Here is a 55,173-nt window from a genome sequence, read left to right on the forward strand (position 1 = left end):
CAGAGCAGGACTCAGAAGCCATTCCCCACCCCGCTAAAGCGGGGCGTCCCCTGGCTAGGTCCTGATGGGAGACCGCTGGCACGTCGAGGTCGACCGGGGTGTGTGCATCGGGTCGGGGATGTGCGTGACGAGTGCGCCCGAGGGCTTCCGGCTCGACACGGCGCGGCAGTCGCATCCGCAGGCCTCGGAGGTGGACGCGAACGAGGAGACGCTCACCGCGGCGGAGGGCTGCCCGGTGGAGGCGATCACGCTGACGCTGCTCGGGAGCGGGGAGGCGGTGTATCCGCCGGAGGATTAGGGGCGGGCGGGCGGCCTCCCGGTGTCCGCCCGCATCCGAACCTCGTTCGGATCTCCACAAGCGTCCGGGGCTACTCCGGAACCGTCAGCTCGATCAGCTTGCACACCGTCTCGATGTCGATCTTCACCTGGGCGATCGAGGCGCGCCCCGAGAGCCAGGTGATCAGGGCCGAGTGCCAGGTGTGCTCGATGACCCGGACCGCGGAGAGCTGCTGCGGGCTCGGGTCGTCGAGGCCCATCGCGTCCAGGATGATCGCCGTCGTCAGCCGCGAGACCGTGTCCACCTCGGGGCTCACCGAGCGGTCCGCGAAGGTGAGGGCGCGCACCATGGCGTCGGCGAGATGCGGCTCGCGCTGCATCGCGCGGAACGCCCGCATCAGCGTCTCCGCGACCCGCTCGGCGGGTGTCTCGCCGGCCGGCGGGTGTTTGCGGATCGTGCCGTGCATGTGCTGCAGCTGGTCCTGCATCGTGGCGACCAGCAGGTGCACCTTGGAGGGGAAGTAGCGGTAGAGCGTGCCCAGGGCGACCTGGGAGGACTCGGCGACCTCGCGCATCTGTACGGCGTCGAAGCCGCCGCGGCTGGCGAGCTGGGCGCTCGCGTGCAGGATGCGGCGGCGGCGGGCCTCCTGACGTTCGGTCAGGGCCGGGGTCGCACCGACGGCGCCGGATTCCATTGCTTCCGCTGTCATCTGTCCCGTTCCGCGTTCCGTGTCCGGCTGGGTGGGGGAGTGGGGAGCCCCGGGTGGGCCACAGCATGGCAGGAGCGCGGTCGTGGCGCGAATCACCTGATCCAGGCCTTCCGGTCTGCTTACCTGCCGGTAAATTCGATGCTCTTCAAGCGATCAAGTCTGAAACTTGTTCTAGGTTAGCGTCCCGGCGTAATCTCGCGGGCAATGCAGTCAGAAGGGGGCCGTGAGTGACCGCTGAGGCCATGGAGGCGGGTCCCGCGGGCCCCGTGCGTACGGCCGGTGACCGTCCGGTCTCCGGTGACCGTCGAACCCCCGATGGGCGCCCGACCGGCGGCGAGCGGCCGCTGCGGATCGCGCTGCTCACCTACAAGGGGAACCCGTTCTGCGGCGGACAGGGTGTCTACGTACGTCATCTCTCGAGGGAGCTCGCCCGGCTCGGCCATGACGTCGAGGTCATCGGGGCGCAGCCGTATCCCGTGCTCGACGAGGTCGACGACCGCGTATCGCTGACCGAGCTCGCCTCGCTCGACCTGTACCGCTCGCCCGACCCCTTCCGTACGCCGAAACGCGAGGAATACCGCGACTGGATCGACCTCGTCGAGGCCGGAACCATGTTCACCGGCGGATTCCCCGAACCGCTGACCTTCTCGCTGCGGGCCCGGCGCCATCTCGCCGCCCGCCGCGGTGACTTCGACGTCATCCACGACAACCAGACGCTCGGCTACGGCCTGTTGGGCGGACCGCGCGTGCTCGGCGCCCCGCTTGTGACGACCATCCACCACCCGATCACCGTCGACCGGCAGCTGGAGATCGATGCGGCCGTCGGCTGGCGGGAGCGGGCCGGCAAGCGGCGCTGGTACGGGTTCACGCGGATGCAGAAGCGGGTGGCGCGGCGGTTGCCGTCGGTGCTGACCGTCTCCGGGACCTCGCGGGACGAGATCGTCGAGCACCTCGGGGTGCGCGACGAGCGGATCCACGTCGTGCACATCGGGGCCGATACGGACCTGTTCTCGCCCGATGACTCGGTCGCCGAGGTGCCCGGGCGGATCGTCACGACCTCCAGCGCCGACGTCCCGCTCAAGGGGCTCGTGTACCTCGTGGAGGCGCTGGCCAAGGTGCGGACCGAGGTGCCGGACGCGCATCTCGTGGTGGTCGGCAAGCGGCCCGAGCAGGGGCCGGTCGCCAAGGCGATCACGCGGTACGGGCTTGAGGACGCGGTGCGGTTCGTCAAGGGCATCTCCGATGCGGAACTGGTCGACCTGGTGCGGTCGGCTCAGGTGGCGTGCGTGCCCTCGCTGTACGAAGGGTTCTCGCTTCCGGCGGCGGAGGCGATGGCCACGGGCACGCCGCTGCTGGCCACCACCGGTGGGGCGATTCCCGAGGTGGCCGGGGCGGACGGGGAGACATGTCTGGCCGTCCCCACCGGGGACGCGGGGGCGCTGGCCGCCGGGCTCACCCGGCTCCTTGCGGACCCGGATCTGCGGGTGCGGCTCGGTCGCGCCGGGCGTGAGCGGGTGCTGGCCAGGTTCACCTGGGCACGGGCCGCGGAGGGGACGGTGGCGCACTATCGGGCGGCGATGGCCGCGGCCGGTTCGCGTGGCGCCGTCGGGGTGCGGTGATGAGTTCGGTTCCCCCAGTCATGCGAAGCACCCACCGGTGGGTGGGCCACCCTGGCGCTTCGCCCCTTGCCCCCGATCGCGCTGAACGCGCCCGTCCTCACATGCCGGACGGGCTCAAAGAAGAAGGCAGGCCTGCGTGCTGACCGTTGACTTCTCCCGCTTCCCGCTCGCCGCAGGCGATCGTGTGCTCGATCTCGGCTGTGGGGCCGGGCGGCATGCCTTCGAGTGTTATCGGCGCGGGGCGCAGGTCGTGGCGCTCGACCAGAACGCGGAGGAGATCCGCGAGGTCGCCAAGTGGTTCGCCGCCATGAAGGAGGCCGGGGAGGCGCCCGAGGGGGCCACCGCCACCGCCATGGAGGGCGATGCGCTGAACCTGCCCTTCCCGGACGAGTCCTTCGACGTCGTGATCATCTCCGAGGTCATGGAGCACATCCACGACGACAAGGGCGTGCTCGCCGAGATGGTGCGCGTACTCAAGCCGGGCGGCCGGATCGCCGTGACCGTGCCGCGCTACGGGCCCGAGAAGGTCTGCTGGGCGCTCAGCGACGAGTACCACGAGGTCGAGGGCGGCCATATCCGTATCTACAAGGCCGAGGAACTGCTCGGCCGGATGCGCGAGGCCGGACTCAAGCCCTACGGGACGCATCACGCGCACGCGCTGCACTCGCCGTACTGGTGGCTCAAGTGTGCATTCGGCGTCGACAACGACAAGGCGCTGCCGGTGCGCGCATACCACCAGATCCTGGTCTGGGACATCATGAAGACGCGCGGCATCTCCACACTCACGCGTGCCGCCGAGCGGGCGCTCAACCCCGTGATCGGCAAGAGCTTCGTGGCGTATGCGACCAAGCCGCATCTGCCGAAGTCGACGGTGGCGGGAGCCAAGTGACCACGCCCCGGACGCAGCATCTCGTACTGCCCGGGGTCCTCACCGCCGAGCAGGCCGCGCAGACCGTCGAGGGCATCCTGGCGTGCCAGCGCGAGGACGGCGCGATCCCGTGGTTCCGCGGGCACCATCTCGACCCGTGGGACCACACCGAGGCCGCGATGGCGCTCGATGCGGCCGGCGAGCACGAGGCCGCCGAGCGGGCCTACGACTGGCTCGTACGGCATCAGCGCGAGGACGGCTCCTGGTACGCGGCCTATGCCGACGGGGACGCCGGGCAGGTGACCGACCGCAGCGCCGAGTCCAACTTCTGCGCGTACATCGCCGTCGGCGTCTGGCACCACTACCTCGCCACCGGGGACGAGGCCTTCCTGGAGCGGATGTGGCCCGCGGTGTGCGCGGCCGTCGAGTGGGTCCTCGCGCTGCAGCAGCCCGGCGGGCAGATCGGGTGGAAGCGCGAGGAGGACGGCAGGGCCGTCACGGACGCGCTCCTGACCGGCTCCTGCTCCATCCACCAGGCCCTGCGCTGCGCGCTCGCCATCGCCGAGCAGCGCGAGGAGCCGCAGCCCGACTGGGAGCTCGCGGCCGGTGCGCTCGGTCATGCGATACGCAGCCACCCGGAGCGGTTCCTCGACAAGGACCGCTACTCGATGGACTGGTACTACCCGGTCCTCGGCGGCGCGGTCACGGGCGCGGAGGCCACGGCCCGGATCAAGCAGAGCTGGGACCGGTTCGTCGTGCCCGGCCTCGGGGTGCGCTGTGTCTCGCCCAACCCCTGGGTGACCGGCGGTGAATCGGCCGAACTCGCCCTCGCGCTGTGGGTGATGGGGGAGTCCGACCGGGCCCTGGAGATCCTCAAGGCGATCCGGCATCTGCGGGATGACGGGTCCGGGCTGTACTGGACGGGTTACGTCTTCGAGGACGAGGCGATCTGGCCGCAGGAACTCACCGCGTGGACCGCGGGGGCGCTGCTGCTCGCGGTCGCGGCGCTCGGCGGGCACGAGGCCACGTGTGCGGTCTTCGGCGAAGGGCGGCTGCCGGCCGGGCTTGAGCCGGACTGCTGCGCCGGGCAGGGGGCCTGAGCTGAGAGGCTGTTGCCTTCGACTGCAGCCTCTGAGAGAGGCGGGGCCGTCACCCGGATGGGCTCGCCCTGGTGGCAGTACCCGAAGAGGCGCGTGAGTCTGCCGGGAGGGCTGCGGGTCATTCTCGTGCGCGGCCCCCGCTCCTCGTGGGAGGTCCACCGTGCCCAGCTCCGCATCCGCGGCTCCCGGCGGCATACGCCGGCCGCTGATCGTCCGTATGGCCGTCGCCCTCGCCCTGTGCGGGGCATTGCTCGCCGGGACCACGGCCTGTGGTTCGAGTGACGACGACGCGGGGGCCGAGCCGAGCGGCAGCGTCACCGGCACGGCCGAGCGGCAGAAGTTCGCCAAGACGCGGTTCGTGGCCAATGCCGGGCTCGCCGCCGGGGCCGCGTATCAGTGGATCATCAAGCCGGCGCGGGACGGCAAGTTCAAGAAGGGCGCCGACGGGCGGAAGTTCACGCTCGTCAAGGCGGGGCTGGCCGGGACGTTCGCGTACAACCGGCTGAAGGCCGCGGCGAAGAACGCGGAGGGCGACCCCCTGCTGGCGAAGGCGGTGGCGCCGCTGATGGCCGGGATCGACTCCCTCAAGGAACTGCCGTCCAAGCTGCGCAAGGGGGAAGGAGCGGACGCGGCGGCGGGTGTCTTCGACGACGTGATCAACTCGGTGAAGGACGCGGGGAACGACGCGGGGGCGCCCGTCAAGGACAAGGTGCCGTCGTTGTCCCAGCTGGGCGGCTGAGGACGACGGGGACGCCTGGGGGAGGGGCGCCTGGGGAGTGGCGCCTGGGGAGTGGCGCCGGGGTGCGACCGGAGGTCAGGCCAGCTCCGCGAGGACCCGCAGCGTCTCCAGGTCCGGGGACATCAGGAGGAGGTCCGTGACCGGGCCCTTGCGCCAGGAGGCCAGGCGGTCCGCGATGCGTTCGCGGGGGCCGATCAGGGAGATCTCGTCGGCGAAGGCGTCGGGGACCGCGAGGACCGCTTCCTCCTTGCGGCCCTCGGCGAACAGTTCCTGGATGCGGCGGGCCTCCGCCTCGTAGCCCATGCGGGCCATCAGGTCCGCGTGGAAGTTCTTCGAGGCGTGTCCCATGCCGCCGATGTAGAAACCGAGCATCGCCTTGACCGGCAGCAGCCCCGCCGTGACGTCCTCGCAGACCTGGGCCCGGGCCATCGGCGCGATCCGGAAGCCCGCGGGGAGATCCGTGAGCGAGGCCTCGTAGACGTCCGTGCGGGTCGGGGACCAGTAGAGCGGGAGCCAGCCGTCGGCGATCCGGGTGGTCTGCGCGATGTTCTTGGGGCCTTCCGCCCCCAGGAAGACGGGCAGTTCCGCCCGCAGCGGGTGCGTGATCGGCTTCAGCGGTCTGCCGAGTCCGGTGCCGTCCTCGCCCGTGTACGGGTGCGAGTGGAAGCGGCCGTCGAGGCGCACCGGGCCTTCCCTGCGCAGGACCTGGCGGATCACCTCCACGTACTCGCGGGTCGCGGTCAGCGGGCTCCTCGGGAACGGGCGGCCGTACCAGCCCTCCACCACCTGCGGCCCGGAGAGTCCCAGGCCGAGCATCATCCGGCCGCCGGAGAGGTGGTCGAGGGTGAGGGCGTGCATCGCCGTCGCGGTCGGGGTGCGCGCGGCCATCTGCGCGACCGCCGTGCCCAGCTTGATGGTGGAGGTCTGCGCGGCGATCCAGGTGAGCGGGGTGAAGGCGTCGGAGCCCCAGGCCTCCGCGGTCCACACCGAGTCGTAGCCGAGGCGTTCCGCCTCCTGTGCGAGCGCCACGTGCTCCGGTTTGGGGCCGCGCCCCCAGTAGCCGAGCGTGATCCCGAGCCGCATCCGAGCCCCCTGGCCGCCGGAGATCAACTGACGGAGCGTCAGTTGCGTGAATTCAGGGCACTGTAGAGGGTGCGGGGCGACAAGGCAACGGCGCCGGGGGCGGTTACGGCCCGGAGGGCAACTGTGGCCCGGGCCGACCGTGGCCCGGGCCGACTGCGGACCCGGGCCGACTGCGGACCCGGGCCGACTGCGGATCCGGGAACGGCGACGGCCCTCCGCCCGCGAGGGGCGAAGGGCCGTGCTGTTGTGTTGCGTGTTGCGTGTTGCGTGCAGCGTGCTGTCGCTGCGACAGTCCTCAGCCGCGCTGGATGCCCGTCGTGTCCTGAAGCACACCACGACGGCCGTCCTGGGTCTGGGCGACGAGGCCCGGGCCGCGCTGCTCGACCGCCAGGTACCAGGTACCGGGGGCGAGTTCGGCGATCGGGTTCGGGCTGCCGTCCTCGCCGTACAGCGGGCGCTGCGCCGGAACCGCGAACCAGAACGGCGAGAAGTCGCCCTGCGGCGCCGGGGTGCCCTGCTGCGGGCCGGGCTGCTGCGGGCCGGGCTGCGTGGGAGCCGGAGCGCCCTGCTGCGGGAAGCCGCCCTGCTGCGGCTGGCCCGGCTGGCCGCCCGGGTAGCCGTAGCCACCCTGCTGCGGCTGGCCCGGCTGCGGCTGGCCCGGCTGGGCACCCGGGTAGCCGTAGCCACCCTGCTGCGGCTGGCCGCCGTACTGCGGAGCGGCCGGGGCGGGGGCGCCGGCGAGCGGGGCCTGGAGGGCGGGGACGAGGTTGCTCGCGACCGCGGCGCCCGCGAGGGCCAGCGTGGCGATCAGGGCGAGGATCAGGCCGATCCCGGCCTCCAGGTCCTCACCGCCGCCGCCGAGGCTGCCCAGGCCTTCGAAGACCGCGTCGAAGGACTGCTCGAGGTCGAACATCGCGAACAGCGCGCTCAGCGCCGACGCCACGGTCAGCGTCACGCCCACGGTGCCGAGTTCGAGACCGGCCACCTTCTTGCCCGGCTGCTGGGCCCGGCCGAGGACGATGAGTGCGGCACCGAAGATTCCGGTGAGGTACACGCTCATCAGCAGGTTGCCGTTGTCCCACGCCGTGGGAATGTCGTCACCCTTGCCGTCGAACGTGTCCAGGAAGGAGGCGATGAACAGCAACACCGCTGCTGCGATCACCACGCCGTCGCCTCGTGTCAGAGAGCGGAAATTCACTTCAGGTCCTTCTTCGTCGTCGAGTCGTCGGTGGGCGTCGCTGTCGCCGGAGCGCCGGGTCGGCGGCGCGGGCAAGGTCCCATCGGCGGCCCCCCATCGTACGGAGGAGACTATCGCCCGGTCGGCCTGGGTGTCTGCTGGGTATAAAGACGCCGGATGACTGCCCGGCCCGAGATAAGGAGACACACAACCGCGGTATTGGTTCCCGAATGGATGCGGCAACATGAGCGATCCCGTACGCGTGTCCGTTCTGGAGGCCCCCGATGTCCGCGATGCCCAAGCCCGAGATCCTTGCCGCATTCGAGGCGGCCAAGGGATTCATGCCGCTTGATGAGGGTTTGGCGCTGTACGCGGCGGCCGTCGAGGCCGGTGATCTCGGGCTGCCGCTGCTCGAAGTGGGGACGTACTGCGGGCGCTCCACGATCCTGCTCGCCGACGCGGCGCGCGAGACGGGCGTGACGGCGCTCACCGTCGACCACCACCGGGGCAGCGAGGAGCAGCAGCCCGGCTGGGAGTACCACGATCCCGAGGTCGTCGACCCCGAGATCGGGCGGATGGACACGCTTCCGACCTTCCGCCGCACTCTGCACAAAGCGGGCCTCGAAGAGCATGTTGTGGCGCTCGTGGGCAAGTCGCCGCAGGTGGCGCGGGTCTGGGGAGGCTCACTCGGCTTCGTGTTCATCGACGGCGGCCATACCGACGAGCACGCCGCAGCGGACTACGAGGGCTGGGCGCCGCATCTCGCCGAGGGCGGGCTGCTCCTGATCCATGACGTGTTCCCCGACCCGGTGGACGAGTTCACCGGGCAGGCCCCGTACCGCATCTATCTCAGGGCGCTTGAGTCCGGTGCGTTCACGGAGGTCTCGGCGCACGGCTCGCTGCGGGTGCTGCGGAGGACCGGTTCCGGTCGGTGACCGGCGGCTGTCGGCCGGGCCCACGGTCACCGCGTCTCAGTCGCGCGGGATCGCCAGTTCCCGCAGCGGATCGCCGCCGTCGATGAAGAGCCGGGCGTCCGCCGTCGTCGCCAGGGCGAGGCGGCGCAGCACCTGCTCACCGGCATCCGGGTGCCGCCCGTCGAGGGCGCCGACGCGGACGGCGAACACCAGGTCGTAGGGTTCCTCATCCGGCCCGAGCACGAACTCCTCGGCCGCTGTGCGGCGCAGGCTCATCCGGCCCGCCGCGATCTCCTCCCGCGCGGCGGCCTCGGCCTGCGCGATGACGCTCGCGGACCGGTCGACGGCCAGGATGTGGCCGGTGGTGAGCCGCTCGGCCACGGCCCGGGCGGCCGCGCCGGGGCCGCAGCCGATCTCCAGGACGCGGGAGTCCGGCTGCAGCGGCAGCGCGTCCACGATCGCGGCGAGCCGCGGCGAGAGACGTACGGGCATGAGGCGGAGCATAGGTCTCGGCCGGGGCGCGCCGGGACCGTACGCGCCCGCCGCTCCCCGGCCCGCTGCCCGCGCCGGGACCGTACGCGCCCGCTGCTCCCCGGCCCGCTCCCCGCGCCGCTCACTTCGCCACGGGCGCTGCTCGTGACCCGCTGCCGCGAACGGTCAGTCGAACTGCGGCGGACGCCGGTAGCCCCAGGGTTGTGCGGACTCGATCTGCGCGCACAGTGAGATGAGCCGGTGCTCGCCTGCGGGGCGACCGGCGAGCATCACCCCGATCGGCACGCCCTCGGCGCTGCGCCCGAGCGGCAGGCTCGCGGCGGGCTGGCCGCTCGCGTTGAACGCGGCGGTGAAGCAGCTGAGGCCGGTCTGCCGCTTGGCGTCCTGGAGCGCGTCGCCCTCCTGGAACCACTCGGGTGTCGGCGGCCGGATCGCCAGGGTGGGCGTGAGCACGGCGTCGTACGGGTCCTGCGCCTCGACCGCGCGGCGCGCGGCGAGCTGACTGCCGTTCAGCGCGTCGAGGAACTTCTCGGCGGGAAGCCCGCGCCCGATCTCCCGCCACCACCGGCTGAGCGGCCGCAGGCTCTCCTCGTCCGGCGTCTTCATCAGGAGCGACTGGGTGGCCCAGATCCCGAGGAACGCATCGCGCAGGGTCTCCCCGAACGGGTTCGGGATCTCCACCACCTCGTGTCCGAGCGAGGCGAGCAGTTCGGCGGCGGCGGTGTGCGCGGCGGTGATTTCCCGGTCCACGGCGAGCTCGGGCAGCCCCGGGTCCGTATAGACACCGATCCGCAGTCGGCCGGGGTCCCGTCCGGCGTACTGCAGATACGTCTCACCCTCGGGCAGCGGCGGCGCCCAGAACGGATCGCCGGGCTGCGGCACGGCCAGGGCGTCGAGCATCGCGGCCGAGTCCCGGACCGTCCACGACAGCGGCCCCTGGATGCTGAACCCCGTCACATCGCTGCCCAGCGGGCCGTTGCTGACTCGGCCGCGCGAGGGCTTCAGGCCGAAGATCCCGCAGCAGGAGGCGGGGATGCGGATGCTTCCGCCGCCGTCGCTGCCGTGCGCGAACGGCACGAGCCCCGCGGCGACCGCGGCCGCCGCGCCGCCGCTCGACCCGCCGGCGGTGCGGCTGGTGTCCCAGGGGCTGCGGGCGGGGCCGACGAGGTCGTTGTCCGTATAGCCGGAGAGGCCGAACTCGGGGGTGTTCGTCTTGCCCAGGCTGATCGTGCCCGCCTCGCGCAGCAGCCGGACCGCGTGCGCCTCGGACCGGGGCACGAAGTGCTCGAAGGCCTTCGAACCGAAGGTGGTGCGGGCGTCCGTGGTCGCGTTCAGGTCCTTGATCGCGGTCGGTACGCCGAACAGCGGCGGCAGCGTGTCCCGCTCGCCCTTCACGAGCCGCTGCTCGGCGGAGGAGGCCTGCTCACGGGCGCTTTCCGCGGTTACGGTGAGGAACGCGCCAAGCTGTTCGCCGTACCGGGCGATCCGGTCGAGGTGGTGCTCGACGAGCTCCACCGGGCCGACCTCTCCGCTCCGTACGGCCGCGGCCTGTGCCACCGCGTCGAGCTCGTGCAATCCGGACTGCCCCATCGCGGATCCTCCTGGCTGGCGGCTGTGCTTCGACGATGACCCAGAGACTGGTGTCACGCATCACACAGCCGAGCACCGCGCCGTGTCAATACCGACCAGTTGGTAGGGCGGTTGGCGCTTGTGTCGTGTGGGGGCTTCCCGGGGCCGGACGCTAGGCTCGCGGTCGTGTCGTATGACGATCCGGATGATCCAGCTCCGCGCCCGCGCCGTCCGCTGAGGCGGGGCGGGGGTCTCGTCGCGGCCGCCGCCCTGGTCCCGGCCGCGCTCGCGGGCTGGCTGGTGTGGCAGGCGATGGGCGGCGGGGCCGGCGAGGGGCAGTCGTCGACGGCGCAGTCCGGCTCCTCGGCAGGGGCGAGCCCGACGGGTGAGGCGCCCTCGGAGGCGGCCGGCGACTCCAAGCCCTCGAAGCCCGCCGGGTCCTCGACCGCCTCGGGGTCCGCGGCTCCCTCGGAGTCCTCGAAGGCCACCAGGAAGCCCGCGCCGGGGAAGGGTCCGCTCGCCGGCAAGGTCGTCGTCATCGACCCGGGGCACAACCCGTCGAACGTCAAGCACACGAGCGAGATCGCCCGCCAGGTCGACATCGGCACCAACAAGAAGCAGTGCGATACGACGGGCACCGCCACCAACTCCGGCTACGCGGAGGCCGAGTTCACCCTCGACGTCTCCCGCCGCGTCCGCGCCCTCCTGGAGGAGCAGGGTGCCACGGTCAAGCTCACCCAGAACGCCGACCGCCCCTTCGGCCCCTGTATCGACGAGCGCGCCGAGATCGGCAACGAGGCCGGGGCCGACGCGGTCGTCTCCGTCCATGCCGACGGCTCGGGTGCGGGCAACCGCGGCTTCCACGTGATCCTGCCGGCCTCCGTCCACTCCGGCGCCGCCGACACTCGCGCGATCGTCGAACCCTCCCGCGACCTGGGCACCCGTATCGCGGGCCGGTTCCTCGCGGCGACCGGCATGCGCCCCTCGAACTACATCGGCGACGGCACCGGCCTCGACGTCCGCCGCGATCTCGGCGGCCTCAACCTGTCCAAGGTCCCCAAGGTCTTCATCGAATGCGGCAACATGCGCGATGCCGAGGACGCGGCGCTGCTGACCAGCGCGTCCTGGCGCCAGAAGGCCGCCCGCGGCATCACGGACGGGATCGCGGGCTTCCTGAAGTCCTGACCGCGCCTCGACGAGTCCTCACCGCGCACCCTCCGCAAGGATCCTGACGGTCCGTCAAAAGCGACCCTCATCTGACCTTCCGTCAGATTGAAACGTGTTCTACTCTGCCCGCCATGGGTCTCGGGATCACGCAGGAGCAACGCGAACTGGCCGATGCCGTCCGCGGGTGGATCGCCCGCACCGTTCCGCCGGAGGACGTGCGCAAGGTGCTCGAAGCGCCCGGCGGCGGAGGCAGACCGGCCTTCTGGGACGGCCTCACCGAACAGGGGCTGCTCGGGGTGCATCTGCCGGAGGAGTACGGCGGCGGGGGCGGCACACTCGTCGATCTCGTCGTGGTCGTCGAGGAGGCCGCGCGGAACGCACTGCCCGGACCGCTGCTTGCCAACTCCCTCGCGTCGGCCGTGCTTGAACGGGCCGGTGAGCGGGAGCTGGCGGCCGCGCTCGCCGAAGGCGCCAGGATCGGAGCGGTCGCCCTGACCGCCGGGACGCTCACGTTCGTCAGCGACGGCGAAGGCCATCTGCTCGACGGCGTGGCACCACCCGTGCTCGGCGGCGCGGAGGCCGATCTGCTGCTGCTTCCCGCGCAGGGCGCGGAAGGCGTGCGGTGGTTCGTCGTGGACGCCGCCGATCTCGCCGTACGGATGCAGGAGAGCGCCGATCCGACCCGGCCCACCGCCGAGGTCACGGCCGAAGGGGCGCGCGGACGCCTGATCGACGTCGGTTCCGGGCTCGTACGGGACCTCGCGGCCGTCGTCTTCGCCGCCGACGCCTGTGGAACCGCCGCCTGGGCGGTGGAGACGGCGGCCGAATACGCCAAGGTGCGCGAGCAGTTCGGGCGGCCGATCGGACAGTTCCAGGGGATCAAGCACCTGTGCGCCGACATGCTGATCCGCCTCGAACAGGCCCGCGCCCTGGCCTGGGACGCGGCCCGCGCGGCCGGCGAGGCGGACGCGGAGGGCACGCAGAACGCCGACGTACGGGAGCTGGCCGGCGCGCTCGCCGCCTCCGTCGCGCTCGACGCCGCGTACAGCTGCGCCAAGGACTGCATCCAGGTGCTCGGCGGTATCGGCTTCACCTGGGAGCACGACGCGCACCTGTATCTGCGCCGGGCGCTCGTCGCCCGGCAGCTGATGGGTGCGGGGGATGCCCACCGGCTGCGCGCCGTACGCCTCGCGGAAGGCGGGACGCGCCGCGAACTGCGGCTCGAACTTCCCGCGGCGGCCGAGGAGTTCAGGGCGCGGGCGCGCGACGTCATCGAGCCGGTGCGCGGGCTCGACCCCAAGGCCGTACGGCGCGAACTCGCACCCACCGGGTACACGGCGCCGTACCTGCCCGAGCCCTACGGACTCGGGGCCGGGCCCGTGCAGCAGCTCGCCGTGCAGCAGGAGCTGCGGGCCGCGGGCGTGAAGGTCTCCGATCTGGGGATCGCGACCTGGGTGGTGCCCTCGCTCATCGCGTACGGCACGCGGGAGCAGCAGGACCGCTACCTCGCCCCGACACTGCGCGGCGACCTCATGTGGTGCCAGCTGTTCAGCGAACCCGGCGCCGGATCCGACCTCGCCTCGCTGCGGACCAGGGCCGAGCGGGTCGAGGGCGGCGGCTGGAAGGTCAACGGGCAGAAGGTGTGGACGAGCGCCGCGCAGTGGGCCGACCACGGGATTCTGCTCGCCCGGACGGACCCGGAGGCGCCCAAGCACAAGGGGCTCACGTATTTCGTCGTCGACATGAAGAACACCCCTGGCATCGACATCCGGCCGCTGCGGGAGATCAGCGGCGAGGCGATGTTCAACGAGGTCTATTTCGACGATGTGCTGCTGCCGGACGAGGCCGTGGTCGGCGAGGTCGACGGCGGCTGGCAGGTCGCCCGCAACACCCTCGGCAACGAGCGGGTGCACATGGCCGACCAGATGACCTTCGACACCGGCCTGGAAATGCTCATCGCACGGGCCGACGGTCTCGACAACGCCACCCGGGCCCGGATCGGCGCGCTCGCCGCCGAGGCGCACGCCCTCGCCTGTATCGGACTGCGCACGACACTGCAGCAGGTCTCCGGGCTCGAACCGGGCGCCGGAGCATCCGTCCGCAAGCTCGTACAGACCCCTCACCAGCAGAAAGTCGCCGAGCTCGGACTCGAACTGCTCGGTCCCGCGGGCGCGTTGCGGGAGGGGCCCGGGGCGGGGGCCGTGCACTCGTTCCTGATGTCCCGCTGTCTGACGATCGCGGGCGGCACCACCCAGGTCCAGCTCAATGTCGTCGCCGAGCGCATTCTCGGCCTGCCCAGGGATTGAGAGATATGAAGACGTACATCGTCGGCGTCGGGATGACGAAGTTCGAGAAGCCCGAGAGCCGGGACTGGCAGTACTGGGACATGGCGAAGGAAGCGGGCACAAAAGCCCTCACGGACGCGGGGATCTCCTACGATCTCGTCGAACAGGTACCGGCCGGATACTGCTTCCAGGCCTCCACGGCCGGGCAGCGGGCGGCGTACGAGATCGGGCTCACCGGCGTTCCGGTCTACAACGTCAACAACAACTGCGCCACGGCCTCCACCGCCCTGATGATGGCCCGCCAGTTCGTGGCCGGCGGACTCAACGACTGTGTGCTCGCGCTCGGCTTCGAGAAGATGAAGAAGGGCGCGCTGGGCGGCGGCGCGGATGGGGGCGACTTCAAGACCTCGCCCGTCGCACGGCACTACGGGATCATGGCCGCCAGGCACGGCTTCGAGATGTCCCCGCCCACCGCGCAGATCTTCGGCGACGCCGCCCGCGAGCACATGGAGCTGTACGGGACGAGCGAGGCGCAGCTCGCGGCGGTCGGCGCGAAGAACCACCGGCACTCGGCGCACAATCCCCACGCCCAGTTCCAGGACGTCTACACCGTCGAGGAGATCCTCGCCGCCAAGACCATCCACCGGCCGCTCACCAGACTCCAGTGCTCGCCCACCTCGGACGGGGCGGCCGCGGCGGTCGTGGTCTCGGAGCGGTTCGTGGAGCGGCACGGCCTGGAGGACAAGGCCGTCGAGATCATCGCGCAGACGATGACCACGGACACGGAGGAGTCCTTCGCGTCCGGGTCCTGCATCGACGTCGTCGGCAAGCCGATGTCGGCGGCCGCCGGACGCCAGGTCTTCGAACAGGCCGGGCTCGGCATCGACGACGTCGACGTCATCGAGCTGCACGACTGCTTCTCCATCAACGAACTCCTCACCTACGAGGCGCTCGGCATGTGCGCGGAGGGCGAGTCCGGCAAGCTCGTCGAATCGGGCGCGACGACGTACGGCGGCAAGTGGGTCGTGAACCCGTCGGGCGGCCTGATCTCCAAGGGCCACCCGCTGGGTGCGACCGGCCTCGCCCAGGTCGCGGAACTGTCCTGGCAGCTGCGCGGAGAGGCCGGCCCGCGGCAGGTCCCCGGGGCACGTGTGGGCCTGGCCCACAACATCGGGCTCGGCGGGGCGGCGGTGGTGACGGTGCTGCGGCTGGGCTGAGCACTCAGGCCCGCCGGCGTTCGAGGCGATCCGAGCGAAGCTCGGATGTGGGTGGAGTCCTAGTCCCCAAGGCGGATGGCCGATGCATCGAAACCCCGATGCATCGGCCATCCACCGCCTGAGAGCATGACCGGCATGGCCCTGATACCCACCGAAACCGCGCCCGCCGCCCAAGCCTCCCGCACCCGCTCCATCCCCACCTGGGCCGTCGTGCTCACCGCCTGTGCGGGGCAGTTCCTCGTCGTGCTCGACGTCTCCGTGGTGAACACCGCGCTGCCGTCGATGCGCGCCGACCTCGGGCTGAGCGCGCTCGGACTGCAGTGGGTGGTCAACGCGTACTCGATCGCCTTCGCCGGCTTCATGCTGCTCGGCGGCCGGGCCGGGGACCTCTTCGGGCGCAAGCGGATGTTCCTCGTCGGGCTCGGCCTGTTCACCGCCGCCTCCCTCGCCGGCGGCCTCGCCCAGGAGAGCTGGCAGCTGCTCGTCGCCCGCGCCGTCCAGGGTCTCGGCGCCGCCGTACTCGCCCCCTCGACGCTGACCCTGCTCACCTCCGCCGTCCCCGAGGGCCCGGCCCGCGTCCGGGCCATCGGCACCTGGACCGCGGTCGGCGCGGGCGGCGGCGCGGCCGGCGGTCTCGTCGGCGGGCTGCTCACCGATCTGCTGTCCTGGCGCTGGGTGCTCCTCATCAACGTGCCGATCGGCGTCCTCGTCCTCACCGCCGCCGTCTTCTGGCTGAGCGAGAGCCGCGGCGGCGAACGCCGCAGGCTCGACCTGCCGGGCGCGGTCCTCGTGACGGCCGGGCTCGCCACCCTCGCCTACGGGATCGTGCAGACCGAGGCCGAGGGCTGGACGGCGCCCCAGACACTGCTCCCGCTGGCCGCAGGCCTGCTGCTCATCGCGGTCTTCGTCGCCGTGGAGGCGCGCGCCAAGGCCCCGCTGATGCCGCTCGGGCTGTTCCGGCTGCGCTCGGTGGCCGCGGCCAACGCCGTGATGATGTTCTGCGGCGCGGCCAGCTTCGCCATGTGGTTCTTCATGACGGTGTACGCGCAGAACGTCCTCGGCTACTCGGCCCTGGAGGCCGGACTCGCCCTCGTACCCTCCTCGCTGACCGTGATCATCGGATCCAAGCTGGCACCCCGCCTGATGCCGCTCATCGGCCCGAAGAACGTCACGGTCATCGGCATCCTGACCACGGCCGCCGGATACGGCGTGCAGCAGGCGGTCGTGCGGCCCGACGGCGGGTACGTCACGTCGATCCTGCTCCCCGGCATCCTGATGATGCTGGGCGCGGGCCTCGCCATGACCCCGCTCGCCTCCCTCGCCACCTCGGGCGCCGCGCCTTCCGAGGCGGGCCTCGTCTCGGGTCTGGTCAACACCTCGCGGACGATGGGCGGTGCGCTGGGGCTGTCGATCCTGTCGACGATCGCCGCGGCGCACGCGGGCGGGGGCTCCGACCCGGTGGCGCTGACGGAGGGCTATGCGGCCGCGTTCCGTACGAGCGGGCTGATCCTGCTCGGCGGAGTGGTGCTGGTGCTGGTGTGGCTGCCCGGCGCGGAGCGCGGGCCGAAGACCGCGTAGGGGGGGCGGCGCGGTGGTCGGCCCCGGTTCCGCTCGGCGCGGTACGGAACGGGTTCCGGCTCCGCAACCGCTCACGCGACACGTACCTCACGCGGCAGGCACCTCACGCCATACGCACCTCACGCCATACGTACCTCACGCCATACGTACTTCACGCCATGCGCACCTCACGCCATGCGCACCTCACGCAGTACGTACCGGAAGATGTGCCGCCAGCCGCGCCTCCACGCGGAAGCCGCCGTGTTCCGCCGGCCCCGCCTGCAGGCTCCCGCCCGCCTGCGCGAGCCGCTCCGACAGCCCGTGCAGACCCACCCCGGGCTCTCCGGGCAGGGAGGATCCCACCCCCGGAGTCCGCGCGCCTTCGCCCCGCCCGTTGTCGGTGACCGACAGGCGGACCTCCTCGGCCGATCCCACGAGCTCGATACGGCAGTTCGTCGCCCCCGAGTGCCGTACGACATTGGTGACCGCCTCCCGCAGCACCCAGGCGAGCACCGCGCCGGTCACGGGCGAGGGCGGCGGGCCCGAACGCCGGACCACCGCCTCGAAGCCCGCGGAGGCGAGCGCGTCGCGGGCGCGGTCGAGTTCGGTGGTGAGGGAGGACGCGCGGTAGCCGGTGACTGCCTCGCGGATCTCGGTGAGCGCCTGGCGGCCGACGTTCTCGATGTCGGCGACCTGCCGCAGCGAGGCCTCCGTGTCATGCGGGGCGAGGCGGCGCGCGGCCTCGGACTTCACCACGATCAGGGAGAGGGTGTGGCCGAGCAGATCGTGCAGATCGCGCGAGAAGCGCAGCCGCTCCTGATCGACGGCCGTCCGTGCCAGCTCCTCGCGGGTCTCGCGCAGTTCGACCACCTTCTCCCAGAGCGCGAGCAGCGCGGCCGTCACCATCCCGGAGAGCAGGGTGCCGTATCCGGTGGTGACGGCCGAGGAGGGATCCGCGTCCTGCCGGGCGGCCGTGGCCGCGGCCAGCACGGTCAGGAGGCCGACCGTCCAGGCGAGGCGGCGGCCGCGCAGGTTCGTGCCGACGGCCAGCGAGAGCAGCGGGAAGAAGGCCAGCCACGGCCCGCCGTAGCCGATCGCCAGGGCGAAGGTGACCGCCGCCATGACCGCGAGCGCCGCGCGGGTGTACGGGGAGGTGCGGGCCGCGGGGGTGAAGGCGCGGAACACCACATAGACGTAGAGGGAGTTGAAGGCGAGCAGGCCGACGGCCCCCACCCACGGGTTCGGGGTCTCGCCCTTGACCACATGGGACAGCGATCCCATGCCCAGGAGCAGCCAGGGCAGGAAGGCGAACGCGCTGCGCGGGCGGGGGCAGAGGCGGCTGTGGCGCTGTGGGGAGCGCTTCATCTCAGGCCGCGCGGGCCGTACGCCGGTAAGAGGAGGCGGCGTACGCGCCGAACAGGAGCAGCCAGCCCAGCAGCACCCCGAGCGTCAGCGCACCCGGCGCCGAACCCTGTGTCGTCGACCAGCCGAGGTCGGCGAAGCTGTGCGCGGGCGTGTAGTCGGACAGGGTGCGCAGCCAGCCGGGGAACAGCTCGGACGGGAACCACAGGCCGCCGACGATCGCCAGACCCATCGTGCAGATCATGTTGACCACGCCGGTGACCTGGGTGCTCAGCCGGTAGCCGTTGCCCAGGCCGAGCAGCGTGAACGGCAGCGCGCCCAGCCACAGGAGCAGGACCAGGGCGGGCCACTGCCAGGCGTCGAGCCGTACGCCGTTGACGAGCGCGCCCGCCGCCATGACGGCGATGATCGACGGGAGGACCGTCACCGACCCGGTCAGGGCGCGGCCCGTGACGGCCTCGCGCGGGGTGAGCGGGGTGACGCGCAGCTGGCGCAGCCAGCCGTGCGCGCGGTCGTCGGCGACGGCGGTACCGGTGCCGAGCGCCGCGCCGAGAGCGCCGTACGCGGCCATCCCGACCATCGCGGACGCCTTCCACTCGCCCTCGTCCTCGCTCACCCCGATGTTGGTGAACAGGAGGTACATCAGGACGGGCAGGCCGATCCCGAAGACGACGAAACCGGTGTCGCGCAGGGTGCGGCGGATTTCCAGGCGCAGATAGTCGAGCATGATCAGACCGTTTCCAGTACGTCGGCGGGGCGGGCGGGGGCGTTCTTCTCCGGGGCGCCGGTCAGGGACAGGAACGCATCCTCAAGGGAGGCCGGTTCGACGCGCAGGCCGCGGATGGCGTTCCGCTCGGCGAGCGCGATCACCGTCGCGTCCGAGTCCTCGCTGCGCAGACTCGCCCGCTCGCCGCGGATCTCCACGGCCGTCACGCCCGGCAGGGAGTCAAGGCCCGCGGAGCCCTCGCCGGCCAGATCGAAGGAGACGAGGGTGCCGCCCGCGCGGCGCTTCAGGGCCTCGCCCGGGCCGTCCGCCACGATCCGGCCGTGGTCGATGACCACGATCCGGTCCGCGTTGGCATCGGCCTCCTCCAGGTAGTGCGTGGAGAACAGAACCGTGTTGCCGCGCCGCGCGTAGCCGCGCATCGCCTCCCAGAACGACTGGCGCGCCTCGACGTCCAGGGCGGCGGTCGGCTCGTCGAGCACGATCAGGTCGGGATTGCCGGCGAGCGCGAGGGCGAACCGTACGCGCTGCACCTGGCCGCCGGAGAGCTTGTCCACGCGGCGGTCGGCGAGCTCGGTGAGACCGGCGAGGGCGAGCGCCTCGGCGACCGGCATCGGCTGCGGGTACCTGCGGCCCACGAAGGTGACGAGCTCGCGGACGGTGGCACGCGGGACCGGACGGCCGTCCTGCAGCATCGCGCCCACGCGACCGGCCCGTACGGCCCGCTCGGGAGTGGTGCCGAAGAGACGCACCGCGCCCTCGTCGGGCTCGTCGAGACCGAGCAGCAGCGAAAGGGTGGTCGACTTGCCGGCACCGTTGCGCCCGAGCAGCGCGACGGTCTCGCCACGCTCGACACGTAGATCGATGCCGTCGACGGCACGCACGGACGGGAAGGCGCGGACCACGGTGCTCAGGTCCACGGCCCGGATGGATGAGGTCATACGACGACAGTACGAAGCGGGGCGGGGCAGGCGGCAGGATCTGCTGTCAGCAGCTCCGTAGGACAAATGTCATGGGGGAGGCATGACACCCCCACTCCCCGCTTCCCCGCCCACTCCCCGCTTCCCCACCCACTCCCCGCTTCCCCACCCGCCCGAGCGCGCGCCGCGCGAAGTCCCGCCCCCGACCCTCCATCTGACGTGACGTCAGAATCTGGCTCCGAGGGCCTTCACAACTGCCAGGGTGCGCGTTATACATGGGGACCACCGGCCTAGAACGCGTTCTAAATTCGTTCGCGGCCGGCCCGATGCGACCTCGGTGCGGCCGACGGTGCGGACGGCCGCACCGAGGTCTTCCATGTGCGCGAACCACCCCAAGGAGCCGCGTCCCCATGCCCATTGATGCCGCAAAGGCCGTCTCCGCCGAGCCGCGCAGCACCGACCTGACCTGGGACCACAAGGACATCCAGCTCTACCACCTGGGCCTGGGCGCCGGAATCCCGGCGACCGACCCCGACGAGCTGCGCTACACCCTCGAATCGAAGCTGCAGGTCCTGCCGAGCTTCGCCACGGTGGCCGGCGGAGGGATGGCCGCCGCGGGCGGCCTCTCCGCGCCCGGCATCGAGGTCGACCTCGCCGCCGTCCTGCACGGCGGCCAGACCGTCACGCTGCACCGCCCGATCCCCGTGCGGGGCAAGGCCGTTCAGACCTCGACGATCCCGGCCGTGTACGACAAGGGCAAGGCGGCCGTCATCGTGATGCGCTCGGACGTGGCCGACGAGGACGGTCCGCTGTGGACCTGCGACACCCAGATCTTCGTACGCGGCGAAGGCGGCTTCGGCGGCGAGCGCGGACCCTCGAACCGGCTCGAACTGCCGGACCGCGCACCGGACAGGACCGTCGAGCGTCCCATCCGAGAGGACCAGGCGCTGCTCTACCGCCTGTCCGGCGACTGGAACCCGCTGCACGCCGATCCCGAGTTCGCCAAGCTCGCCGGCTTCGACAAGCCGATCCTGCACGGTCTCTGCTCGTACGGGATGACGCTGAAGGCCGTCGTCGACAGTCTGCTCGACGGGGACGTGACGCGCGTCCGCTCGTACACCACCCGGTTCGCGGGGATCGTCTTTCCCGGCGAGACGCTCCGTATCCGCATCTGGCGGCTCGCGGACGACAAGGCCCAGGTCTCGGTGACCGCGGCCGAACGCGATGACGCACCCGTCCTCGCGGACACCGTCGTGGAGCACTCCTGACCGACGACCGCCCGGAACCGTGGAGCACTCCTGACCGACGACCGCCCGGACCGTAGAGCACTCCTGTTCCTCCCCGCCCGACCCTCCTCCCGCACCGCATCCGACAAGGAGCCGCACCATGCGCGCAGCCGTACTGCACGAGATCGGCCAGGACAAGCTGGAAGTGCTCGACGACTTCGAGACCACCGGCTTCGGGCCCGGCAAGGTGAAGATCCGGGTGCGGGCCACCGGCCTGTGCCACTCGGACCTGTCCGCGATGAGTGGTGTGCTGCCGCAGCCCGGCCCGTTCGTGCCGGGGCACGAGGGCGCGGGCGAGATCCTGGAGGTCGGTGACGGCGTCACGCACGTCAAGCCGGGCGACCGGGTGCTCGTGTGCTGGCTGCCCTCCTGCGGGGAGTGCCCGGCGTGCAGGCGCGGGCAGCAGCAGCTGTGCCTGGCCGGCTTCGTGAACGCGGGCGTACCCAACTACAGGCGCTCCGGCGGGGACGTCTTCGGTTTCGCCGGCACCGGCACGTTCGCCGAGGAGACGGTGGTCGACGCCCGCTGCGCCGTGCCGATCCCGGACGACGTGCCCTTCGACATCGCCGCGCTCATCGGCTGCGGTGTCACCACCGGGCTCGGCGCGGCGATCAACACCGCGGATGTCGCGGCCGGAGCCTCGGTGGCCGTGATCGGCTGCGGCGGTGTCGGCATCTCGGCGATCCAGGGCGCGAAGCTCAAGGGTGCCGCGGAGATCGTCGCCGTCGACCCGGTTCAGTCGCGGCGTGAGGCGGCGCTCCGGTTCGGCGCCACCAAGGCCATCGCGCCCGACGAGCTGGACGACGCCAAGCAGAACATCACGGCGGGCGAGGGCTTCGACTACGTCTTCGAGGTCGTCGGCAAGTCCGCGACCGCCCGCAAGGCCTACGAGACCACCCGCCGCGGCGGCAGCCTCATCGTGGTCGGCGCGGGCGCGCTCGACGACCATCTGCAGTTCAACATGTTCGAGCTGTTCTTCGACGAGAAGCGGATCCTGCCGTCCATGTACGGCGGCGGCGATGTCCTCGCCTCCTACGAGCGGGCCATCAACCTGTGGCGCGCGGGCCGTATCGACCTCGCGGGCCTGATCACGCACCGGGTGCAGCTCGGCGAGATCAACGAGGCGATCGAGCAGATGCGTACGGGTGTCGCGCTGCGTACCTGCATCGAGATCTGAACCCCCGCACGGACACACCGACCCACCACCGACCCACGTACCCGCGTGCCCCCACGTGCGCGGGTGCTCACCCCCACCGGCGTACCGACGCACGTACTGCGAGAGGACTTTGATGTCACAGCCATTGGCGGGCCTGTCCGCGATCGTCACCGGCGCCGGGCGCGGCCTTGGCCGGGCCGAGGCCCTGGAGCTGGCCCGGCTCGGCGCGAGCGTCGTCGTCAACGACTACGGGCAGCCGGGCCGGGACGGCTCCGGCGAGGCCTCGGCGACCCCCGCCGAGGAGGTCGCGGCAGAGATCCGGGCCGCGGGCGGCAAGGCCGTCGCGCACCTGGGCGATGTCGCCGACCGCGAACAGGCCCGGCAACTGGTCGAGTTGGCCGTCGACGAGTTCGGCAAGCTCGACATCCTGGTCAACAACGCGGGCATCCTGCGCGATCGGATGGTCTTCTCGATGAGCGAGGACGAGTGGGACTCGGTGATCCGCGTCCACCTCAAGGGCCACTTCAACACCACGCACTTCGCCTCCGTGCACTGGCGCGAACGCTCGAAGGCGGCCGGCGGCCCGGTCTTCGGGCGGGTCGTCAACACCTCCTCCGAAGCCTTCCTCGCGGGCTCCGCGGGACAGCCCAACTACGCGGCGGCCAAGGGCGGCATCGTCGGCCTCACCACCTCGACCGCGCTCGCCCTCGCCAAGTACGGCGTGACGGCGAACGCGATCTGCCCCCGCGCGCGGACCCGGATGACCGAGGACGTCTTCGCGGGCTTCGAGGAGCCGACGGACGGCGGGCTCGACAAGCTGGCACCCGAGCACGTCGCGCCGCTGGTCGGCTACCTCGCCTCCCCGGCGGCGGCCAAGGTGAACGGTCAACTGCTCGTGGTGCACGGCGGCATCGTCGCGATCGTCGAGCGGCCCAGGGTGGCGGCGAAGTTCGACACCGCGAAGGAGGCGTTCACGTACGAGGAGCTCGACGAGCTGATGACGCCGTGGTACGAGGGGCGGCCCGCGGGGGAGACTTTCGCGGCCGCGGAGGTGCTGGGGCTCAAGCACGGCTGAGGCGTTCTGGGCATACGAGGAGGGCCGACCGGAAACCTTCCGGTCGGCCCTTCGTACGTGCCGTGCGGCGCTGCGCGCGGCGGCCGATCAGGCGGCCACCGGCGTCTCCTCGGTACGGCGGCGGTGCCGCCCCGCGGGCTTCGTCTCTGTGTCCTGCTGGGAGGCCGGGCCGCGGTGTCGGCCCCGGCCCCGGCTCTCCTCGGCGGCCGCCGTCTCTCTGTCGTGCTCGCTCATGAATCAACTCACCCCGTTGATTTGGTGCTTGTCATACCGACCGGACGCCCCCGCGGAGCGCCGGCCGGACCATCGCCTGATCGTGAAGATCAGGCCGACGATTTTAACCGCCTGCCAGACGGCCGGTGAGCTGGGCCTGTTGCAGCGAAACAGGGCGCGGAGCCTCCGGCTTGGGAGGCGCGGGGATCAGGGCGGAAGGCTGCGGAAGGGGCGGCTCCTGCGGGGGCACCGGCATGCGCGCCAGACCGCACGGGGTGTCCTCGGTGACGTACGGCAGCAGCAGCTCCTGCTCCTCGGGTCCGCGTCCCGGCGACCACAGCCCGGTGCCGAGCCAGCCGTACGGCGCGGCGAGCAGCTGGGTGCGGCGCCGCTGCGGCGACCAGACGCCCAGCCAGGTGCCGCCCGCGCCGTCGTCGTCGCCGATGCCCTCGATGCGGAGCGCCACTTCGCAGGTCTCCGGGCTGAGGACCTGGCCGGGCTGTATGGCGAACGGCGTCACCGCACAGTCCTCCAGGCACAGCGCCTCCGGGAAGCGGATCGGCAGCGTGGAGCCGAGCTGCCCCCAGCCGAGCCGGTCATGGCCGGGCGCGTCGGAGCGCACGACGACGAAGCCGCTGCCGGGGTCGGCGAGCAGCAGCCGGTCGTCGGAGTCGTCGCCGATCTGGAGCAGCGGCGAGACCTCACCCCCGCGCTCCAGATCGACGGCGACGGTCCTGGTGCGCCCGTCGAGTTCACGGTCGAGCGCCAGCATCCGTCCGGTGCGGTCGAGCCACACCCCGCCCGAACAGCGGCCCGGCACCTGCGCCACCAGCTCGGGACCGAACGCCCCGCCCGCCACCAGCCACACCGAACTCGAATGCTCGCCCGGCGCGAGCGCATAGGCGGGGGAGCCGCTGGGCGAGGGCGGGAGCAGGCTCAGCTCGGCGGTCTCCACGGCGCCGAGCGAGAGCTGGCCCGTGCCCGGGCCGGTCGGGTAGAGCAGTGAGAACATATGGCGGTTGGCCGAGACCCGGTGCACGAGCACCCGCCCGTCGGCCAGCGGCAGCACCTCGGTGCCGGGCTCCTCGGGCTGGTCGAGCGGAAGCGGCACCGCGTACGCCTCGGGCCCGTCGAGGCTCCAGCGCTCGGGGCACCACACATCGCCGTAGGGCGCGAGCCGCGCCGCGTAGGAACCGTCGGCTGCGATCGTGAACCCGGGACGCCGCACCGCATCCGGCCGGCCGGGCGCCGAGGTTTCATCGGGCGCGCCGGTCCCGTCGAACGTCCCGGTCCCGTCGAACGTCTCCGTACCGTCGAACGTCCCCGTACCGCCGGACGCCCCCGTCCCGTCGGGCGAGGCGTCCTCCATGGCCGTGCCGGGCCGGACGTCCCCTGTGCCCGTAGCGGGCGGGGCGTCCCCCGTGGCCTCTTCCGTGGCGCACGCCGTCGTCGTCATCGAGCCTTCACCTCCGGGAACGAAAGCTAGTTTTCGTACGCGCTGGCGTGGGATGCGCCGCCTCGGGCTTCACACCAAAGGGTGGCGATGTCCGGATTCGCCTGAGCGGGAGGCGGGTCGTGTGCTGATGGACGTGTGGGCCCTGGTGACAGGGCTGCCGGGTGCGTCACAGGGGGTGGCGTCGGACTCGGGTGACCCGGTGCGTAAGGTGAGGGTTACCTAAGCAAGCCCTGTGTGTGCACTTTCCCCGGCGTACCCATGCCCGCGGCGCCTCGCCGTCCGCGGGCCTGCGTACGCCGTGCGCGCACCTGCCCCCTGGAGCACCGATGTCCCTGCCCCTCCGCCGCCGCGGTATCGCCGCCGCGGCCCTCACCCTGGCCGCCGCGCTGACGCTCGGCGCCTGCTCCGACAGCGGTTCGGACGGCTCACAGAAGTCGGAGAACGGCGCGGGCAGCAAGAAGGTCGCCACCGGCGGCGAGGACTTCTCCGACGCGGCCGCCGAGACCGCGAAGATGGGTACGGACGCGAAGCCGGGCGAGTTCCCGCGCACCATCACCCACGCCCTCGGCAAGACCGAGCTGAAGGCCGCGCCCAAGCGCGTCGTCGTGCTCGACGTCGGTGAGCTCGACAACGTCGTCTCGCTCGGCGTCGAGCCGGTCGGCTACGCGCCCACCGAGGGCGACGACGGCATCCCCGAGTACCTCGCGAAGGACGCGGGCAGCCCGAAGGACGTCGGCACGATCAACTCCCTCAACCTGGAGGCGATCGCGGCCCTCGAGCCCGATCTGATCCTCGGCTCGCAGCTGCGCGCGGAGAAGCTCTACCCGCAGCTCTCCAAGATCGCCCCGACCGTGTTCTCCATCCGTCCGGGCTTCACCTGGAAGGAGAACTACCTCCTCAACGCCACCGCGCTCGGCAAGCGCACCGAGGCCGAGGCGAAGCTCGACGCGTACGAGAAGGCGGCGAAGGAGCTCGGCGAGCAGCTCGGCGAGGACAAGCCGACCGTCACGATGCTGCGCTACATGCCGACCCGCATCCGCCTCTACGCGAAGGCCTCGTTCATCGGCACGATCCTCGAGGACGTCGGCGTCCCGCGCCCGAAGAACCAGCAGATCGACGAGCTCGCCACCGAGATCAGCCCCGAGCGCATCGACGATGCCGATGCCGACTGGATCTTCACCGGCGTCTACGGCGACGTGAAGAAGACCAAGCGCGACACCGCCGAGGGCAACCCGCTCTGGAAGAAGCTCGACGCGGTCGAGAACGGCCGGGCGAAGGACGTCCCGGACGAGACCTGGTACCTGGGCCTGGGCGTCACCGCCGCCCACGAGGTCCTCGACGACCTGCGTGGGTTCCTCGCCGAGTAGCCCACGCGGACCTGCACGACCTGCAGGTGCGCCGGTACCTGCGCACATGCACGGGTCCAGGCGCATGCAGATGCGCAGGTGCAGACACAAGTAGCCGTGCAGACGGCTGATTTCACCGTCCCCGGTCGCCCCGTGCGGCCGGGGACGGTTGCGTTTCCGCGGCCGTCCAGTCAATATGAACATAGGTTCATGAACACATGTTCATGACGAACCTCGGGAGGGCGGAGATGACAGAGATCGTCAACGAGCAGCAGTCCGCGGCCTGGAACGGATACGAGGGCGAGCACTGGGCCGCCCACCACGACCGCTACAACGCGATCAACGGCGGGTACAACGAGGCACTCCTCGACGCGGCCGGCATCGCCGCGACGAGCCGCGTGCTCGACATCGGCTGCGGCGCCGGCCAGACCACCCGCCTCGCGGCCCGCCGGGCCCGCGACGGGCACGCGCACGGCGTCGACCTGTCGGCTCCGATGCTCGCCCGCGCCCGCGGCGTCGCCCTCGACGAGGGCATCGGGAACGTGAGCTTCGAGCAGGGCGACGTCCAGGTCCACGACTTCCAGGAGGGGTCCTTCGACGCGGCCGTCAGCCGGTTCGCCGTGATGTTCTTCGCCGACCCGGTCGCGGCGTTCGCGAACATCGCCCGCGCGCTGCGACCCGGCGGCCGCCTCGCCTTCCTCAGCATGCAGGACGTCACCCGCACCGATCTGGGCACGGTCCTCGCCGCCGTGGCCGAACACCTGCCGGCCTGGCACACCACTCCGGCGCCGGACGCCACCGGTCCGCTGTCGCTCTCGGACCCCGACCGCGTACGGGCGCTCCTCGCCGCGGCGGGCTTCCCCGAGGTGACGGTACGGCGCGTGGCGGCCCAGGAGGTCTGGGGACGGGACGCGGCCGACGCCGCGGAATTCCTCACCGGCTGGGGCCCGGTCCGCCATCATCTCGCGGGCGCGGACCCGGGCCCGCTGCGCGCCGCCCTGACCGAGGTCTTCGGCCGCTTCGAACGCGACGGGGCGGTCCGGCTCGACGGGGCCGCGTGGCTGGTGGCGGCCGTCAGGTGACGCGCGCCTTCCCGGCGGAGGCGGCCCGGTGCGACGCCCGAGACGCGCGGCTCACTACGATCAGGCCGATACGATCAGGCCGATGTCACCCAGGAAAGCGGCCGCGCTGCCGGACGGCGGAAATCTGCGCGACCATCTCATCGCGACCGCCGAACGCGTCATCGCGGAGCGCGGCACCGTCGGCCTGACCGTGCGCGCGATCGCCCGCGAGGCCGCGGTGGCCGACGGCGTGCTCTACAACCACTTCGCCGACAAGGAGGAACTCCTCGCACACGCCCTGTCCGCCCATGTGCGCAAGGCGGAGCAGGGACTCGGATCCCTGCCGGAGCCGGGGACGGGAACCGTCGAGGACAACCTCAAGGCGTACGCCGTGTACGGCTTCGCGCTGCACCGGGCGATCCTGCCCGCGCTGACCGGGTTCGTCGCCCAGCCGAAGGTCCTCGCCAGGTTCGCCGAACGCCGCGAGACCGGCGAGGAGTGGCGCGACCGCCTCGGCGGCTACCTGCGCGCCGAACGGGACCTGGGCCGCCTGCCGTCCGACGCGAGGACCGACGCGGCGGCCCGGGTCATCGTGGGCGCCTGTCACGAGACCGTCATCTCGGCCCTGTTCGACGAGCGAATCCCCGCCCAGCCCGCACCGGAGGCGGTCGACGAGCTGGTCGCGGTGGTGATGCGGGGCATCGCGGGCACGGCCGCGGGGTGAGGGCGGCCGGCGAGGGGCCGACACCGGCGCGGCCCAGGTAGCATCGCTGCCGTGCCCCGCCTCCATGAAGTCATCGCCGCCCTCGACGCTCTCTGGCCCCCCGAGCGGGCCGAGTCCTGGGACGCCGTCGGCACGGTGTGCGGGGAGCCGGACGCCCGGGTCACCCGGGTCCTGTTCGCCGTCGACCCCGTGCAGGAGATCGTCGACGAGGCCGTACGGATCGGCGCCGACCTCCTGGTCACCCACCACCCGCTCTATCTGCGCGGTACGACGACGGTCGCGGCCTCCCACTTCAAGGGCCGGGTCGTCCACGACCTGATCAAGAACGACATCGCGCTGCACGTCGCGCACACCAACGCCGACACCGCCGACCCCGGCGTCTCCGACGCCCTCGCCGGCGCCCTCGACCTGAACGTACTGCGCCCCCTCGTCCCCGACCCCTCGGACGCCGCCGGACGGCGCGGACTCGGGCGGGTATGCGAACTGCCGCACCCCATGCCGCTGCGCGAGTTCGCCGCGTACGCCGCCAAGCGCCTGCCCGCCACCGCGCAGGGCATCCGCGCCGCCGGCGATCCCGAGCAGGTCGTCTCGACCGTCGCCGTCAGCGGCGGCTCCGGCGACAGCCTCTTCGGATACGTGAGGGAAGCCGGCGTCGACGCCTTCCTCACCGCCGACCTGCGCCACCACCCGGCCTCCGAGGCCGTACAGCACACCGGGCTCGCGCTGCTCGACGCCGCACACTGGGCCACCGAATGGCCCTGGTGCGAACTCGCCGCGGCACAGCTCGACGAGATCTCCGACCGTCACGGCTGGGGCCTTCGGGTCCATGTCTCGAAGACGGTCACCGACCCCTGGACCGCCCACGCGGCCACGACATCCACTACCGCAGGAGCCCCCAACTGAACGCCGCGCCCGCCGACCAGATCCGACTCCTCGACGTCCAGGCCCTCGACGTACGCCTGTCGCAGCTCGCCCACAAGCGCAAGGCGCTGCCCGAGCACGCCGAGCTGGAGTCGCTGACCAAGGACCACGCGCAGCTGCGCGACCTGCTCGTCGCCGCGCAGACCGAGGAGGGGGACTGCGCCCGCGAGCAGACCAAGGCCGAGCAGGACGTGGACCAGGTGCGCCGGCGCGCCGCCCGCGACCAGCAGCGCCTGGACTCCGGTGCGGTCACCTCGCCGAAGGACCTGGAGAACCTGCAGCACGAGATCGCCTCGCTCGCCAAGCGCCAGGGCGACCTGGAGGACGTGGTCCTGGAGGTCATGGAGCGCCGCGAGTCCGCGCAGGAGCGCGTCGCCGAGCTGACCGAACGGGTCGGCGCGGTGCAGGGCAAGATCGACGACGCCACCGCCCGCCGCGATGCCGCCTTCGAGGAGATCGACGGCGAGACCGCCTCGGTCACCAAGGAGCGCGAGGTCGTCGCCGGTTCCGTACCGGACGATCTGCTGAAGCTCTACGACAAGCTGCGCGCGAAGGAGGGCGGCGTCGGTGCGGCCCGCCTCTACCAGCGCCGCTGCGAGGGCTGCCGCCTCGAGCTCAACATCACGGAGCTCAACGAGGTACGGGCCGCGGCGCCCGACGCCGTCGTGCGCTGCGAGAACTGCCGCCGCATTCTGGTGCGTACGTCGGAGTCCGGCCTGTAAGGCGTCGTGGACGGCCGGTGACGGCTGAGGCGGATCGGCGGGCGACGGTCGAGACGGACGGCCGGTGACGGCTGGGGCGGACGGTCGGCGAGGGCCGAGGCGGACGGTCGGCGAGGGCTGAGGCGGACGGTCGCACGGGATCGAGGAGCGTGCGGCCGCTGAGGGTTGAGGACGGTTTCGCGTCATGCGTTTGGTGATCGAGGCGGACGGAGGCTCCCGGGGCAACCCCGGGCCCGCGGGCTACGGTGCCGTCGTCATCGACGGCGACAGCGGGGAAGTGCTCGCGGAGCACGCCGAGTTCATCGGCGTGGCGACGAACAACGTGGCCGAGTACCGCGGCCTGATCGCCGGCCTGCGGGCGGCGCACGCCCTCGACCCGGCGGGCACGGTGACGGTCCGGATGGACTCCAAGCTCGTCGTCGAGCAGATGTCGGGCCGCTGGCAGATCAAGCACCCCGACATGAAGCCCCTTGCGGCCCGGGCCCGTTCGGTCTTCCCGCCCGACGCGGTCACCTACGAGTGGATCCCCCGCGCGCAGAACAAGCACGCCGACCGCCTCGCCAACGAGGCGATGGACGCGGGGCAGCGCGGCGAACGCTGGGAGGCGGGCGCGTCCACGGCCCAGCCCGCCGCCGACGCGGACACGCGGGCGGCGCGGAACGTGGCGAGCACCTCCTCCGCCCCCGGCTGGTCCGCCCCCGACCTCGGCGCCCCCGCCACCTTCCTCCTCCTGCGCCACGGCGAGACCGCGCTCACCCCGCAGAAGCGGTTCTCCGGCAGCGGAGGCAGCGATCCCGAGCTCTCCGCGGCGGGCCACGAACAGGCCGAGCGCGCCGCCGCGGCCCTCGCCGCGCGCGGCGGGGTGCACGCGGTCGTCGCGTCCCCGCTGACCCGCTGCCGCCAGACGGCCGCCGCCGTCGCCACCCGCCTCGGCCTCGACGTGACGGTCGACGACGGCCTGCGCGAAACGGACTTCGGCGCCTTCGAGGGCATGACCTTCGCCGAGACCAAGGAACGCTTCCCGGACGAGCTGGACGCCTGGCTCGCCTCCCCCGATGCCGCACCCCCCGGCGGTGAGTCCTTCGCCGAGGTCACCGTCCGCGTCGCCGCCGCCCGCGACCGCCTCGTCGAGCGCCACGCGGGCCGGACCGCGCTCCTGGTCACCCATGTCACCCCGGTGAAGACCCTCGTACGCCTGGCCCTCGGCGCCCCGCCGGAGTCGCTGTTCCGCATGGAACTCTCCGCCGCCTCCCTCACCACCATCGCGTACTACCGCGACGGCAACCCGAGCCTGCGCGGCTTCAACGACACCTCCCACCTGCATTGACGCCCTCTCCTGCCCGAGGGCGGGAGATTCCGGTCCGTACCGCTTCGCGGACCGCGGCCCTCCAGGCCGCCGCTATGGCGAGGATGCCCTGCACCTCCACCTTGAAAGGTGGATCACTGGGCAGGAATTCGGGTAGCAGGACGGCTCACGAGCGACGCGGCCGACCGGGCCAGGCGCTCCACGCGCGCCCAGTCCCCGGCCGCCACCGCATCCACCGGGAGCATCCAGGTGCCGCCCACGCAGGCGACGTTGGGCAGGGCGAGGTAGTCAGGGGCGGATGCCGCGGTGATACCGCCCGTCGGGCAGAACCGGGCCCGGGGGAGCGGGCCGGAGAGGGATGTCAGATAGGCGGGGCCGCCTGCGGCGGCCGCCGGGAAGAACTTCATCTCCCGCAGGCCGCGTTCCAGGAGCCCCATGGCCTCCGAAGCGGTCGAGACGCCCGGCAGATACGGCACCCCCGAGCCCGCCATGGCGCCGAGCAGCGATTCCGTCCAGCCGGGGGCGACCAGGAAACGCGCCCCGGCCCGTACGGAGTCCTCGACCCCCTGCGGCGAGACGACCGTGCCCGCGCCCACCACCGCCTGAGGCACCTCGGCGGCGATCGCGCGGATCGCGTCGAGCGCGGCGGGCGTGCGCAGCGTGACCTCGATCGCGGGCAGCCCGCCGGCCACGAGCGCCCGGGCGAGCGGCACCGCGTCGGCGCGGTCCTCGATCACGACGACCGGGAGGACGGGCGCGACGGCGGCGAGGTCGAGCACGGAGGGCGCGGCGGGGGGCGCGGAGGGTACGGCGGGACTCGCGGTGGCCGCTGAGGGCGGGGACGGGGCAGGCTGGGACGAAGCGGGCAGGGACGACGCGGGCAGCGACGAGGCCGGCAGGGACGACGCGGGCAGGGACGACGCGGGCTGGGAAGTCACGGCGTCATCCTGCCGGGCCTGGTGCACACCCCGCAGCGGGCGTTGCGGAGCACGCAACGCCGTCGGGCGTCAGCGGACTCCCTCCGACGTCAGTGGATCTCCGTCACCACGACATCGAGCGCCCACGCACGCCCAGCCCGCGCCGGAGCCTCGGCCTCGACCATGTATCCGAGGTCCCGCAGCGCCGTCACCAGCTCACCGGGCGCGGCCGGCTTGGCGCCCGCCAGCAGGAGGTCCCGTACGAGACGGCCCTTGGTCGCCTTGTTGAAGTGGCTCACCACCGAGCGCTTCTCGACCCCGTCCACCAGCTGCGAGTGCAGCACCCGCACGGTCGCCGTCCGCTCGGCGACCTCACCCTTCGGCTTCCAGGCGCTCGCATACGCCGAGGAGCGCAGATCGAGGACAAGCCCGTCCCCGGCCGCCTCGGGCAGTGCCTCGGCCATCGGGCCGCGCCAGTACGCGCCCAGCGCCCCGAGCCCGGGCAGCTTCACGCCCATCGAGCAGCGGTACGAGGGGATCCGGTCGTTGATCCGCACCGCGCCCCAGAGCCCGGAGAAGACAAGGAGCGACTTCGCCGCCCGCCGCTTGGCCGCCGCGTCGAGGCTCGCGAGTCCGAGCGCGTCGTAGAGCACACCGGTGTAGATGTCGCCCGCGGGACGGGCGCCCGCCGTGCGCAGCTCGGTGTTCTTGGCGATCTCGCCGCGCAGGCCCTCGCTCAGGCCGAGCACCTCGCGGGCCCGGTCCTCGTCGGTGACGCACAGCTCGACCAGCTCGTCGAGCAGGGCCGCCCGGGCCTCGGCGAGGCCGGGCAGCGACAGCGACTCCGGCTTGAGCGGGGCGCCACGGCCCGAGTCGGCCTTACCCTCGGACGGCGGCAACAGCACGAGCACGTCTTGTTCTCCTTCGGCGGTACGCGGCGGGGGTGCGGCCCCGGTGCAGGGTACCCAGCCGGAGGCGGCTCCCGTGTGCCGGCGGCCCGCGCCCACCTCGTACGCGAAGGCGGACCCGGGCCGTACGGCGGCACGCCCGGCCGCCGCACCCGCCCTTCGCACAGCCGCCCCCGACCGCCGCACCCGCCCTTCGCACAGCCGCCCCCGACCGCGCGCGCCCGCGCCCGCCCCGCCCTACGCTCGATGCATGCCTCGCCGCCAGATGCATATGACCGGCGCAGCCGAAGCCCCCTTGCGGGCCGCGTTGCGTGAGCTGCGTACGCGCCTGGACGTACCGGCCGGATTCCCGCCCGAGGTGCTTGCGGAGGCCGAGGCGGTGCTCGGCTCACCCGGCCTCGACGGGTACCGCGACGCCACCGACATCCCGTTCTTCACGATCGACCCGTCCACGTCCAGGGACCTGGACCAGGCGATGTTCCCGGAACGGCGCGCGGGCGGCGGCTTCCGCGTCCGGTACGCGATCGCCGACGTCGCCGCCTGGGTGAAACCGGGCGGCGCGCTCGACCGCGAGGCACACGCCCGCGTCACCACCCTCTACTTCCCCGACGAACGGGTCCCCCTGCACCCGCCGCAGCTCTCCGAGGGCGCTGCGAGCCTGCTGCCCGACCAGGACGCCCCGGCGCTGCTGTGGACCATCGACCTGGACACCGAAGGACTGCCCGTCGCCACGGACGTCCACCGCGCCCTGGTCCGCAGCCGCGCCAAGCTCGACTACGAAGGCGTGCAGAAGGTCATCGACAGCGGCACGGCGGAGGAGCCGCTCTCCCTCCTCAAGGAGATCGGCCTGCTGCGCGAGCGCCAGGAGGTCGCCCGCGGCGGCATCTCGCTCAACGTCCCCGAGCAGGAGATCGTCGAACGCGACAGCCACTACCACCTGGAGTTCCGGGCCCCGCTGCCCGCCGAGGGCTGGAACGCGCAGATCTCCCTGCTCACCGGCGCCGCGGCCGCGGACCTCATGGTCGCCTACGGCACCGGCATCCTGCGCACCCTGCCGGCCGCCCCGCAGGGCGCGGTCGGCCGCCTGCGCCACGTCGCGAAGGCGCTCGGCATCGACTGGCCGCACCACGTCTCGTACGCGGATGTCGTACGCGGACTCGACCCGCGGGACGGCAACCACGCGGCCTTCCTGCAGGAGTGCACCACCCTGCTCAGGGGCGCGGGCTACACGGCCTTCACCGGTGGCAAGCTGCCCGACCCCCGTGTCCACGCGGCGGTCGCCGACGAGTACACCCACTGCACGGCGCCGCTGCGCCGCCTCGTCGACCGCTACGCGGGCGAGATCTGCCTGGCCGCGGTGGCCGGCCGGGAGCCGCCCGAGTGGGTGCTCGCGGCGCTCGACGCGTTGCCGCAGGAGATGGCGGAGGGCAGCCGGCGGGCCAACACCGTCGAGCGCGAGTGCGTGGACATCGTCGAGGCCGCCCTGCTCGAGGACCGCATCGGCGAGACCTTCGACGCGTATGTGGTGGACGTGAAGGAGGACCGCCCCGACGTGGGCACCGTGCAGCTGGAGTCCCCCGCCGTCATCGCCCGCATCGAGTCCGAGGACGAGGCGGAACTGCCCCTCGGCGAGCGGCTACGGGTACGGCTCACGCAAGCGGATCCGGGTCTGGCGAGGGTAGGGTTCGCGCCCGCCTGACGGCAGCCACCAACGCGCCCGGAACGCCCCAGGGACGCGGCGGGGCGTGGGCTAACGTAGTTAGCATGCAGTTGACCTCCCGTAAGCGCGAGATCGTGACCGAGGCGCGTGCCCTGCTCGAAGAGCGCGGTGCGGCCGCGCTCACCATGCGGGCGCTCGCCGAACGTCTCGGCATCAAGGCGCCGTCCCTGTACAAACACTTCCCCGACAAGGCCGCCGTCGAGCTGGAGCTGATCGTGCTCGGCCTGCGGGAGACCGCCGAAGCGCTCGAAGCGGCCGCCGGTTCCCTCCCGTCCGTCATGGAGGCCTACCGCGCCTACGCCCTCACCCACCCGCACCTCTACCGCCTGATGACCGAACGCCCCCTGCCCCGCGAGGCGCTCCCCGAAGGCCTCGAAGCCCGCGCGGCCGCTCCGCTCCTGAAGGTGTGCGGCGGCGATACGGATACCGCCCGGGCGGCCTGGGCCTTTGCCCACGGGATGGTGATCCTGCAGCTCAACGACCGGTTTCCGGCGGGTGCCGACCTGTTCGCCGCCTGGACGAGAGGCGCTGAGGCCTTCGTGAGCTGAGCGTCGGTGGCCGGTGCGGGGCGGGTGTGGGGCGGGCCTGCGGCATTCGCGGCGCAAATCGTCATCTAAGCTTCACGGCGGCCCGCGGGGAGCGGTCCGTCGTAGACCCCCAGGGGGAAGTGAGGAATGCCGGTGATCTGTGTCGGAGGCATGATCGGGATCGGTAAGACCAGTGTCGCCGAGCTGATCGCCAAGGATCTCGGCAGCGAGGTCTTCTACGAGAGTGTCGAGGACAACCCGATCCTGCCGCTCTTCTACACGGCGAGCCCCGAGGAGATCCAGGCCAAGCGCTACCCCTTCCTCCTGCAGCTCTACTTCCTGCAGACGCGGTTCGCCGCGATCAAGGAGGCGTACAAGAAGGGCGACAACGTCCTCGACCGCTCCATCTACGAGGACTGGTACTTCGCCAAGGTCAACCACGACCTGGGCCGGATCAGCTCGCTGGAGATGCAGGTCTACGAGGGCCTGCTCGACGAGATGATGCGCGAGATCGACGGCCTGCCCTACCGCAAGGCGCCGGATCTCATGGTCTACCTGCAGGCGGACTTCGAGACCGTGCTGCACCGGATCGGCCTGCGCGGCCGCGACTTCGAACAGGACGAGAGCCTCGTCGAGTACTACCGCGTCCTGTGGTCCGGCTACGACGACTGGGTGCACAAGCACTACTCGGCCAGCGAGGTCCTCGTCATCGACATGAGCCGGACCGACGTGGTCAACAACCCCGAGGACGCGGCCCGCGTCGCCCGCGAGGTCCGCGAGGCACTGCGCGACTGCCGGTAGCGCAACCGCCGGCAGGGAGGCTGCGGGCAGGGTCGGGGAACAGAGGGACAGCGGGATCAGCGGGGAAGCGCAGGGGGAGCGTAAATGTGGACTTGGCCGACGAAGCACGCCAGGCTGCTGTGGAGTCTCGCCTGCGCGGGACTCGTCCTGATCCTCGTGGGGTTCGCGGTGCGGGCCCCCGTGAAGGACTGGTGGCTTGCGCGTCAGGCGTGCGACGGCGCCCTGCCCGGCGAGGACCTGGAAACCGTACGGACCGAGGCGCGGCTCGGCTCGTACGAGGAGTCCTTCGACGAGGAGACCGGTGCCTACCGTTGTGTCCTGCGGAACGACGCGGACAAGGTCGTGATCGCGGTAGAGGCCTTCCCGCCGGGATACTCCCGGGACGAGGAACTGTCGTCCATCGGGAGATCGCATGCGCCACATGCCGTGCTGCCGGGCGGACTGCCCGGATTCGAGGCCCCGAACAGCCAGGTCTACCTGCTGCCCGAATGCGCGGACGGGGTCGAGGACCCGGGCGGCCAGGACACCCGGTTGCTCGTGGGCACGTGGACCTACTTCGCGGAGAGCCGGGCGGAGAAGGCGGCCATGCTGCGCCTCGCCGTCAGGATGACCAACCACGTCACCGAGAAGCTCGGCTGCGGAAGCGAGCCGCTGCCCCTGCCGGAGCCCGAAGCGGTCCCGGACACCGGCCGCTTCGTGGCCCGTACCGAAACGAAGAACACACCCTGCGCCGCCTTCGCGACCACACGCGTCCCGGAGGAAGGCCGCGACGGAGAGGTCCGCATCGCCGTCGCGGACGGTGGCATCGTCGGCCGGTGCACCTTGCACGCACCGAGCGGCGAGGACTCGAAGCGCAGCGACGGACGCGGCCAGGCGCTGGTCGAACTCACCAGCTGGCGCGGCAACTGGGGCACCGAACTGCGGGAGATGGGCTCCGGCCCCGACCCGCTGCCGATGGGCCCCGGCGCCTGGAAGCCCGCACTGACCGGCTCGCGCGCCTGGGCCGTGGCGATGTGCGACGGCCAGAAGGCCGGCTTCGCCGCCCACTGGGGTCTGGACAGCGGACTCGGCCTCAAGTACCGCAAGAACGGCAAGTACGCGCCGCCCGGCGAGGAAGAAGTCAGGGAAAGCAGCGCACGGCTACGCGCGTACGTCACCGCGTTCGCCGAGGAGCAGGTCCGCCGCGAGGGTTGCACCGACCTGCAACTGCCGTCGGCTCCCTGAGGACCCGAGCGGAACTGGGGGCTCCCGGCGGAGGAAGCCCCCAGTTCCCCAGGTCCCAGTTCCCCAGGTCCCGGTCCCCAGGTCCCGGTCCCCAGGTCCCGGTCCCCAGTCCCCAGCGCCCGGTCAGCGGCTGCCGAGCAGGTGGCGCCAGGTCTGCGGGCCGACCACGCCGTCGACCTGCAGACGGTGCTTCTTCTGGAAGGCGATCACCGCGGCCTTGGTCTTCGAACCGAACGCGCCGTCGGTCTTGAGGCGGTAGCCGTAGACGTTCAGCTGGGTCTGCGCGGCCTTCACGGCCTGGCCGCGCGAGCCGGGCTTCACCGTCCTGATCAGCTTGGACCAGGTGTTCTTGCCGATGACACCGTCGGCGGCCAGGCCCCGTGACTTCTGGAACTTGATCACGGCGGCGCGGGTCTTGCTGCCGAAGATGCCGTCCACGCCGATCGAATGGCCGCGCGACTTGAGGAGCAGCTGTGCCGAGCGCACGTCAGCGCCCTTCGAGCCCTTCTTCAGCACCGGCCAGGAGGCGCTGGGTGCCGGGGTGGTGGAGCCGCCGCCTCCCTTGAGCTTGAGCGGGCGGAACGGGTCGTAGTTGTCCCGGCCGATCCCGTAGCTCAGCTTGCGGTGCGTCGTGCCGTACGTGCCGCGCTGCTCGTACGCCCAGTAGGAGGTGTGCGCGGAGTTGGCCCACTTCTCGAAGATCACGACGTGCCGGAAGTCGCCGTCGGAGGTGCTGTAGTCGATCAGCAGGTCGCCCTTGCGCAGCTGGCTGGTGCTGCTGAGCCGCTTGGTGACGCTGCTGCTGGTGGCGAGCCCGACGGTGTTCAGGCCGGGCTTGCCCAGGCCGAGCGCCATGGAGACGAAGCCGGAGCAGTCGGTGCGGTACCCGTCCTTCCAGACCTTGCTCATGCTGTACGGCACGGGACGGCCGTTGTTCGCGGTGAGCCAGGTGCGGGCCCGCTTGATCATGGTGTCGCGCGACATGCTCGCCGTGGCCATCGCCGTCAGGTCACCGGCCTGGGTGACGAGCTTGCCGTCCGCTTCGGGCTCGGGCCCGTACGCGGCGGCGGCCTTGGTGTTCTCCTTCGCGTCCGGCCCGGACGACGAGGAACAGCCGACAGCGGTGAACGCGACACTGCCGGCGGCTATACCGGCGACCAGGAGTCGGGTACGGCGTGTCAGGCGGGTACGTCGAGTCATGGAAATCCCCCGAGTGGTAAGTGGGTTGTGGCGGCGGCCGGCCGACGGTGCGTCCGGCGCGCCCTGCGTCCATCACGATGGCAAACGCTGCCCGAGGGGCCCAGCGATGTGGGAAAGCCGCATGACTCCGTGACGTGACCCCAACAATTTCAGGGGCCGGTCACCAGGGCCGTGACAATGGATCAGGAGGCCGTGGCGCCCCGGCATATGAGAGGCCGTGGAGCCCCGGCACACGCAAGGCGGCCGGCCCCCGGGAAAGGCGCCGTGGCCCACCGCGCGCGGCTATGGTCGCCTCCGTGGGTGAGGTCGTGGTGGTACGCGATGGCTTTGGGCCGGAGGTCCTGCTGGTGCATGGCGGTGCAGGCCCGCGGACGACGTGGGGCGCTCTCGCTCCGCTGGCCGACCGGTGGACGCTGGCATGCGTCCACCGCCGCGGCTACCCGCCGAGTCCACCGCCGCAGAAGCGTCAGGACTTCGCGGTGGATGCCCGGGACCTGGCACCGCTGTTCGTGGGTCGGCCGCACGTGGTCGCCCACTCCTACGGTGCCCTCGGGACGTTGATCGCGGCCGCTGCCGCGCCGGGCAGCGTGCGCTCCCTCACGCTGATCGAGCCGCCCCTCAACTACCTTGTCCCCGATGATCCCGAGGTGGCGCGGCTCGAGCACCTCGGCGATGCGGTCCTTGCCCACGGGATGGATACCGACCCGGCCGAGCTGCGCGAGTTCCTCCGCCTCGTGGGCGCGCCCATCGGCGACGGCCCGCTCCCCGAGGGCGTGGTCGCCGGGGTCCGGCGGGCGCACGGTGCTCGGCCGACCAGCGAGGCGCGCCCAGCGCTCGACGCCATCCGGTCTGCCGGCGTCCCGGTGCTCGTCGCGTCCGGAGACCACGCGGCCGCGCACGAGCGGATCTGCGATGCTCTCGCGGACGCGCTCGGTGGCCGGCGCAGTGTGCATCCGGGTGCTGGTCATTTCGTCGCCGCGGCGCCGGGCTTCACCGAACAGCTTGAGACCTTCCTGCGCAAGAGCGTCACGTCACCAGCTTCTTCCGGCAGCTGAGGACTGCTGCGAGGCCGAGGGAGGCGAGGAAGTCCGACGCCGGCGCGCGGAGGGCGACGCGGGACTGCACGACCGTTCCAGGTCGCGGCGGCCAAGACCTGCGGCATCACGGGAGTTTCGGAGAACGTTGCCCGTCAGGGGGTGACGGGGTTGAGCGATGTCGCGCAGGGGGTGCCGGTGTGGGCGTCCGTGGACGGTCCGTGACCGTATATCCGCACCCCATACCGACCCGGACCTCGGACGTGACCCGGGATGTGCCGCCAGGTACTCGCCCTCGCCGCCGAAGATTGGTCTCGACCATTAACGGTCGCCGATCCCATCCTTAAGCCCACCCTAAGATCATCGAGCGCCGTCCCGATCACGCCGTTTGCCCGGTTCGCACTCGCTAGCGTGCTGCCGCATCCCCACCTCCATGAACGGCGAAAGAAGGCGTGCGATGAGCGACCACCGGCGCAGGATCAGCGGCAGGAAGAAGGCGATAGGCGCAGTCGTGGCCCTGGCCGTGGCGGGCGGCGGTGCCGTCCTCCTCACCGGCACCGCGCAGGCGGCCGATGTGGGCGCCGCCTACACCATGACCAGCAAGTGGTCCACCGGGTACACCGCCCAGTACGTCGTCACGAACGGCACCGACTCGACCAGGAGCGACTGGACCCTCGCCTTCGACCTGCCGCCGGGTGCGAAGCTGAGCTCGCTGTGGAACGCGGAGTTCGGCGTGGACGGCTCGCGGGTCACCGTGAGGCCGCCGGCCTGGGACAAGGACGGGCTCGCGGCCGGAGAGTCGGTCACGGTCGGCTTCGTCGTCAACGGTTCGGGTGACCCGACCGACTGCGTCATCAACGGCGTCTCGTGTTCGACGGGCGGCGGCGCGACCCCCGAGCCGACCGAGGGCCCGACGCGGACGGCCACCCCCACACCCGACCCGACCCAGAGCCCCGCCCCGACCCAGACCGCCACCCCGACCAAGTCCCCCGAGCCCACCGAGTCGAACGGCGGCGGGAACACGGACACCGCCGCCTTCGCCCCGTACGTCGACACCTCCCTCTACCCGGCCTTCGACCTGATCGGCGCGGCCGAGGCCACCGGCGTCAAGGACTACAACCTCGCCTTCATCACCGACGGCGGAGCGTGCACCCCCAAATGGGGCGGGGTGACGGATCTGGGCAGTGACGCCGTCGCCGGGCAGATCGGCGCGCTGCGCGCCGCGGGCGGCGACGTCCGGGTCTCCTTCGGCGGCGCCGCCGGCCGCGAGCTCGCCACCACCTGCTCCTCCGCGGACGCCCTGGCAAAGGCATACGGAAAGGTCGTGGACACCTACGACCTCACCAAGGTCGACTTCGACGTCGAGGGCGGCGCGCTGCCCGACACCGCGGCCAACACCCGCCGCGCCCGCGCCGTCGCCGAACTCCAGAAGCAACACCCGGACCTGGACGTCTCCTTCACCCTGCCCGTGATGCCCGAGGGTCTGACCCAGCCCGGCGTGGACCTGCTGGCCGACGCCAGGAAGAACGGCGTGCGGATCGACGCCGTCAACATCATGGCCATGGACTACGGACCGGCGTACAGCGGCGACATGGGCACCTACGCCGAACAGGCCGCCACCGCCACCCAGGCCCAGATCAAGGGTGTCCTGGGGCTCAGCGACAGCGCCGCCTGGAACACGGTCGCGGTCACCCCGATGATCGGCGTCAACGACGTGGTGACGGAGGTCTTCACGGTCGAGGACGCCACCCAGCTGGTGAACTTCGCCGAGTCCCGCGGCCTCGGCTGGCTCTCGATGTGGTCGGCGACCCGCGACAAGGCCTGCCCCGGCGGCCCGAAGCCCGCCGCCGACCCGACCTGCAGCTCCGTCACCCAGACCGAGCACGCCTTCAGCAAGGCCTTCGCGGCCTACAACTGATCCCGCCGCGCCGCACATCGCGCCACCGAGCTCCGGCGCGGGTCCGTTGACGTGTTACCCCACCGGTCTGTTGCAGGTGGGGTGACCGCCAGGCGGTCCGTGCAGCTTGGTAGCGTCCCGGTTCGGATCACGGGGGAGGGGTGCGGCATGGATGCGTCGCGACGGCGCAAGTGGTGGGTCTACGGCGGAGTGTGCACCGTGGTCGCCGTACTCGTAGCCGGGCTGTCGTGTCGTGCGTGATCGTCCGTGACCACCAGCGGGCCGAGAACCAGGCCCAGTTGAAGCGCGAGCCTGTGCGGGGTTGCTGCCCGAGCCGTACCTGAGCCCGTACCTTCCCTCGGACTCAGCCGGGTTCTCGGAGGAGTACGGCACGATGCTTGGCCCGGGCCAGGAGAGCTGTACGGGAACGGTCACTGGACCAGCGTGACCTGCTCCGGAAGCGACCGGAGCGCCTTCTACTCGATCGTCCGGTACGGGCGCGACGAGCCCACCGCCGCGGACAAGGCGTACGAGCGCGCCGCGCTCAAGGCCTTCGCGGAGAGGTCCGCGAAGGCACACGGATGCAAGAAGCCTGCGAAGCCGGCCTCCTGACGCCCGACCTGGCGCGGGAGGCTCGCGGAACAACTCCCTCCGGCCACTGGCGGATCTCGATCCGACGACTGCGCTTTTGCTTGTGACGTCGTGCTGTGACCCTCTCCCCATGCCCGCACCGACCGCAGGGGTACCTCCCGCATCCGAACCGCCTCCGGGGCACTATCGCCTCGGCTGCTTCGGGGGCGGATTGATGGCGCTCCTCGTGCTCGCGGCCAATGCGGTCGCCGCCGTGCTGGTCGGCTTTGCGTCAGGGGTGTTGGCACTGTTTCCCGCTGCAGGCGAGGGATGTCCGAAGCAGGGACCGTGTCCGCGGGCGCAGCCCGCCATGGACTGGACGCCGGTCATCGCTTTCGGCGCACTGGCCGTGGGCGCACTCGTGATCGCGGTGGCCCTGCTGCGCTTCGGGCCCCGCAGCGTCGCCCTCGCGCAGACGGCGTGCGCGGTCATCCTGTGCCTGGTGGCGTGGAGCGTGGCCGTGACCGAGTGGCGCGACGCCCATCCGCAGCCCGTACGCCTGTTGGAACAGTGTTCCCGGGACGTCGGAACCGTCCGCGAGACCCTGCGTGCCCCCGAACGAGGATGCTTCGAGCCTTCGCGCGGCCACTGACCGGCGCTGTCCGCCGCTGTCCGGCGCCCGTCCGGTGCTGTCCGGTGCTGTCCGGTGCTGTCCGGCGGCGTCTTCCGGCCGAAGGAGGGCGTGGGGCGTAGTGGGCGGCTGCCCCTTCATGCAGGTCACGCGGTCCTTCGCCATTCAATCTCCGCAGGATCGTCGTGGGTTGAGCACATGTGGGGCGCTCGGCTCCATGGTCTGAGCTGTGTTGACACCGGCAGATCGTCCGATCTTCAGGGAGGTGTGTCCGAAATCCGATCAGTCATGTGGCAATCACTGTGCGCAAACGACAGACTCCGGACCGGAATCGCACCTCGTTCCGCTGCCGAAGGAGAAGATGGACAGTGCGTTACCTGACGAAGACCTCGGGCGTCGCGGCGGCGACAGCAGCCGCCTGCGCGCTGGGCGGCTCCATGAGTGCCGCGCAGGCACAGCCCGCCGGATCGACCGGGCTGTACGCGCCTTCTGCCCTGGTTCTCAGCATCGAGGACGGTCCCACGGTCACGCGTGCCGTGACACTGTCCTGCATGCCGTCCGCCACGGGCACGCACCCGGCGCCGGAGTCCGCGTGTGCGGAACTGTCCGCCGTCGACGGGAACTTCACCCAGCTGGTGAGTTCCGAGCCGTATGTCGTCTGCACCAAGGAGTGGGCACCGGTCACCGCGCGCGTCGTCGGGGCCTGGGAGGGCGGGCGCGTCGACTGGACCCGCACCTTCGCCAACCCGTGCGAGATGCGGTCCGGGCTCGGAGGGAGCAGCACGTTCGCCTTCTAGCCGTACCGCTGTGACCCACCGAAGGCGGCCTCCGATCCGGAACTGTCCCGGATCGGAGGCCCTCGTCATGGCGACGGACGAGTCGGCCTGTACGCCGGGTTCTGTCTCCCCGGGGCCTCGCGGCCCGGGGGGAGGCGGCCATCCATCTGGGGCCGGCATTGCTGCCGGCCTCGTGCGGTCTACCCGCGGACTCGGGCGAGCAGCCCTCGATCGTCCGCGCAGGAGCACCGGGGTGCTCCCTCTTGACCTTGCTCCGGGTGGGGTTTACCTAGCCGTCCGAGTCGCCTCGGGCGCTGGTGGTCTCTTACACCACCGTTTCACCCTTACCGGGAACCGAAGCTCCCGGCGGTCTGTTTTCTGTGGCACTGTCCCGCGGGTCACCCCGGGTGGGCGTTACCCACCACCCTGCTCTGTGGAGCCCGGACGTTCCTCGGCGGGGATCCGAAGATCTCCGCCGCGACCGCCCGGCCGGCTCGTCCGCCGTGCCGTCATCGTACCCGCAGGAGGGGAGGGGGACCGCACGGCGGGGCCCGCGTGAACCCGTCAGGATTCGAGAAGCGCACCGGACGGACCCGTGGCTAGCGTGAAGGACATGACCTCCATCGAGCACCTCACCATCGAGGCCGCCGACGTCGCGGCCGCCCAGCGCTTCTACGCCGAGGCCTTCGGCATCGAGAAGCAGGTACGCGTGCGGGCCTCGCAGGCCCCCACGTCCGGATTCCGTGGTTTCACGGTGTCGCTCATCTCCGCCCAGCCGGCGACCGTCCTCGGGTTCGAGGAGGCGGCCGTCAAGGCCGGTGCCACCGTGCTCAAGCCCGCCAAGAAGTCGCTGTGGGGCTTCGGCGGTGTCGTGCAGGCGCCGGACGGGACGGTCTGGCAGCTGGCGAGCTCGTCGAAGAAGGACACCGGGCCGGACACCGGCACGTTCGACGAGATCGTGCTGTTGCTCGGTGTCGCCGACATGGCCGCCGGCAAGAAGTTCTACGTGGAGCGGGGGCTGAAGGTCGCGAAGAGCTTCGGCGGCAAGTACACCGAGTTCGACGGCACCGGCAGCCCGGTCAAGCTGTCCCTCTACCCGCGCAAGTCCTTCGCCAAGGTCACCGGGCTCCCCGTCGAGGGCAGCGGCTCGCACCGGCTCGCCGTCGGCAGCGGCTTCGGTGAGTTCACCGACCCGGACGGGTTCGTATGGGAGAACGCGGCATGATGTTCCGTGCGAAGGCCGAACCGCCACCCAGGCCGATGAACGGCCTTGAGGTGCCGGCCGCTCAGGGGGCTACGGGCGGTAGACCGTTCCCGGTTCCGGGACGCCCGGGGCCATCAGCTGCGGCACCGTGACGAACGTATAGCCCTGGGCCTTCAGCGCCTTGATGATGCCCGGCACGGCCGGGACCGTGCCGTCGTAGATGTCGTGGAGCAGGATGATGCCGTCGCGGCCTGCCTGGTCCAGGACGCGCTTCTCGATCAGGTCCGAGTCGGTGGTCGCGTAGTCCTTGGCGGTGACGCTCCACAGGACCTGGGAGAGGCCGAGCTCCTCGCAGACCTTGCTGACCTTGTCGTCCGTACGGCCCTGGGGCGGGCGCATCAGGGTGGGCTCCTTGCCCGTGATGTCCTTGATGGCCTGCTGGGTGCGGTCGAGTTCGGCGCGTATCTCGTCAGTGGAGAGGTCTGTGAGGATGCCGTGCGTCCAGGTGTGGTTGGCGACCTCGTGGCCCTCGGCGGCCAGGCGCCGCACGACCTCCGGGTGCTTCTTGACGTGGTTCTTGCCGAGCAGGAAGAAGGTCGCGGGGACCTTCTCGTGCTTCAGCGTGTCGAGGAGCTCGGGGGTGTCCTTGCCCGGCCCCGCGTCGAAGGTCAGGGCGATGCACTTGGCCTCGCGGCAGTCGACGGAACCGAACGCGCCCTTGCCGTCCTCGCCCGCCTTCGCGCGCGCGTCGGCCGGTGCGACCGTGTCGGTGCCCCAGGTGGCCAGGGCGGTGGTCGCCGCCAGGGCCGCCAGGGTGAGGCCTGTGGCCACGGCGAGGTGGCGGCGGCGTATCCGCCGCCCGCCCTTGCCGCCCTGGGATGTGCTGTCGTCGCGCATGGTGCTCCCCCGTGGTGGTGCTCAGGTCGCCATGGAGGAGGGGGAGTGGGACGGCCGGGTTGCCCGGTGGCGGGACCGGTGGGGCGATTGTGACGCGGGTCATGGTCCGCGCCGCTGCGTCCGCTCAGGAGGTACGGGGCGGCAGTGAGCGCTCGGCCACCTTCTGCACGTGCTTCCCGAAGACAGCCTCCGCCTCGGGGGTGAGCGTCCGCAGGGCGACCATCGCCGTGAGGATGACGTCGCAGAGTTCGGAGCGGACGTCGTCCCAGGTGTGCGTCGTGCCCTTGCGGGGATTCTGGCCGGTCGCGCCGATCACGGCCTCGGAGACCTCGCCGACCTCCTCCGAGATCTTGAGCAGTCGAAGGAGCAGTACCTCCGGTGCGGGGCGGTTGTCGTCGCGGCTGTCTTCGGTGTCGTCGAGCCACTGGGTCAGGCGCTCGACGAAGGGCCAGGGAGCGGCGGTGTCGTCCATCCGGGCAGCGTGCCACGCCCGGTGCCCGCGCGAAGTATTGACGGTCCGTCAGAAGTGTGGGTACCTCTACTTATGTCGGCGGGCCGATATATGTGCCCCGGTGATCGGAGAGCCGGCGGCGGCCGGGGAGGGGTGGTGCGGTGCGGCGTACGCAGGTGCAGCGCAAGAGCGAGACGCGGGGCCGGCTGATCGACGCCGCCGCGGACCTGTTCGCGCGCAAGGGATTCCACGCGGTCTCGGCCGAGGCAGTGGCTCAGGCCGCGGAGCGGACGACCGGCGCGCTCTACAGCCACTTCGGCGGCAAGGAAGGGCTGCTGCTCGCCCTCCTGGAGGTCTGGAAGCAGCGGACCGTCGAGCGGCTCACCGCGGAGATCCACCAACTGCCCGACCCCGCCCCGCACTTCGCCGCAATGTGGGAGGCGATCACCGCCCCCGCCGAGGACCGCGGCGAGGCCTGGCTGCTCCTGGAGATCGAGCTGTGGCAGCACGGCGCCCGGGATCCCGTCCTCGGTCCGCTGGTCTCCCGCCGTTACGCGGAGATCCGCGGCCAGCTCGGCGAAGGCCTCGCGGACTGGGCCGAGGCCACCGAAACCGAGCTGCCGTACGGGCCGGAGGAGACCGGGGCGCTCGTGCTCGGGCTGCTGCTCGGCTGCGCGCTGCAGCACCGGCTCGACCCCGCTTCCGTGCCTCGGGAGCTGGTCGTCGGCGCACTGAGTGAGCTGCTCGGCCTGCGTGCCGAGGCCACTCCCGTACGCGCCGAGGCCGCCCCCGTACGCGCCGAGGCCACCCCCGTACGCCCTGAGGCCGCCCCCGTACGGCCCGGCGTCACCCCCGTACCCCACGCAACCGCAGAAGATCCACCCCCGAAGGAGGCTCGGCCATGACGGTACCCGCACTGAACGAGATCGACCTGCTCGAGGACACCTGGGCCCGTGAGGTCCCGCACGCGCAGTTCGCGCTGCTGCGCCGCGAGGACCCCGTCCACTGGCACGAACTCCCGGACGGGGAGGGCTTCTACGCGATCACCAAGCACGAGGACATCATCAAGCTGAGCCGCGACCCCGAGCTGTGGTCGGTGGAGAAGGGCTCCTTCTTCATACGGGACCAGACGGACCAGTCCCTGGAGAACCTCGCGCTCACCCTCGTCGGCATGGACCCGCCCAAGCACAGCCGTTTCCGCAAGCTGGTCAACGCCGCCTTCGCGCCGCGCATGATCCGCAAACTCACCGAGGACATCAAACGACGGGCCGACCTGCTCGCGCGGAAGATCGAGCCGGGCACCGAGCTGGAGTTCGTGGAGACGATCGCCTCCCGGCTGCCGCTTGAGATCATCTGCGAGATGATGGGGATCCCGCCTCAGGACGAGGACCACATCATCAACTGGTCCAACCGCATGGTCGGCTTCCAGGACCCCGACTTCCGTACGACCCCGGAGGACGGGCAGGTCGCGGCCGGCGAGATCTATCTGCGCTGCAACCAGCTCGCCGAGGAGCGGCAGAGCGATCCGCGCGACGACATCGTGAGCGCGCTGGTGCACGGCGAGGTGGACGGCGAGAGGCTCACCACGCATGAGATCAACATGTTCTTCGTGACGCTGATCGTGGCCGGCAACGAGACCACCCGTAACCTCCTGTCCGGCGCGCTGCTGGAACTCGCCCGCAACGAGGCGCTGCGCGAGGACCTGGTGCGGGGCATCGAGGACGACGCGCTGTGGCGCTCGGCCACCGAGGAGTTCCTGCGCTGGAACGGCTCCATCCACAACTTCCGCCGGACCGCGACACGCGACACCGAGGTGCGCGGGGTGAAGATCAGAGAGGGCCAGAAGGCCGTCCTCTTCTACACCTCCGGCAACCGCGACGAGGACGTCTTCGAGCGCCCGGACGTCTTCGACCCCCGGCGCTCGCCCAACGACCATGTGACCTTCGGCGGCGGCGGACCGCACTTCTGCCTCGGCTCGGGCCTGGCCCGTACGGAGATCAACGCGCAACTGCGGGCGATCCTGCGGCGCTGCCCGAACGTCGAACTGACCGGCGAGCCGCGCCGGATGCGGTCCGATTTCATCAACGGGATCAAGCACCTGCCCGTGCGCTTCAGCTGAGGGGCGGGCGTCTCGAAGGGCCGGGCTGAGTCATCGGCCCGGCCTGAGTCCTAACCCCGCCCGATATACGGCATGTTCGTCGCCATCACGGTCGCGAACTGCACATTCGCCTCCAGTGGCAGCTCCGCCATGAACCGCACCTGACGGGCCACGTCCGCCACGTCCATCACCGGCTCGGGCGCCGGCTCCCCGTTGGCCTGCAGGATGCCGGACCGCATCTGCGCGGTCATGTCCGTGGCCGCGTTGCCGATATCGATCTGCGAGGCGGCGATACGGTACGGGCGCCCGTCGAGGGAGAGGGACTTCGTCAGGCCGGTCATCGCGTGCTTCGTCGCCGTGTACGCGACGGAGTGCGGGCGCGGGGTGTGCGCCGAGATCGAGCCGTTGTTGATGATCCGCCCGCCCTGCGGCGTCTGCGCCTTGAAGCGGCGGAACGCCGCCTGCGCGCACAGGAACGCGCCGTTCAGGTTGGTGTCGACGACATGGCGCCACGCGTCGTACGAGAGCTCTTCGAGCGGTACGCCGCCGGGCCCGAACGTGCCGGCGTTGTTGAACAGCACGTCCACCCGCCCGAAGCGCTCAGCGGCGGTGTCGAAGAGCGCGTCGACGTCGGCGGGCTCGGAGACGTTCGTCCGTACGCACACCGTCTCGGCCGAGCCGGCGAGCGCCGCCGTCTCCTCCAGCGTCTCCACGCGGCGCCCCGCGAGCGCGAGGGACCACCCGCAGGACGCGAGTTCCAGGGCCACCGCCCGGCCGATACCGGAGCCCGCCCCGGTCACAACCGCAATCTTCGCCTGTGTCATGGGCCCGCACCCTACGCCGGTGCCCGACATGCACCGCTCATCCATCCGCCATGTGGTTGTTCTGTACGCGACAGCCAGGCTTCGTCCCGCGCCCTTCGCGTTCATCCCGTCCGGACCGGCCGTCCACGGGCGTCCCCGTCCGGACCGGCCGTCCACGGGCGTCCCCGGCCGGTCCGGACGGTCCGGACGGTCCGGACGGTCCGGACGGTCCGGATGATCCAGGCGGTCCGGGCGATCCGGGCCGCCCGGGAGGCTCGTCCGGGAGGGCCGACTGGTGGCGGACGCCTGTTTCGTGACACCGTGCCGTAGCCGGTGGATCTCCCGGTGAGCCGGAGAGGTCCAGGATTCGTCAAGGGGCACGGAAGGGGCAGAGCGCTGAGTGCACCACGTCTGCGCCAAGGCCCCGCCGAACGGGCCGGTCTCGACCCCGCCGAGATAGCCGGGCTCCTCTCCGACGTCGCCGCCCTCCCCGGCACCTGGTGCGCGGGCGCGGTGCTCGCCGTCGGCCGCGGCCCGGTGCTCGTCGCCGAGGAGGCCTTCGGCTGGGCGGTCAGCCACCGCACGTACGACGAGGAACTGCCCGCGTACCGCAAGGTGCCCCTGCACACCGGGACGCCCTTCGACCTTGCCTCGCTCACCAAGCTGTTCACGACGGTGGCGGCCGTGCAGCAGATGGAGCGCGGCCGGCTCGGCCTCGACGCGCGCGTCGGCTCCTACCTGCCCGAGTTCACCGGCGTCGCACGGCACGGCATCACGATCCGGCAGCTCCTCACGCACACCTCGGGCCTGCGCCCCGAACTCCCCTTGTACGACTGCGAGTCGGATGCCCGACGGCTGGATCTGCTGCGTACGGAGGAACCGAGCACCGACCCCGGCACGTACCGCTACTCCGACCTCAACATGCTGCTCGTCCAGCACGTCCTGGAACGCATCACCGGCGAACGCCTCGACCGGCTGATCCGCGACGGCATCACCCGCCCCCTCGGCATGAGCCAGACCGGCTTCGGCCCCTGCGCCTTCGCCGCCGCCACCGAGGACCAGCGAAAGCCCTGGGCCAAGGCGAACCGTGGGATGGTGCGCGGCACCGTGCACGACGAGAACGCCTTCGCGCTCGGCGGGGTCGCCGGGCACGCCGGACTCTTCTCCACCGCCGGTGACCTCGCGGTCTTCTGCCGCGCCCTGCTCGGCGGCGGAGGATACGGCACGGCGCGGATACTGGGCCCCGACTACGTGGACCTGCTCCTGACCCCGCCCGGGCTCGGCTTCCTGCTCGACCAGCCGTGGTTCATGGGCGAACTCGCGGGCCGGGGCGCGGCCGGGCACACCGGGTTCACGGGCACCTCCCTGGTGATCGACCGCGCCACGGACACCTTCCTGGTGCTGCTCGCCAACACCGTCCACCCGCGCCGCCCTCAGAAGCCGTCGAGCGCGCCGCGCGCCGCGGCGGGGACCCGGGTGGCACGGGCGGTCCGGTGAGCCCGCCCGGACCGGCGCGGGTGATCCGGTGAGGACGCCTAGAATTTCGACGTGAACGCCCCGCTCCCCGACGCCCCGCTCCCCGATGCCGCGCTCCTGCGCACCGCCCTCGCCGGCCTGCTCGACGGGCTCCCGCCCAAGCAGGCCGCCCAGGCCGTCGAGCGGCTGATCGCCAACTACCGCGGCCGGACCCCGACCGACGCCCCGGTCCTCAGGGACCGCTCGGACGTCGCCGCGTACGCCGCGTACCGGATGCCCGCCACCTTCGAGGCGGTACGGGGCGCCCTCGGCGCACTCGCCGACGCGGCCCCCGACTGGACGCCGCAGGCCCACACCGACCTCGGCGGCGGCACCGGGGCGGCCACCTGGGCGGTCAGCGCGACCTGGCCCACGCCCCGGCCCGTCACCGTCCTGGACTGGGCCGAGCCCGCCCTCGCCCTGGGCCGCGAACTCGCGGGTGCCAACCCGCTGCTCGGCGCCGCCGACTGGCGGCGCGCCCGCATCGACGCGACGCTCGGCCTCGAACCGACGGACCTCGTCACCCTCTCCTACGTCCTCGGGGAACTCACCGCCGCCGACCGCGCCGCGGCCGTCGCCGAGGCGGCCCGTGCCGCGCAGGCCGTCGTCGTCATCGAGCCCGGCACCCCCGACGGATACACCCGGATCATCCAGGCCCGGGACGCCCTCGTCACGGCCGGATTCACCATCGCCGCACCCTGCCCGCACAGCGCCGCCTGCCCCATCGAGCCCGGCCGTGACTGGTGCCACTTCTCCGCCCGGGTCAGCCGCTCCTCGCTGCACCGGCAGGTCAAGGGCGGCTCGCTCGCGTACGAGGACGAGAAGTTCAGCTATGTGGCGGCGGTCCGTTTCCCGGTGGAACCCGCACCGGCGCGGGTGGTGCGCAAGCCGCAGATCCGCAAGGGGCAGGTGCTGCTCGACCTGTGCGGGGCGGACGAGTCGCTCCGGCGCGAGACGGTGACCAAGCGGCACGGCACCCGCTACAAGGCGGCCCGCGACGCGGAGTGGGGCGACGCCTGGCCGCCCCACCCCTCGTAACCGGCTAGGAGCGCAGCTCCTGGGTGCAGCACTTCACACTGCCGCCGCCCTTGAGCAGTTCACCCAGATCGATCCCGACCGGCTCGTAGCCGCGTGCGCGCAGCGGCTCGAAGAGGCCCACCGCGCCCTGCGGGAGCAGGACGTGGCGGCCGTCGCTCACGGCGTTCATGCCGAGCGCGGCGGCATCGGACTCCCCGGCGATCAGCGCGTCGGGGAAGAGGCGCCGCAGCACGGCCCGACTGCCCGGGGAGAAGGCGCCGGGGTAGTACATGACGTCGTCGCCTTCGTCGTCGAGGACCGCGAGCGCCGTGTCGAGGTGGTAGTAGCGCGGGTCGACCAGGTCGAGTCCGATGACCGGGCGGCCGAAGAACTCCTGTGCCTCGCCGTGCGAGAGGGGGCTGGCGCGGAAGCCCCGCCCGGCCAGGATCCAGCGCGAGGTGACCGCGAAATCGCCCTCGCCCTCGTTGATGTGGACGGGTTCGCCGGTTTCGGTGAAGCCGTTGGCGCGGAACCAGGCGAGGTGCTCGGCCGCCTCCTGGGTCCGCTCGGCATGGGCGAAACGGGCGCCGAGCACCCGGCCGTCGATGACCGTGGCGCCGTTGGCGGCGAAGACCATGTCGGGCAGGTCCGGGCGCGGGGTGAGTTCCTCGACGGTGTGGCCGAGGGCGCGGTAGCGGTCCCTCAGGTCCTCCCACTGGGCGAGAGCGAGCGGGACGTCCACGGGTTTGGCGGGGTCCATCCACGGGTTGATGGAGTAGGTGACCTTGAAGTGCTCGGGTGGGCACATCAGATAGCGCCGGGGTCGGGCGCTGCGGGGCACAGTACGCAAAGAGGGCTCCTCACGATCGCCAGTGCTCAGTGCTGCTGCTGACCATGGTGCGGTGCGCGGGGGCGGATCCGCGCGGTGGCGCACGGGTTGTTTTCCGCGGGCCAAGGGGCCGCGGGTTTCCGAGACGATACGTCTCGGCTCATTGCGCTGTTAGATTCCTCGTATGGCCACCAACACACCTGCCGGGAAGTCGGCGCCCGATACGAAGCGCCGCAGCGAGCGCTCGCGGCGCGCCATCTACGATGCGGCCCTCTCGCTGGTCGGCGAGGTGGGATACGGGAAGACCACCATCGAGGGGATCGCCGCGCGGGCGGGCGTCGGCAAGCAGACGATCTACCGGTGGTGGTCCTCGAAGGGCGAAGTGCTCCTCGAGGCGTTCATCGATCTGGGAGCACAGGCCGCGGAGGCGACCGGCGCCGCGGACACGTACGCACCGCTGCCGGACACCGGGGACATCGCGGCGGACCTCAAGGCCGTGCTGCGGGCGACCGTCGACGAGATGTCCGACGACACCTATGACGCGCCGTACCGGGCGCTGGCCGCCGAAGGCGTGGTGAACCGGGAGGTGGGCGACAGGTTCGTGCGGCAGCTGCTCGAACCCGCCCTGGCGCTGTACGTCGCCCGGATCGAGGCCGCCCAGGCCGCCGGGCAGATCAGGGCGGACCTGGATCCGCGGATCGCCACGGAGATGTGTGTCGCACCGCTCGCGCAGCGCTGGCTGCAGGGGACCGGCCCGCTCACCCATGAGTTCACGGACACGGTCGTGGACTACGTGCTGCACGGGCTCACCCCCCGCGACTGAGGCGGGCGGATGCCGTACGACCGCGGCGGCCCGGTGCGGTCCTCGTGAGCCCCGGATCCGGGGTGTGGCCACCCGCGGCCCAGGATGGTGGCACCATGGACGCCACGGGGCGAGGGGAAGGCGAGGGTACGGGACACATGGGCGCTGAGTTCGGCCGCAGGTCCGGCGGACAGAGCAGGTTCTCGCGATGGCTGCGTGAGCGGCGCCCGAAGGACACGGGCGACGACGGCGGCCGCGAGGCCCTGCTCGTCGCGGCCGCCGAGGCGGGACTGCCGCTCGCGCCCGCCGCGCACCCGGCCGGCTACCGCTGCTCCTGCGTACGCGTCGGCTGCCCCACCCCCGCCCGCCACCCGCTCTCCTTCGCCTGGCAGACCCAGTCCACGACGGACCGGGCGCAGATCGAGCGCTGGGCCCTGCACCAGCCGGAGGCCAACTTCATCACGGCGACCGGGATGGTCCACGACGTCCTCGACGTACCCGCCGAAGCCGGGCGCGCGGCGCTCGCCCGGCTCCTCGAAGCGGGGATCGAGGTCGGTCCGGTCGCCGAGTCCGGCGACGGCCGGATGCTCTTTTTCACGGCGACCCGCGGGACGCCGGAGGACGAGGACGAGTGGTGGCCGTGCGAACTGGACTGCCACCCCGAGACGATGGACGAACACCCCGGGCTCCGGTGGCACTGCCGGGGCTCGTACGTTCTGGTGCCGCCGGCGCGGTTGCCGGACGACCTGACGGTGGACTGGCTGCGGGGGCCGGAGCATCCGCTGCCGGATCCGCTGACCCTGCTTGAGTTCCTCACGGATGAAGGTGCACGGGTGGCCGGTGCATCGGTGGCCGAGTCCGCCTGGCCTGTGCGGCGGTAGGTTCGGGCCCGCGTGGGCGGGCCCCTGCACGCACCCGCGGGGTGGGTGGGGACGTGCCGCTCAACATGCACATGCTGTTGAGCCCCTGGACGCACCCACGGGTGGGTGGGCCACCTGGGGCTTCGCCCCTTGCCCCCATCTCGCGCTGAACGCGCTCGTCCTCAGACGCCGGACGGGCTGGAGTGCTGGACTGAGCTCGTCCGGGAACCCCGGATCTGCCGGCGGTGTCGGCCGGCTCGTCCTGGAGCCCCCGGGCGGGCTCGTCGGATCAGGCCCGCGGGTTCTGCTGAGCCTCCTCGGACCGACGACGGCGGGCCGCGAAGACGACGCCCGCGCCCGCGGCGACCGCGGCCGCGGCGGCGCCGAGCAGCGGGCCCGTCGGGACGTCGGAGCCGGTCGCGGCGAGGTTGCCGCCGCCACCCACGCTGCCGCCCCCGGCCGAGCCGCCGCCCACGCTGCCGCCGGTCGTCGACGCGCCCCCGCTCGCCCCGGTCGACCCGCCCGCGCCCCCGGTCGACGCGCCCGCGTTGCCGCCGTCCGGCAGCGTCGCCTTCTTGTCGAGGGAGAGGGCGAGCGTGACCGGGTCGATCGGCTGGCCCTGCCGGTAGATCGAGCCGACCTCGTCGTTGGCGAAGGCCTCGGCGCCCGCGGCCGTGAACGTGGCCGGGATCCGGTCCAGGAGGAGCACGTCGTCCCTGACCTTGTACGTGGCCTTCGACAGGTCGAGGCGCGCGAATGCGACGTCGTCGCTCGTGCCCTTGGGCGTCTTGACGTCCACGAGCAGCGTTCCCTCCGCGCCGTTCGTCCGCACCTTGACGTCGCTGAACGTCATGTTGATGCCATGCGCCTCGTACGCGAAGCGGACGCTGCCGCCGAAGTCCGCGCCGAGCTTCTCGGCCCCGGCGTCGAACTCCGCGCTCCTGTACGCGAACTCGTACCCGCCGTCGGTCTTCTTCGCGCCCCCGGCGACGGTCACCCGTCCCCCGGCCTCGATGTATCCCCGGAAGCTCTCCTTCACGCCCCAGGTCAGCCTGCCGTCGACGACCTTCGCCTCGGACGTGCCGTCCGGTGTCCGGGAGGCCGTTCGCGTGGGCTGCGGACTGGTCCGGCTGGGGCTGGGGGCGGGGGAGTCGGAGCTCTGGCCGGGGCTCGGTTCGGGCTTCTCCGGCGGGGCGGCCGGAGCCGTGACGGTCAGCGGATCGCCCGCCTCGCCCTCGTAGGGGCCGCCCAGCTGCTCGGCGGCCTCCTTGGTGAGCGTGGTCGGCATGTCCTGCAGTGAGCGGCTGGGCGTGAACTCGGCCAGCGGCACGTCCTCGGTGAGGCTGCCGTCCCTGGTGACATCCGCCGTCACGGTCCTGGCCGAGCTGTCGAACCGGATGTCCGACAGCTCGATCTCGAAACCGTGGCCCTTCGGGACCGGGGCGGA

General features: G+C 71.8%; 52 protein-coding genes, 1 other RNA gene and 1 pseudogene (1 of these 54 only partly in view). 35 read left to right on the top strand and 19 right to left on the bottom strand.

What is annotated here, in order from left to right; genetic code table 11:
• The first annotated feature begins 64 nt into the window (after positions 1-64).
• The gene (locus tag ACLF6P_RS14375) at positions 65-298 is read left to right on the top strand and encodes a ferredoxin (RefSeq protein WP_415950634.1); all 234 of its coding nucleotides are present in this window, start codon (positions 65-67) and stop codon (positions 296-298) included.
• A gap of 70 nt (positions 299-368) precedes the next feature.
• On the opposite strand, the gene ACLF6P_RS14380 is transcribed toward ACLF6P_RS14375, so the two are convergent.
• Positions 369-986 carry a TetR family transcriptional regulator gene (locus ACLF6P_RS14380; protein WP_415950635.1) on the bottom strand — a complete coding sequence of 206 codons (618 nt, stop codon included), beginning with the start codon at positions 984-986 and terminating at the stop codon, positions 369-371.
• 227 nt (positions 987-1,213) lie between these two features.
• Here ACLF6P_RS14380 and ACLF6P_RS14385 point away from each other — a divergent pair, with 227 nt between their 5' ends.
• The 4 genes and pseudogenes from ACLF6P_RS14385 (at position 1,214) to ACLF6P_RS14400 (ending at position 5,312) form a co-directional block, all read left to right on the top strand.
• Complete coding sequence (locus ACLF6P_RS14385) at positions 1,214-2,605, top strand: glycosyltransferase family 4 protein (RefSeq protein WP_415950636.1); 1,392 nt, start codon at positions 1,214-1,216, stop codon at positions 2,603-2,605.
• Between the two features lie 127 nt (positions 2,606-2,732).
• Positions 2,733-3,494: pseudogene (locus tag ACLF6P_RS14390) on the top strand (class I SAM-dependent methyltransferase); the annotation flags it as partial.
• Positions 3,491-4,573 carry a prenyltransferase/squalene oxidase repeat-containing protein gene (locus tag ACLF6P_RS14395; RefSeq protein ID WP_415950637.1) on the top strand — a complete coding sequence of 361 codons (1,083 nt, stop codon included), beginning with the start codon at positions 3,491-3,493 and terminating at the stop codon, positions 4,571-4,573. The pseudogene ACLF6P_RS14390 and the gene ACLF6P_RS14395, both read left to right, overlap by 4 nt.
• Before the next feature lie 217 nt (positions 4,574-4,790).
• A complete protein-coding gene (locus ACLF6P_RS14400) occupies positions 4,791-5,312 on the top strand; it encodes a hypothetical protein (RefSeq protein WP_415950693.1) in 522 nt (173 codons plus the stop codon).
• Between the two features lie 75 nt (positions 5,313-5,387).
• Here the strand turns inward: ACLF6P_RS14400 and ACLF6P_RS14405 are convergent, their stop codons facing one another.
• Positions 5,388-6,395 (bottom strand): LLM class F420-dependent oxidoreductase, encoded by a 1,008-nt coding sequence (locus ACLF6P_RS14405; protein ID WP_415950638.1) that lies wholly within the window; start codon positions 6,393-6,395, stop codon positions 5,388-5,390.
• Between the two features lie 295 nt (positions 6,396-6,690).
• Positions 6,691-7,593, bottom strand: coding sequence for a hypothetical protein (locus ACLF6P_RS14410; protein ID WP_415950639.1), 903 nt, complete (start codon positions 7,591-7,593; stop codon positions 6,691-6,693).
• A 263-nt stretch (positions 7,594-7,856) separates the two neighbouring features.
• Between ACLF6P_RS14410 and ACLF6P_RS14415 the strand changes: the two genes are divergently transcribed.
• Positions 7,857-8,507 (top strand): class I SAM-dependent methyltransferase, encoded by a 651-nt coding sequence (locus ACLF6P_RS14415; protein ID WP_415950640.1) that lies wholly within the window; start codon positions 7,857-7,859, stop codon positions 8,505-8,507.
• A gap of 36 nt (positions 8,508-8,543) precedes the next feature.
• Here ACLF6P_RS14415 and ACLF6P_RS14420 read toward each other — a convergent pair whose 3' ends face one another.
• On the bottom strand, positions 8,544-8,978 hold the full coding sequence (locus tag ACLF6P_RS14420; protein ID WP_415950641.1) for an SAM-dependent methyltransferase: 435 nt from the start codon (positions 8,976-8,978) through the stop codon (positions 8,544-8,546).
• Positions 8,979-9,143: 165 nt separating this feature from the next.
• Entirely contained in the window at positions 9,144-10,568 is a 1,425-nt protein-coding gene (locus tag ACLF6P_RS14425; protein WP_415950642.1) for an amidase, read from the bottom strand.
• A gap of 165 nt (positions 10,569-10,733) precedes the next feature.
• Here ACLF6P_RS14425 and ACLF6P_RS14430 point away from each other — a divergent pair, with 165 nt between their 5' ends.
• The 4 genes from ACLF6P_RS14430 to ACLF6P_RS14445 all read left to right on the top strand — a co-directional run bounded on the left by ACLF6P_RS14430 (position 10,734) and on the right by ACLF6P_RS14445 (position 16,794).
• On the top strand, positions 10,734-11,732 hold the full coding sequence (locus ACLF6P_RS14430; RefSeq protein ID WP_415950643.1) for an N-acetylmuramoyl-L-alanine amidase: 999 nt from the start codon (positions 10,734-10,736) through the stop codon (positions 11,730-11,732).
• Positions 11,733-11,845: 113 nt separating this feature from the next.
• Positions 11,846-14,020 (top strand): acyl-CoA dehydrogenase, encoded by a 2,175-nt coding sequence (locus tag ACLF6P_RS14435; protein WP_415950644.1) that lies wholly within the window; start codon positions 11,846-11,848, stop codon positions 14,018-14,020.
• A 5-nt stretch (positions 14,021-14,025) separates the two neighbouring features.
• Entirely contained in the window at positions 14,026-15,216 is a 1,191-nt protein-coding gene (locus tag ACLF6P_RS14440; protein ID WP_415950645.1) for a lipid-transfer protein, read from the top strand.
• Positions 15,217-15,351: 135 nt separating this feature from the next.
• Complete coding sequence (locus ACLF6P_RS14445) at positions 15,352-16,794, top strand: DHA2 family efflux MFS transporter permease subunit (protein ID WP_415950646.1); 1,443 nt, start codon at positions 15,352-15,354, stop codon at positions 16,792-16,794.
• 183 nt (positions 16,795-16,977) lie between these two features.
• Here the strand turns inward: ACLF6P_RS14445 and ACLF6P_RS14450 are convergent, their stop codons facing one another.
• From ACLF6P_RS14450 to ACLF6P_RS14460, 3 genes are read right to left on the bottom strand one after another with little or no spacing between them, the layout of a single operon-like run.
• Positions 16,978-18,138, bottom strand: a complete 1,161-nt coding sequence (locus tag ACLF6P_RS14450) for a sensor histidine kinase (protein ID WP_415950647.1) — start codon at positions 18,136-18,138, stop codon at positions 16,978-16,980.
• A gap of 1 nt (position 18,139) precedes the next feature.
• A complete protein-coding gene (locus ACLF6P_RS14455; RefSeq protein ID WP_415950648.1) occupies positions 18,140-18,862 on the bottom strand; it encodes an ABC transporter permease in 723 nt (240 codons plus the stop codon).
• A 2-nt stretch (positions 18,863-18,864) separates the two neighbouring features.
• Positions 18,865-19,800, bottom strand: a complete 936-nt coding sequence (locus ACLF6P_RS14460) for an ABC transporter ATP-binding protein (RefSeq protein ID WP_415950649.1) — start codon at positions 19,798-19,800, stop codon at positions 18,865-18,867.
• A gap of 389 nt (positions 19,801-20,189) precedes the next feature.
• Between ACLF6P_RS14460 and ACLF6P_RS14465 the strand changes: the two genes are divergently transcribed.
• From ACLF6P_RS14465 to ACLF6P_RS14475, 3 genes are all read left to right on the top strand, one after another.
• On the top strand, positions 20,190-21,047 hold the full coding sequence (locus ACLF6P_RS14465; protein WP_415950650.1) for a MaoC/PaaZ C-terminal domain-containing protein: 858 nt from the start codon (positions 20,190-20,192) through the stop codon (positions 21,045-21,047).
• 118 nt (positions 21,048-21,165) lie between these two features.
• Positions 21,166-22,242 (top strand): Zn-dependent alcohol dehydrogenase, encoded by a 1,077-nt coding sequence (locus ACLF6P_RS14470; RefSeq protein ID WP_415950651.1) that lies wholly within the window; start codon positions 21,166-21,168, stop codon positions 22,240-22,242.
• Between the two features lie 112 nt (positions 22,243-22,354).
• Positions 22,355-23,296, top strand: a complete 942-nt coding sequence (locus ACLF6P_RS14475; RefSeq protein ID WP_415950652.1) for a 3-oxoacyl-ACP reductase — start codon at positions 22,355-22,357, stop codon at positions 23,294-23,296.
• Between the two features lie 87 nt (positions 23,297-23,383).
• On the opposite strand, the gene ACLF6P_RS14480 is transcribed toward ACLF6P_RS14475, so the two are convergent.
• Entirely contained in the window at positions 23,384-23,530 is a 147-nt protein-coding gene (locus ACLF6P_RS14480) for a hypothetical protein (RefSeq protein ID WP_415950653.1), read from the bottom strand.
• Positions 23,531-23,633: 103 nt separating this feature from the next.
• Complete coding sequence (locus ACLF6P_RS14485; protein WP_415950654.1) at positions 23,634-24,965, bottom strand: hypothetical protein; 1,332 nt, start codon at positions 24,963-24,965, stop codon at positions 23,634-23,636.
• A gap of 332 nt (positions 24,966-25,297) precedes the next feature.
• On the opposite strand from ACLF6P_RS14485, the gene ACLF6P_RS14490 reads away from it, so the two are divergent.
• The 6 genes from ACLF6P_RS14490 to ACLF6P_RS14515 all read left to right on the top strand — a co-directional run bounded on the left by ACLF6P_RS14490 (position 25,298) and on the right by ACLF6P_RS14515 (position 31,066).
• A complete protein-coding gene (locus tag ACLF6P_RS14490; RefSeq protein ID WP_415950694.1) occupies positions 25,298-26,332 on the top strand; it encodes an ABC transporter substrate-binding protein in 1,035 nt (344 codons plus the stop codon).
• 227 nt (positions 26,333-26,559) lie between these two features.
• The gene (locus ACLF6P_RS14495) at positions 26,560-27,393 is read left to right on the top strand and encodes a class I SAM-dependent methyltransferase (RefSeq protein ID WP_415950655.1); all 834 of its coding nucleotides are present in this window, start codon (positions 26,560-26,562) and stop codon (positions 27,391-27,393) included.
• A gap of 82 nt (positions 27,394-27,475) precedes the next feature.
• A complete protein-coding gene (locus ACLF6P_RS14500; protein ID WP_415950656.1) occupies positions 27,476-28,096 on the top strand; it encodes a TetR/AcrR family transcriptional regulator in 621 nt (206 codons plus the stop codon).
• A gap of 51 nt (positions 28,097-28,147) precedes the next feature.
• Positions 28,148-28,999, top strand: a complete 852-nt coding sequence (locus ACLF6P_RS14505; RefSeq protein WP_415950657.1) for a Nif3-like dinuclear metal center hexameric protein — start codon at positions 28,148-28,150, stop codon at positions 28,997-28,999.
• Positions 28,996-29,739 carry a zinc ribbon domain-containing protein gene (locus tag ACLF6P_RS14510; RefSeq protein ID WP_415950695.1) on the top strand — a complete coding sequence of 248 codons (744 nt, stop codon included), beginning with the start codon at positions 28,996-28,998 and terminating at the stop codon, positions 29,737-29,739. The genes ACLF6P_RS14505 and ACLF6P_RS14510 overlap by 4 nt, the downstream gene beginning before the upstream one ends.
• Before the next feature lie 184 nt (positions 29,740-29,923).
• Positions 29,924-31,066, top strand: coding sequence for a bifunctional RNase H/acid phosphatase (locus tag ACLF6P_RS14515; RefSeq protein ID WP_415950658.1), 1,143 nt, complete (start codon positions 29,924-29,926; stop codon positions 31,064-31,066).
• Positions 31,067-31,179: 113 nt separating this feature from the next.
• On the opposite strand, the gene eda is transcribed toward ACLF6P_RS14515, so the two are convergent.
• A complete protein-coding gene (gene eda / locus ACLF6P_RS14520; RefSeq protein WP_415950696.1) occupies positions 31,180-31,824 on the bottom strand; it encodes a bifunctional 4-hydroxy-2-oxoglutarate aldolase/2-dehydro-3-deoxy-phosphogluconate aldolase in 645 nt (214 codons plus the stop codon).
• Positions 31,825-32,072: 248 nt separating this feature from the next.
• The gene (gene yaaA / locus ACLF6P_RS14525) at positions 32,073-32,873 is read right to left on the bottom strand and encodes a peroxide stress protein YaaA (RefSeq protein ID WP_415950659.1); all 801 of its coding nucleotides are present in this window, start codon (positions 32,871-32,873) and stop codon (positions 32,073-32,075) included.
• A 247-nt stretch (positions 32,874-33,120) separates the two neighbouring features.
• Between yaaA and ACLF6P_RS14530 the strand changes: the two genes are divergently transcribed.
• The 4 genes from ACLF6P_RS14530 (at position 33,121) to ACLF6P_RS14545 (ending at position 37,142) form a co-directional block, all read left to right on the top strand.
• Entirely contained in the window at positions 33,121-34,569 is a 1,449-nt protein-coding gene (locus tag ACLF6P_RS14530) for an RNB domain-containing ribonuclease (RefSeq protein WP_415950660.1), read from the top strand.
• 65 nt (positions 34,570-34,634) lie between these two features.
• Positions 34,635-35,138: a TetR/AcrR family transcriptional regulator gene (locus ACLF6P_RS14535; protein ID WP_415950661.1), complete on the top strand. Its 504-nt coding sequence runs from the start codon at positions 34,635-34,637 to the stop codon at positions 35,136-35,138.
• A 126-nt stretch (positions 35,139-35,264) separates the two neighbouring features.
• Entirely contained in the window at positions 35,265-35,918 is a 654-nt protein-coding gene (locus tag ACLF6P_RS14540) for a deoxynucleoside kinase (protein ID WP_415950662.1), read from the top strand.
• An 84-nt stretch (positions 35,919-36,002) separates the two neighbouring features.
• Complete coding sequence (locus ACLF6P_RS14545) at positions 36,003-37,142, top strand: hypothetical protein (protein WP_415950663.1); 1,140 nt, start codon at positions 36,003-36,005, stop codon at positions 37,140-37,142.
• A gap of 123 nt (positions 37,143-37,265) precedes the next feature.
• Here the strand turns inward: ACLF6P_RS14545 and ACLF6P_RS14550 are convergent, their stop codons facing one another.
• Positions 37,266-38,342 (bottom strand): C40 family peptidase, encoded by a 1,077-nt coding sequence (locus tag ACLF6P_RS14550; RefSeq protein WP_415950664.1) that lies wholly within the window; start codon positions 38,340-38,342, stop codon positions 37,266-37,268.
• A 296-nt stretch (positions 38,343-38,638) separates the two neighbouring features.
• On the opposite strand from ACLF6P_RS14550, the gene ACLF6P_RS14555 reads away from it, so the two are divergent.
• The 5 genes from ACLF6P_RS14555 (at position 38,639) to ACLF6P_RS14575 (ending at position 43,271) form a co-directional block, all read left to right on the top strand.
• Positions 38,639-39,397: an alpha/beta fold hydrolase gene (locus ACLF6P_RS14555; protein ID WP_415950665.1), complete on the top strand. Its 759-nt coding sequence runs from the start codon at positions 38,639-38,641 to the stop codon at positions 39,395-39,397.
• Between the two features lie 436 nt (positions 39,398-39,833).
• Entirely contained in the window at positions 39,834-41,294 is a 1,461-nt protein-coding gene (locus ACLF6P_RS14560; RefSeq protein ID WP_415950666.1) for a cellulose binding domain-containing protein, read from the top strand.
• 423 nt (positions 41,295-41,717) lie between these two features.
• Positions 41,718-41,885 carry a hypothetical protein gene (locus ACLF6P_RS14565; protein ID WP_415950667.1) on the top strand — a complete coding sequence of 56 codons (168 nt, stop codon included), beginning with the start codon at positions 41,718-41,720 and terminating at the stop codon, positions 41,883-41,885.
• Positions 41,886-42,078: 193 nt separating this feature from the next.
• On the top strand, positions 42,079-42,495 hold the full coding sequence (locus ACLF6P_RS14570) for a DUF6234 family protein (protein ID WP_415950668.1): 417 nt from the start codon (positions 42,079-42,081) through the stop codon (positions 42,493-42,495).
• A 347-nt stretch (positions 42,496-42,842) separates the two neighbouring features.
• Positions 42,843-43,271 carry an SSI family serine proteinase inhibitor gene (locus tag ACLF6P_RS14575; RefSeq protein WP_415950669.1) on the top strand — a complete coding sequence of 143 codons (429 nt, stop codon included), beginning with the start codon at positions 42,843-42,845 and terminating at the stop codon, positions 43,269-43,271.
• A 74-nt stretch (positions 43,272-43,345) separates the two neighbouring features.
• Here the strand turns inward: ACLF6P_RS14575 and rnpB are convergent.
• Positions 43,346-43,747: RNase P RNA component class A (gene rnpB / locus ACLF6P_RS14580), an RNA gene on the bottom strand.
• A gap of 116 nt (positions 43,748-43,863) precedes the next feature.
• Here rnpB and ACLF6P_RS14585 point away from each other — a divergent pair.
• A complete protein-coding gene (locus ACLF6P_RS14585; RefSeq protein WP_415950670.1) occupies positions 43,864-44,475 on the top strand; it encodes a glyoxalase in 612 nt (203 codons plus the stop codon).
• A gap of 69 nt (positions 44,476-44,544) precedes the next feature.
• Here the strand turns inward: ACLF6P_RS14585 and ACLF6P_RS14590 are convergent, their stop codons facing one another.
• Both ACLF6P_RS14590 and ACLF6P_RS14595 read right to left on the bottom strand, forming a co-directional pair.
• Positions 44,545-45,351, bottom strand: coding sequence for a polysaccharide deacetylase family protein (locus ACLF6P_RS14590; RefSeq protein ID WP_415950671.1), 807 nt, complete (start codon positions 45,349-45,351; stop codon positions 44,545-44,547).
• Positions 45,352-45,475: 124 nt separating this feature from the next.
• Entirely contained in the window at positions 45,476-45,823 is a 348-nt protein-coding gene (locus ACLF6P_RS14595; RefSeq protein ID WP_415950672.1) for a MazG-like family protein, read from the bottom strand.
• 140 nt (positions 45,824-45,963) lie between these two features.
• Between ACLF6P_RS14595 and ACLF6P_RS14600 the strand changes: the two genes are divergently transcribed.
• Complete coding sequence (locus tag ACLF6P_RS14600) at positions 45,964-46,707, top strand: TetR/AcrR family transcriptional regulator (RefSeq protein WP_415950673.1); 744 nt, start codon at positions 45,964-45,966, stop codon at positions 46,705-46,707.
• Positions 46,704-47,921 carry a cytochrome P450 gene (locus tag ACLF6P_RS14605; RefSeq protein WP_415950674.1) on the top strand — a complete coding sequence of 406 codons (1,218 nt, stop codon included), beginning with the start codon at positions 46,704-46,706 and terminating at the stop codon, positions 47,919-47,921. Before ACLF6P_RS14600 ends, ACLF6P_RS14605 begins: the two co-directional genes overlap by 4 nt.
• A gap of 50 nt (positions 47,922-47,971) precedes the next feature.
• Here ACLF6P_RS14605 and ACLF6P_RS14610 read toward each other — a convergent pair whose 3' ends face one another.
• Positions 47,972-48,724: an SDR family oxidoreductase gene (locus ACLF6P_RS14610; protein WP_415950675.1), complete on the bottom strand. Its 753-nt coding sequence runs from the start codon at positions 48,722-48,724 to the stop codon at positions 47,972-47,974.
• Between the two features lie 324 nt (positions 48,725-49,048).
• Between ACLF6P_RS14610 and ACLF6P_RS14615 the strand changes: the two genes are divergently transcribed.
• Positions 49,049-50,200, top strand: coding sequence for a serine hydrolase domain-containing protein (locus tag ACLF6P_RS14615; RefSeq protein ID WP_415950676.1), 1,152 nt, complete (start codon positions 49,049-49,051; stop codon positions 50,198-50,200).
• Between the two features lie 51 nt (positions 50,201-50,251).
• Positions 50,252-51,256 (top strand): small ribosomal subunit Rsm22 family protein, encoded by a 1,005-nt coding sequence (locus tag ACLF6P_RS14620; RefSeq protein WP_415950677.1) that lies wholly within the window; start codon positions 50,252-50,254, stop codon positions 51,254-51,256.
• A 4-nt stretch (positions 51,257-51,260) separates the two neighbouring features.
• On the opposite strand, the gene ddaH is transcribed toward ACLF6P_RS14620, so the two are convergent.
• On the bottom strand, positions 51,261-52,076 hold the full coding sequence (ddaH, locus tag ACLF6P_RS14625; protein ID WP_415950697.1) for a dimethylargininase: 816 nt from the start codon (positions 52,074-52,076) through the stop codon (positions 51,261-51,263).
• Positions 52,077-52,248: 172 nt separating this feature from the next.
• On the opposite strand from ddaH, the gene ACLF6P_RS14630 reads away from it, so the two are divergent.
• Complete coding sequence (locus tag ACLF6P_RS14630) at positions 52,249-52,887, top strand: TetR/AcrR family transcriptional regulator (RefSeq protein ID WP_415950678.1); 639 nt, start codon at positions 52,249-52,251, stop codon at positions 52,885-52,887.
• A 137-nt stretch (positions 52,888-53,024) separates the two neighbouring features.
• Positions 53,025-53,747, top strand: a complete 723-nt coding sequence (locus ACLF6P_RS14635; protein ID WP_415950679.1) for a bifunctional DNA primase/polymerase — start codon at positions 53,025-53,027, stop codon at positions 53,745-53,747.
• 268 nt (positions 53,748-54,015) lie between these two features.
• Here ACLF6P_RS14635 and ACLF6P_RS14640 read toward each other — a convergent pair whose 3' ends face one another.
• Positions 54,016-55,173 carry the 3' portion of an HtaA domain-containing protein gene (locus ACLF6P_RS14640; RefSeq protein WP_415950680.1) on the bottom strand. 324 nt of this gene lie beyond the right edge of the window, so only the last 1,158 of its 1,482 coding nucleotides appear in the window; its start codon lies beyond the right edge, outside the window; it ends in the stop codon at positions 54,016-54,018.

The organism is Streptomyces lothianensis, assembly GCF_047779955.1.
In the GTDB taxonomy this organism is placed as follows: Bacteria; Actinomycetota; Actinomycetes; order Streptomycetales; family Streptomycetaceae; genus Streptomyces.

What these genes read in the sequence shown, in the direction of transcription:
- ACLF6P_RS14375 (WP_415950634.1), top strand. Translation starts at nt 65, where the DNA reads ATGGGAGACCGCTGGCACGTCGAGGTCGACCGGGGTGTGTGCATCGGG.
- ACLF6P_RS14380 (WP_415950635.1), bottom strand. Translation starts at nt 986, where the DNA reads ATGACAGCGGAAGCAATGGAATCCGGCGCCGTCGGTGCGACCCCGGCC.
- ACLF6P_RS14400 (WP_415950693.1), top strand. Translation starts at nt 4,791, where the DNA reads ATGGCCGTCGCCCTCGCCCTGTGCGGGGCATTGCTCGCCGGGACCACG.
- ACLF6P_RS14405 (WP_415950638.1), bottom strand. Translation starts at nt 6,395, where the DNA reads ATGCGGCTCGGGATCACGCTCGGCTACTGGGGGCGCGGCCCCAAACCG.
- ACLF6P_RS14415 (WP_415950640.1), top strand. Translation starts at nt 7,857, where the DNA reads ATGTCCGCGATGCCCAAGCCCGAGATCCTTGCCGCATTCGAGGCGGCC.
- ACLF6P_RS14420 (WP_415950641.1), bottom strand. Translation starts at nt 8,978, where the DNA reads ATGCCCGTACGTCTCTCGCCGCGGCTCGCCGCGATCGTGGACGCGCTG.
- ACLF6P_RS14425 (WP_415950642.1), bottom strand. Translation starts at nt 10,568, where the DNA reads ATGGGGCAGTCCGGATTGCACGAGCTCGACGCGGTGGCACAGGCCGCG.
- ACLF6P_RS14435 (WP_415950644.1), top strand. Translation starts at nt 11,846, where the DNA reads ATGGGTCTCGGGATCACGCAGGAGCAACGCGAACTGGCCGATGCCGTC.
- ACLF6P_RS14440 (WP_415950645.1), top strand. Translation starts at nt 14,026, where the DNA reads ATGAAGACGTACATCGTCGGCGTCGGGATGACGAAGTTCGAGAAGCCC.
- ACLF6P_RS14445 (WP_415950646.1), top strand. Translation starts at nt 15,352, where the DNA reads ATGGCCCTGATACCCACCGAAACCGCGCCCGCCGCCCAAGCCTCCCGC.
- ACLF6P_RS14450 (WP_415950647.1), bottom strand. Translation starts at nt 18,138, where the DNA reads ATGAAGCGCTCCCCACAGCGCCACAGCCGCCTCTGCCCCCGCCCGCGC.
- ACLF6P_RS14455 (WP_415950648.1), bottom strand. Translation starts at nt 18,862, where the DNA reads ATGCTCGACTATCTGCGCCTGGAAATCCGCCGCACCCTGCGCGACACC.
- ACLF6P_RS14460 (WP_415950649.1), bottom strand. Translation starts at nt 19,800, where the DNA reads ATGACCTCATCCATCCGGGCCGTGGACCTGAGCACCGTGGTCCGCGCC.
- ACLF6P_RS14465 (WP_415950650.1), top strand. Translation starts at nt 20,190, where the DNA reads ATGCCCATTGATGCCGCAAAGGCCGTCTCCGCCGAGCCGCGCAGCACC.
- ACLF6P_RS14470 (WP_415950651.1), top strand. Translation starts at nt 21,166, where the DNA reads ATGCGCGCAGCCGTACTGCACGAGATCGGCCAGGACAAGCTGGAAGTG.
- ACLF6P_RS14475 (WP_415950652.1), top strand. Translation starts at nt 22,355, where the DNA reads ATGTCACAGCCATTGGCGGGCCTGTCCGCGATCGTCACCGGCGCCGGG.
- ACLF6P_RS14480 (WP_415950653.1), bottom strand. Translation starts at nt 23,530, where the DNA reads ATGAGCGAGCACGACAGAGAGACGGCGGCCGCCGAGGAGAGCCGGGGC.
- ACLF6P_RS14485 (WP_415950654.1), bottom strand. Translation starts at nt 24,965, where the DNA reads ATGACGACGACGGCGTGCGCCACGGAAGAGGCCACGGGGGACGCCCCG.
- ACLF6P_RS14495 (WP_415950655.1), top strand. Translation starts at nt 26,560, where the DNA reads ATGACAGAGATCGTCAACGAGCAGCAGTCCGCGGCCTGGAACGGATAC.
- ACLF6P_RS14500 (WP_415950656.1), top strand. Translation starts at nt 27,476, where the DNA reads ATGTCACCCAGGAAAGCGGCCGCGCTGCCGGACGGCGGAAATCTGCGC.
- ACLF6P_RS14515 (WP_415950658.1), top strand. Translation starts at nt 29,924, where the DNA reads ATGCGTTTGGTGATCGAGGCGGACGGAGGCTCCCGGGGCAACCCCGGG.
- ACLF6P_RS14530 (WP_415950660.1), top strand. Translation starts at nt 33,121, where the DNA reads ATGCCTCGCCGCCAGATGCATATGACCGGCGCAGCCGAAGCCCCCTTG.
- ACLF6P_RS14535 (WP_415950661.1), top strand. Translation starts at nt 34,635, where the DNA reads ATGCAGTTGACCTCCCGTAAGCGCGAGATCGTGACCGAGGCGCGTGCC.
- ACLF6P_RS14540 (WP_415950662.1), top strand. Translation starts at nt 35,265, where the DNA reads ATGCCGGTGATCTGTGTCGGAGGCATGATCGGGATCGGTAAGACCAGT.
- ACLF6P_RS14545 (WP_415950663.1), top strand. Translation starts at nt 36,003, where the DNA reads ATGTGGACTTGGCCGACGAAGCACGCCAGGCTGCTGTGGAGTCTCGCC.
- ACLF6P_RS14550 (WP_415950664.1), bottom strand. Translation starts at nt 38,342, where the DNA reads ATGACTCGACGTACCCGCCTGACACGCCGTACCCGACTCCTGGTCGCC.
- ACLF6P_RS14560 (WP_415950666.1), top strand. Translation starts at nt 39,834, where the DNA reads ATGAGCGACCACCGGCGCAGGATCAGCGGCAGGAAGAAGGCGATAGGC.
- ACLF6P_RS14570 (WP_415950668.1), top strand. Translation starts at nt 42,079, where the DNA reads ATGGCGCTCCTCGTGCTCGCGGCCAATGCGGTCGCCGCCGTGCTGGTC.
- ACLF6P_RS14585 (WP_415950670.1), top strand. Translation starts at nt 43,864, where the DNA reads ATGACCTCCATCGAGCACCTCACCATCGAGGCCGCCGACGTCGCGGCC.
- ACLF6P_RS14590 (WP_415950671.1), bottom strand. Translation starts at nt 45,351, where the DNA reads ATGCGCGACGACAGCACATCCCAGGGCGGCAAGGGCGGGCGGCGGATA.
- ACLF6P_RS14595 (WP_415950672.1), bottom strand. Translation starts at nt 45,823, where the DNA reads ATGGACGACACCGCCGCTCCCTGGCCCTTCGTCGAGCGCCTGACCCAG.
- ACLF6P_RS14605 (WP_415950674.1), top strand. Translation starts at nt 46,704, where the DNA reads ATGACGGTACCCGCACTGAACGAGATCGACCTGCTCGAGGACACCTGG.
- ACLF6P_RS14610 (WP_415950675.1), bottom strand. Translation starts at nt 48,724, where the DNA reads ATGACACAGGCGAAGATTGCGGTTGTGACCGGGGCGGGCTCCGGTATC.
- ACLF6P_RS14630 (WP_415950678.1), top strand. Translation starts at nt 52,249, where the DNA reads ATGGCCACCAACACACCTGCCGGGAAGTCGGCGCCCGATACGAAGCGC.
- ACLF6P_RS14635 (WP_415950679.1), top strand. Translation starts at nt 53,025, where the DNA reads ATGGGCGCTGAGTTCGGCCGCAGGTCCGGCGGACAGAGCAGGTTCTCG.